Genomic DNA, 57,671 nt, shown 5'->3' with positions numbered 1-57,671 from the left:
GTAAGAGTTAAAGTCCTTAATGGCGACTCCAGCTTGCTGTAAATAGTCTCCGGCAGGGCTATCTGGTGCAATAGATCCCGCAGGTGAAATATGGTCGGTAGTGACCGAATCACCTAACTTAAGTAAACAACGGGCATTGTCGATAGCCATAATTTTCGGTACTTCAGCACTGATCCCGTCAAAAAATGGCGGCTGTTTAACATAGGTGGAATCGGGCCAGTTATATTTTTGGCTTTGTACTACCTCGAGCCCTTGCCAGTCTGCATCGCCGCTGTATACATCGGCATAACGGGAAACAAACATCTCACTTTGTACCGCGCTGGCCATGACCTGTTGAATTTCCTGATTGTCTGGCCAGATATCTTTTAAATACACCGCATTACCATCAGCATCTTCACCCAATGGCTCAGTGACCATATCGGCTTTCATATTACCGGCCAATGCATATGCCACCACTAATGGCGGCGATGCTAAGTAATTGGCTTGCACTTCTGGATGGATACGTCCATCAAAGTTACGGTTGCCCGACAACACCGAACACACCTTTAACCTGCCCTGTTGTATCGCTTCGCTGACGGGTTGAGGCAATGGGCCGGAATTACCAATACAAGTGGTACAGCCGTAGCCAACCAACTGAAAGCCTAGTGCATCTAAATCGACATTAAGACCTGATTTTATTAAATAATCCGTCACTACCTGTGAGCCAGGTGCAAAGCTGGTTTTCACCCAAGGTTTAACCTGTAAGCCTTTTTCACGAGCGTTTCTGGCCAATAGTCCGGCGGCGATTAACACCGATGGATTAGAGGTATTAGTACAGCTGGTTATCGCCGCTATCACTACCGCGCCAGCTTCCAGCACAAAGTCTTTATCTCGATAACGGCAAGCAACACCGGTACTACCATCGACGACGGAAACTTGCACCGATGGGCCACCCTCGCTTGCCAGCTCGTCTTTACCTTCGGCGTCGATGTGGCTAACAGGGATCTGACTATCCAACCACTGACGGAAACTGACTCCAGCTTGCTCAAGTGCAATTCTGTCCTGTGGCCTTTTGGGGCCAGCGATAGAAGGCACAATACTGCCTAAATCCAGTTGTAAGCTGGCGTGATAACAGGCTTTGTTGTCGGATGCACTGGCCCACATACCCATCTGTTTAAGATATGCCTTGATCAGCGCGATATGCTCTGGATCACGACCAGTAAGCTTTAGGTAATCTAGTGTTTGTTGGTCAATCGGGAAAATGCCACAAGTAGCACCGTATTCTGGCGCCATATTGGCAATGGTCGCCCTATCGGCCAAGGTTAATTGATCGACACCGGCACCAAAAAATTCAACAAACTTACCTACCACGCCAAATGAGCGCAGTTGTTCGGTCACGGTTAACACCAGATCGGTAGCGGTAACCCCTGGAGGCAATTTACCGATAAATTCAAATCCGACAATTTCGGGTAACAACATCGTCACGGGTTGGCCTAACATCGCGGCCTCAGCCTCAATGCCGCCGACGCCCCAACCCAATACCCCCAAACCGTTGATCATGGTGGTGTGAGAATCGGTTCCGACTAAGGTGTCTGGATACAATAGGTTATCTTCATCTTCTTTGACAAAGACCACTCTCGCCAGATATTCCAGATTGATTTGGTGCACGATACCGCGCCCGGGCGGTACCACTTTAAAGTTGTCGAAGGCTTGCTGACCCCAACGCAAAAACTGATATCGTTCGCGGTTTCGTTGAATTTCAATGGCAGTATTTTTTTGCAACGCCCCTGTTTCGGCAAATACATCGACCATCACTGAGTGGTCAATAACCAGCTCCACCGGGTTCAGTGGATTAATAGCGTCGGCATTGCCGCCCAATGTCACGATTGCATCACGCATAGCGGCCAAATCGACGACTGAAGGTACACCGGTAAAATCTTGTAGAATGACTCGAGAAGGGACAAAGGCAATTTCGGTTTCAGACCAGTTATCCAGATCCCAGCGGGCCAAGATTTCAATATCCTTCGGCTGGACAAATTCCGAATTTTCATAACGCAGTAGATTTTCTAATAATATTTTTGCCGCAAAGGGTAAGCGGGATAAATCGTAGTGTTCTGCTAGTCGATCAAAGCTGTAATACCGGAAAGTTTTGTCATTACTTTCAATCTGTTTCAATAATTGCATAGAATCGTTCATTACTGATCTCCCTATAAACGTTTACTGGCACTTCCTGCTAAGCTTAGTGAACACACTAACATATCCCAATCAAAAATCGAGTCGAAAACCTTATGAGTAAGATACGTATAGAATATGACAGCATGGGGAAAGTTCAGGTGCCAGATGATGTTTATTACCAGGCGCAAACTCAACGTGCACGAGATAACTTTCAGTTTTCTGAGCGACGCTTTCCGTCGCTAGCAATACTCGCCCTACTCGACATAAAATCAGCTGCAGCACAGGCTAATAGCCAACTCGGCTTGTTAGATAACGCTATGGCCAAAGCAATTCAACAAGCGATTATCGCCAGTAAGAAGCTTGATTTTTCGCAGCACTTTCCAATTGATTTGTTCCAAACAGGCTCTGGCACCAGTTCTAATATGAATGTTAATGAGGTGATTGCCAGCCTCGCTAGCGACATTTTACAGGCAAAAGTTCACCCTAATGATCATATTAATATGGGTCAAAGCAGTAACGATGTGGTGCCCGCCTGTATTCATATTAGTACGGTTAGGCAATTAAAGGGCTTATTATATCCGGCCATTCAGGGCTTAAGTGACAGATTAACGTTTTTGGCCGATGAGTATTCAAATACAGTCAAAACTGGTCGCACCCATTTAATGGACGCCATGCCGATTACACTTGGCCAAGAACTGCAATGCTGGCAACAACAGCTAAACGGTGCTCAAGCTAGGGTACAGCAAGTAGCGCTGAGCCTGCATCATTTGCCATTGGGCGGCACTGCGGTGGGCACTGGCGTTAATTGTGACCCCAATTTTGCCAAACTTGCATGTGATGATTTACAACAGCAAGATCAGATCCCTTGGCAGGCGGCGCCAATCCCTGCGTTGTATATGAGTAGCCAAGATCACACCTTAGCCATGGCTTCGGCGCTCAAAGGGTTAGCGGTTACGTTATTGAAAATCGCCAATGATTTACGCTGGATGAACTCTGGCCCTGTTGCAGGACTACAAGAAATTAGCTTAACGGCGCTGCAACCGGGCTCATCGATAATGCCCGGTAAGGTTAACCCCGTTATCCCAGAAGCCGTAGCCATGATTGCCGCTGAAGTCATCGGCAATGAAGCAACCATCACCATCGCGGCACAATCGGGTAATTTTCAGTTGAATGTGATGCTGCCACTGATTGCCGACAAACTACTGTCCAGTATTGATTTATTAACCCATGCCTGCCAAGCAATGACCGATAAAGTGTTTGCCGAATTTAAGCCCAATGCAGAACATTTGACCCAGGCATTAGAGAAAAACCCCATTCTAGCTACCGCACTTAATTCAGTAGTGGGGTACGATATGGCCGCAAAAATTGCTAAACGAGCAGATAAAGAACATAAATCAGTATTAGCCATTGCGCTTGAAGAAACCGATTTAGACGAAGATAAACTCCAAGCGATACTCGACCCGTTGCATCTGGCAAAACCTAATGAATAGCAGCCACCAAACTGACAATAGTTGGGTGAATAACATAAATTTGAGATGTTAGATGTTAGATGTTAGCTGTTAGCCATCACTCAAGTCGGTAAAAGTGCAATGGTGAATGAAAAATCGTGAGCAGTGAGCCGTAAGAAGTCTGCCGATATCCGTTGTCTCAGTGATATCGGCGGTAAACGTTATTACTCGTCATCTAGCGTCATTGCCTCTTTTATTTCATCACTGCCAAATCCTTTACGGGATAAATAGGCATACGCTTTCGACTTTTCTTTATAGTCCGCTAAGTTATAGCGTTTCTTAGCCAGTTCATTTTTGCAGCTTTGATAAAAATCGACGTCTTCTGTTAGCGTTAGTTGGTACAAGGTTTCTTCAAAGTCGCTTACATCAATCAGTCGCTGCTTTAATTCCTGCAAGATAAGGGTTTTACCTTTGCCTTTATTAAACAGTTTGATTATTTCAGTGGTTAAATCGGCTTTGTCGGCTTTGAGGGCTAATTTACTGCGCAGGGTTTCACGTTGTGGATGTTGTGCTAATGCGTGATCAATTTCAGCCCGAGAGAAACCTTTTGTGGTCATCTGGGAATAGACTTTTTCTATGTTGGTACCATAGAAGTTTTCAAACCGACTCAGCAATCGCGATGTGGCTAACTCAAAAAGGTCCACTGTTTGCTCGTGCATCACTTGTTCTATCGCGGTATCAATCTCTGTAGCACTTACGCCGCGCAGCTGTAACTTACGTCTTATGGCACCAATACCGATTTCATTACTAAAGGCTAACTCGCAGTAACGTACCGCAAAGTCAAAGTCACTTTTTAAATAACCGCCCTCGATGAGTCTGGCGAGTACGGTATCAATCCATTGTTGATTGTCGGTTTTACGCTCAAGCTTGGTGCGAATTTCGTTAATGGTAAAGTCTTGCTGGCCAAGATGCCAATAAGCACTATTAAAAACGTTATCGATGGTTTTGGCTTGACGTAGTGGTGGACGCTGCATAAAAATTAATCTTACCTTAACATAATCAAAATGAGTGTAGCAGTTCAGTCAGTTATTGAGAAAGATCTAGATATTTCATTGTTTAAATGATTTAAAAACCCGCCGTTTATAGTGAATGAAATGCAGCTTTTTAAATGGATTATAGAGTTATTTATCGATGGAGACTTGTTGTACTAAAGCTGCATCATTAGTCACTTAGCAGCATTATCCGCAACGGAACATCAATGGATAGAAGATCTTTATACTCGAGTCATAAGACGATTATTGCTTGTCTATTTGACGTTGCTGAACTAGCAGTGACAGCCGCTAATAACCTTAATAGATAATCTGCTGTCCCCCAAGTATTTATTGCGATATCGATTGGTAACAATACAGAAGCCAGAAAATATTTTAGATCGAAAAAAATATGATCCTCACACCCCCTCAAGGGCGTATCTATGGATGTTAGGATTGTTGAATTAAGGCGCTTGTATCTGATGACATCCACCCATCTATATTAGGTGTATGGATCACAGATTTGTGATTTTTGAGCTATCGACAAGTAACAAAACAGTTAAACATGTAAATAAACAGTATAGATATTGTTCGAATTCAAGTTTATTTAATAATTCCGCTGTTTTACTACTCTGATTTACTTTCAATCAATAGCGCCTTCTTGTTATTCTCCTGCCAATGAAAATCGTCAGCTGGATCTATTGATTCAACTACCCACTCCTTTGAGCTCGTTTGGAATCGTTTCTTGAATCTAACTCTTTGCCAATACCTAGCTAAGCCGCTTAATCGCATCGCAAGGCTGTCTAAATTGAGTAAAGCACATTTAACGTTGTGTTTCGGGTTACTGTTGCTGCAACCCTTAGCTGATTCATTATCTATGTCGATGGGGCATGTCGTCGATATCAGTGAATTTATTGCCGTTGTTGACACTTTACTAGCTGAAGTTATGGGCGCTAGCTTTCTGGGCCTACTAATATTAAACCCATTGGTGATCGAGCAATTTTGGCGTTTATTCAATCTCAATTCTACATTTTGTAATCTTCTTGCTCTTAGCTACGCGCTAAGTGCCTTATCTGTTGTTGCCCCTAAATCCCTTGAATACACGGCACACGGTTGCCGCGCTCCTCCTCTACAAGCTTAAATATTTTAATTTAAATACATCATTCGCAAAATCTATATTGCCTTAAGACGTACGCCAAAATCACTGTTAATTGATTTGAGCGAGTCCTTTGGTGCAGTTATTTGCATTCGATGATTATTCTGCAACTGCCGATCCCCCAATTGGTAGCGTAGTAAGCTTTTAAGGTGAGAGGAATCTTCCTTTGTTAATTCGAAATTTAAGTAAACCAGCGCTAGCTGCATTAGCATTTATGCTCGCAGGCTGTGAAGGCGGCGTGCTGGATCCCAAGGGTCAAATCGGTATAGATGAGAAGCATCTCATTATTGTGGCGACATTACTGATGCTGATTGTGGTTATTCCGGTGATTTTCATGACCTTGTATTTTGCCTGGAAATACCGTGATGGCCGCGATGAAGAAATTTATGCACCTAAATGGGCGCACTCAACCGCCATTGAAATTGTGGTGTGGGTTGTACCAATTGTTATCGTGATCATTCTTGGTGTTATCACTTGGAATTCGACCCATGACTTAGACCCCTATAAACCGCTTGTTCATGATGCTAAACCGGTAAAAGTTGAAGTGGTGTCACTGGATTGGAAATGGTTATTTATTTATCCAGAATATGGTATTGCTTCGGTTAACGAATTGGCCTTCCCTGCGAACGTGCCGGTTAACTTCAAAATCACTTCAGACACGGCAATGAATTCATTTTTCATTCCGCAGTTAGGCAGTCAAATCTACTCAATGGCTGGCATGGCGACCAAGTTACACCTTATCGCAAACGAGCCTGGTACTTTTAAAGGTATTTCAGCTAACTACAGTGGCGCTGGTTTTGCGGGCATGAAGTTTAATGCCATTGCGACTGCAACAGCCGGCGATTTTGATGCGTGGGTTGCCAAGATAAAACAACAAGGGAATACCTTGGATGTTGAGCAATATGAGCAACTAGCTCAAAAGAGCGAAAATAATCCTGTTCAATATTATGGGTCAGTGCAAAAAGGCATGTTTAACCACATTGTTATGCAATACATGCACCCTGACTCGAATATGAAACCAATGGACAGTATGGAAGGCATGGAAGGTATGCATGACATGGGCAACATGAAATCAATGTCTGGTATGGAACATACCGAACATATGAAAGATATGCAGCATATGAAAGACATGGACGCTGAACAACATTCTGGACTTTCATCCTCTACACACTCAACCACAGAGCATTCTTCGACTGCTTCTGGGGAGGCGGAGTAATCATGTCATTTCTTGGAAAATTAACACTCGAGTCTATTCCGTATCATGAACCGATTATTATGGTGACCCTAGCGGCTGTCGCCATTATTGGGTTCATCATTGCGGCCTTAATTACTAAACATCAAAAATGGGGCGTGCTTTGGCACGACTGGTTAACCTCGGTTGACCACAAAAAACTCGGTATTATGTATATCGTATTAGCGATGGTAATGCTGGTCCGTGGTTTTTCTGACGCGATTATGATGCGAACTCAGCAAGCACTTGCCACTAACGGCGCTGCGGGCTATTTACCACCAGAACATTACGACCAAATCTTCACAGCCCACGGCGTGATAATGATTATCTTTATGGCAATGCCATTTATGATTGGTCTTATGAACTTGGTCGTACCATTGCAAATTGGTGCTCGCGATGTCGCATTCCCATTCTTAAACAACTTAAGTTTTTGGCTAACCACATCTGGGGCAATATTAATCAATATTTCGCTTGGATTAGGTGAGTTTGCTAAAACAGGTTGGGTAGCTTATCCGCCATTGTCTGAGCTGGCATACAGTCCGGGGGTGGGGGTTGATTATTATATCTGGGCCTTGCAGATATCCGGTATCGGGACAACCTTAACTGGGGTGAACTTTATCGCCACCGTGTTAAAAATGCGTGCACCTGGCATGAAGCTAATGCAAATGCCTATTTTCACTTGGGCCTGTACTTGGGCTAACGTGTTAATCGTTGCATCGTTCCCCATTTTAACCGCTGTTTTAGGCATGTTGACCTTAGACCGTTATTTAGATTTCCACTTCTTTACCAATGATGGTGGCGGTAACGCCATGATGTACATCAACCTGTTTTGGGCTTGGGGTCATCCTGAAGTATACATTTTGGTATTACCGGCTTTCGGTATTTTCTCTGAAGTGTTTTCAACCTTTACCTCTAAGCGCTTATTTGGTTATACCTCAATGGTGTGGGCAACCGGTGCAATTTCGGTGCTTGGTTTTATTGTGTGGTTACACCATTTCTTTACCATGGGTTCAAGCGCCAACGTTAACGCCTTCTTCGGCGTAATGACCATGGTGATTGCGGTGCCGACGGGGGTAAAACTGTTTAACTGGTTATTTACCATTTATCGCGGCCGTTTACGTTTTACCGTGCCAGTTTTGTGGTCTTTAGGCTTTATGGTGACCTTCACCATCGGCGGCATGACCGGGGTATTGTTAGCATTACCTGGCGCAGACTATGTACTGCATAACAGCTTGTTTTTAATCGCCCATTTCCATAACACCATTATTGGTGGTGCGGTATTTGGCTACATGGCGGGGTTTGCTTACTGGTTCCCTAAAGCGATGGGTTTCACACTCAATGAACGCTTAGGTAAGGCATCATTTTGGTGCTGGCAAATTGGCTTCTATGTGGCCTTTATGCCGTTGTACGTGCTTGGTTTTATGGGCATGACACGTCGTATTAACCACACAGATAACCCAGCGTGGAACTTCTGGCTTTACTTTGCTGTAGTCGGCGCATTTATCATCCTTGTGGGCATTATTTTACAGTTTGTACAATTGTATGTCAGCTTCCGTGACCGTGAGCAAAACTTAGATACCACAGGCGATCCATGGAACGGCCACACGCTTGAGTGGTCAACATCTTCACCACCACAGTTCTATAACTTTGCCCAGTTAGATCCAGTAACAGACATTGATGCGTTCACCGACATGAAAGAAAAAGGCACTGCCTACAGACGTCGTGAAACATACCAGCCTATTCATATGCCTAAAAATACTGCCAGCGGTATTGCTATGGCGGCGTGTATTACGGCGATGGGATTTGCTGCAATTTGGCATATTTGGTGGTTAGCTATTGTTGGGTTTGCGGGTACGTTTGTACTGTTCTTGATGCGTGCTTATAACAATGATGTTGACTACTACGTGCAACCTGATGAAGTCGCGCGTATTGAAAATGCACATATAGATAACGTAGCTAGGGGCCGATAATGAGTATTGCTATTAAAGCAGATTTACACGACGCTCATTCTGCTGAGCACGGTGATCAACACCACGAAGAACACCACGATACCAGTGGTAACACCTTGTTCGGTTTTTGGATTTATCTAATGACCGACTGTATTTTGTTCGCATCCGTTTTTGCCACTTATGCCGTGTTATTCATGAACACCGATGGTGGAGTGTCGGGTAAAGATATTTTCGAATTAGACTTCGTCCTTATCGAAACCGCCGCATTACTTGTCAGTAGTATTACTTATGGCTTTGCCATGATTTGTGCGAGACACCAAAAGAAAGCGGCGACTTTAGGGTGGTTATTAATCACCTTCGCTTTGGGTTGTGTGTTTATCGCCATGGAAGTTTACGAGTTCCATCACCTTATTGAACATGGCAATGGTCCAGATCGCAGCGCCTTTTTATCAGCATTTTTCGCCTTAGTCGGCATGCATGGCTTGCATGTTACCGCGGGCTTAATTTGGATGCTGATCATGATGGTCGAAGTCGTCAAGTGCGGTTTAAATAATCGCAGCATCACCCGCTTGAGTTGCTTAAGTTTGTTTTGGCATTTCTTAGACATCGTGTGGGTGTGTGTGTTTACCGTTGTTTATTTGTTAGGAGTCTTGTGATGAGCAATGCACATTCAAGTCATGCCGAGGGCGACTTTGGCGCTAGCGTTAAGTCATATTTAGTCGGCTTTGTATTATCAGTGATCTTAACCGGTATTCCATTTTGGTCGGTAATGACTCACAGCTTTGATCATGACACCACCTTATGGATTGTCGTCGCTGCGGCTATCGTGCAAATCGTGGTGCACTTGAAATACTTCCTCCATTTAGATTTTTCTAAAGAAGGCAGAATCAATACATTCTCGTTCTTATTCACGGCCTTGATTATTGTCATGGTTGTGGGTTTGTCTGTGTGGATTATCTACGCAGCCAATGAATTGATGATGTAACCGACAGCTATCATGAATAATCAAGGTCAATCTATGTCAGCACAATTAACCTCACGCTTACGAGGATATGTTCAGGTAACCAAACCAGGCATCATCATGGGCAATTTAATTTCTGTCGCAGGCGGCTTTTTACTCGCGGCTCAAGGCAATGTTGATATGACCTTGATGTTTGCCACCATGATAGGTTTATCTTTGGTGGTAGCGTCGGGTTGCGCAATCAATAACTGCATTGATCGCGACATCGACGCCAAGATGAAGCGTACTCGAAACCGAGTTACCGTTACCGGTGAAATATCAGTACAAGCGGTATTGAGCTTTGGTATTGGTTTGGGTGTTGTAGGCTTTACCATGCTGGCGATATTCACTAATAGCTTAGCGGTGTTATTTGCCGCCATTGGCTATGTGGTTTATGTCGGGGTGTACAGCCTGTACATGAAACGCAACTCGGTTTACGGCACCCTAGTAGGCAGTTTTTCGGGTGCCGTGCCACCGGTCGTTGGCTATTGTGCGGTCACCGGGCAAATGGACATGGGCGCAATTATTTTGCTGCTGATGTTTAGCCTATGGCAAATGCCCCACTCTTATGCGATTGCGATTTTTCGCTTTGACGACTACGCCGCTGCTAATATTCCGGTATTACCGGTTGCCCAAGGCATGGCTAAAGCTAAGTTGCATATCGTGTTGTACATTGCTGTTTTTGCATTGGTTAGCGCACTATTACCGCTGGCGGGTTACACAGGTATTGCCTTTATGGCCGTGACCTTTGCCACCAGTTTATGGTGGCTAGCGATGGCGTTAAAAGGTTATCGTCGCGGCATCAATTTGCAGTCTTGGGCTAGACAAGTATTTGGATTTTCCATTATTACCATTACCGCATTAAGCGTGACCATGGCATTGGACTTTCAAGTAGTAACCTAAGCGCCTTTACTTACATTGGTGCCATAAGTGACTAAGCTCAGTAAAAGGCTAAGTTCAATAAAAGGCTAAACTCAATCAAGGCTTCAAGCCCGTGGCATTATGCTGCGGGCTTTTTTATTTGATAAATCCGCATTAAAGACTAAGGTTTAAGACTGATTAAAATTACCGCATGCAATTCTATTTTTCGTTTTTAACCGCATCATCAAACATAAAGGGATCTTATGTTTACCGTGTTAACAGGCAACAAACCCGACATCCCGTCGCTTAGCTCAATAAGCCTCATTCCCTTCCTGCTGACCGGCTGTTTACTGTTGGCAAACCCACTGCAAGCTAGCGAGAAACCGACGATCCAAGAAGCAAAAAACAACGTATTTGGTGATTGGGTAATCAACACACCTGAACGTATTACCTTGTTGCAGTTAAATCATAATCGCAGCTACTTACACCTAGAACTTAACTTAAGCGCGCCACAAAATAGCGTTGCAGAATGGGGACGCTTGGATCTGCAATCAACAACTGCTAACTTTATCCCTAGCTACAGCAATAATGCCCAACAAGGATTAGCCGCATATCAATTCGAGTATCCGCAATTAAACATGACGCTGACATCACAGTCGTTACAACTCGCCTTAACCATAGATACCAATGCCGATAGCATTGCGGATGAGCAACATCAGTATGACTTCACCCCAAACCAATCGGTCTATGGTGTATGGCATCAATTGTCTACCCCAGCGCTGAGTAGCTTGGTACTGCTCGACAATGGCTATTACGCCATGGTGAACATTAACCTACACCAAGACCCACAAGCCAATGAGCACGTCACTCACTTACAATGGGGACGGTTTGAATTACACCAAAATCAGCTAACCTTTGAGCCCGTTTTTAATAGCCATCTCCAACACACATCTAACTTACCCAGTACTAGTCCCAGCATGGTTTATCAGCCTAGCAAACAGCAATTGGCATTATCGTTTAGCGTAGATACTGGTAATTTAACTGACCATTTGTTGCTATTTAAGCGATAAACAAACATTTACAGCTATTTAGTTACAATTTCTGCCACAATCAGCTATTCAAATTCAAGCGATTACACTTCATACTGAGTCATTGCTGGTATCAATTTAGCGTTAAAAGGATATGTCATGGGCCAAGAAACCTCTAAGATTCTCGTTGTCGATGACGACATGAGATTACGTTCGTTATTAGAACGTTACTTAATTGAGCAAGGCTTCCAAGTTCGCAGCGCTGCCAATGCTGAACAAATGGATAGATTACTAGAGCGCGAAAACTTTCATCTACTGGTGCTCGATCTGATGCTACCCGGTGAAGATGGTTTGTCGATTTGTCGCCGTTTACGTCAGCAAGAGAACCCTATCCCGATTGTGATGCTAACCGCTAAAGGCGATGAAGTTGATCGTATTATTGGCCTAGAACTTGGCGCTGATGACTATTTACCTAAACCGTTTAATCCACGTGAGTTATTAGCACGTATTAAAGCGGTTATGCGTCGTCAAATTGTTGAAGTACCAGGCGCACCAGCTCAGCAAGAAGAAATGATTGAGTTTGGCGAGTTTTCGCTAAATTTAGCCACTCGTGAAATGTTTCATGGCGATGAAAGTATTGCCCTGACCAGTGGTGAATTTGCCGTACTTAAAGTGCTGGTAAACCATCCTCGAGAGCCACTATCACGTGACAAATTAATGAACCTGGCCCGTGGCCGTGACTACTCTGCCCTTGAGCGTTCAATCGATGTTCAGGTGTCACGTCTACGCCGTTTAATTGAAAAAGATGCCGCTAACCCACGTTATATTCAAACGGTTTGGGGTTTAGGTTATGTATTTGTACCCGACGGCACCACGCGTAAGTAATCCATGAAACTCAAGTTAAAATGGTGGCAACGCTTCTTGCCCAGAAGCGCTTTTAGTCAAACCGTATTGTTGATTGGCAGCTTACTGTTGATCAATCAATTAGTGTCATATTGGTCTGTCGCCGTTTACTTTATCAAGCCCAGTTATGAGCAAATTAACCAACTGATTGCCCGCCAAATCAATATACTATTTGTTGATGGGGTTGATGTTGGTCGTGAACATCTCACCATGGTGGATGCCTTAAACGCCAAAGTGCGTGACGATGGCATGACCGTTTATAACCAAAAACAAGCGCAAGAAGCCGGACTCGGCCAAGCCACTTATTACAGTTTCTTGTCAGAACAAATGTCGGTTTATCTTGGCGGCGAAGCTGAAGTGCGTTTTTCGCAAGGTGAAAAGCTCGATGTGTGGATTAAACCGCCACAAGCCCCTTCTTTATGGATTAAAGTGCCGCTCACAGGTATTAATGAATCAGACCTGTCTCCACTAACATTATATTTACTGGTGATTGGCGGGCTCAGTGTCGCCGGTGGCTGGCTGTTTGCCCGCAGACAAAATCGTCCGCTTAAACGCTTACAAAAAGCGGCAGTAACCGTGTCTAAAGGCGATTTCCCTCCGACGTTACCATTGATTGGTTCAACCGAAATTGTTGAAGTTACTCATGCCTTTAACCAAATGGCCAATAGCATGAAGCAGCTTGAGCAAGACCGCGCCTTGCTAATGGCAGGGATTTCACATGATCTACGCACGCCATTGACTCGCATACGCTTAGCGTCAGAAATGATGGTAGAAGACGACCAATATTTGAAAGAAGGCATTGTCACTGATATTGAAGACATGGATGCGATTATTAATCAATTTATTGCTTATATTCGTAACGACCAAGAAGGCATACGTGAACCCGACCAAATTAATCGTTTGATCCAAGAAATCAGCCAACAAGAGTCACACCGCGAAGGCACCATTGAGTTATCTCTGGCTGACTGTCCCGAAATAGCCATCAATAGTGTGGCGATAAAACGCGTATTAAGTAACTTAGTCGAAAACGCATTCCGCTATGGTAACGGGTGGATAAAAATCAGCTCATATAATCAAGGTCAATACTTGTGCTTTAGTGTAGAAGACAATGGCCCTGGTATTAATGAAGACCAAGTTGAACAGCTCTTTCAACCCTTTACTCAAGGCGATACCGCACGTGGCAGTGTTGGTTCAGGCCTAGGACTGGCGATTATTAAACGCATTATCGACCGTCATCACGGCAAAGTTAAACTGTCTAATCGCCCTCAAGGTGGCTTAAAAGCGCAAGTGTGGCTGCCGTTAATCGACAAAAACCTCTACAACTAACAACGGCCATATTTCACCACCCACATGACTCAACTCATAGATAAAGTGAAGTCACGAAAGACTGTAACATTAGTGCCATAAAATACACATATTGGCATTTATGTGAACTCATTTACCTATGAAGATATCAACCCTATCCCTTAGTGCATCCGCCTTATTATTAGTGCTTGCGGCATTACTCGCTGCCACTGTGTTATGGAGTAACCAACAACGACAAACGAGTGAAAAATTAAACCTCGATTTACAACATATTCAACATACCTTTCAATATGATGTTCGCCGGAATATTGATAGCTACTTACAAACAGGGCAAAGCAATTATCTCGAACAAGCCCGTAGTGATATAACCCGCATAACCGTCAATATTACCCAGTTACATTCTGCTCACCCACAGCTTGATAGTGCTTCACTGACCACCTTAATGACTCAATTAATTGGCGACTTAGACACTAAATACCGTGCAGCAGGAAAACTGGCCGGTAACCCACGCCAACTACTGGCTTTTGCTGAATCAGAAATGCTCGATTACAGCGGTAGTTTACATCGCTATGCCAAATCAGCTCCAAATGACTCAAATACCGCGCAGCAATATCTTGCGCTTAGCCTTAAGTTACCCAGCTTAGTTTATCAATTATCACAGCAGACTCAGGCCTTATTGATTGATCAAGATACCGGAGTCAGTAATAGTCTTAATTTTTCAATTAATGCCCTCAACACATGGCATGACGATTTGGAGAAGCTATCTTTGCTGGGTATTTATCGCACCGAAGAAGTGGATGAATTCGCCTTAGGTGATGACGAACCGGAACGTATTGAAACCGGTGAAACCCCACGGGCAGAATTACTCAGTTTGACCCAACGCTATAGCAAAGAAGTGAGTAATACCAAGCAAATGCTCAGCGATAATCAACAGGTACAAGCAGCGCTAATAAACGCCACCAGCCAAGTGGAACAACAACTGGTGACACTAGCCGATACGCAAGCCGTAACCGATGAACAACTTAAAATCCGTTTACAGTGGCTGCTATACACCATGGTGACATTGATAGCATTGTTTTCTATTGGTTATTTAGTATTACAACAACGTCGAGTCGTTAGCCCACTTAAACGTTTAAATCATGCTTTTTCAATGTTAAGCGAATCGAATCAACGTGAACCATTACCCGTGACCAGCCAATGTGAAACAGGCCAAATTGCGGCACACTTTAATCGCCTTTTACAGCGATTTGAACAAGATGACGAACAACAAAAAAGTAATATGGCACAGGTGTCTAACTCATTGAGTGAGCTAGTCGCCAAAATTGGTTTCTTATCAACTAGCACGCAACAAACGCAACATGTGGTACAACAAACGCAATCACAAACCGCTGATTTAATTACTCTTGCAAATGAAGTAAACCGGTCGTCTAGTTTAGTAACTGCCAGTGCAGAACAAACCATGCATGATATGCAAGCAAGCCAAAAAGAAGCCCAAGCGGTGTTAGATGCGACCGATCATACGTTAACCAAGGTCAATCAATGTAACCACTCACTAACCCAACTCAGTACATCAGTTAACGACGCGGCTAAAATTGTGGATGTTATTAGTAATATCGCCGACCAAACCAACTTATTGGCCTTAAATGCCGCCATTGAAGCCGCTCGTGCAGGTGAGCAAGGTCGTGGTTTTGCGGTGGTAGCCGATGAAGTGCGCAGTTTATCGCAACGGACTCAACAATCATTAAAAGACATAATGGCTATTTTCGAGCAACTAACCCGCTCTAACACAGCACTTAGCCACAGCGTAAACGACATCAGCGAAGCATCTGCACAGCAGAAAGGTCGAGCCCAGAGTTTGTTAGATGTTGCGTTGCAAGTACAACAGCAAGCTCAAGAGATGGCGAGCAGTGCGAGCCAAGGGAGTGAACATGCTAAGCAACAGGTGGGGCATCTTGATGAATTTGTCATCGCGATGGATAGCCTAATGCTGCATGCTAAAGATGCGTTTGAACAAAGTGAAACGATTGCGCTTGAGGTCAGTAACAGTGTCGATAATATTGAACAACACTTAGGCATCCGCGGATAATCAATACTGACAAATTTGCGGTATCGCTGTTTTAATCATAAAAATGGGCGCCATATTGGCGCCCATTTTACTGTACTGTTAAGTCTCTATTACTGAGACATAATATAGATTACAGTGCAGCCATTACTGCTTCAGCAGTGCTGACTTCAAATGACTTACCTTCCTCAACATTCAGTAAAGTCACCACGCCATTGTCGATCACCATCGCATAACGCTGTGAACGAACGCCACCAAAACCGGCGGTATCCATTTCTAAGCCTAACGCTTTTGCGAAGCTTGCATCACCGTCGGCTAGCATCATTAATTCAGAAGCATTTTGGGCTTCGCCCCATGCTTTCATTACGAATGCATCATTAACTGCAACACAAGCAATAAGGTCAACACCTTTAGCTTTAAACTCGTCTGCAAGTACAACAAAACCTGGCAAATGAGCTTCTGAACAGGTTGGTGTAAATGCACCTGGTACAGCAAACAATACCACTTTTTTACCGGCGAAAAGCTCAGTAACATCGTGATTAACCATGCCGTCTTTTGTCAGTTGGCTTAAGGTAGCTTTTGGTAAAGATTGTCCTGTAGCGATCATAATATTTCCTTGATTATTAGAGGCTATTAACCCTTGTTAAACAGAAAGGTTACCTTGGGGAAAATACCCTACGACAACCCAAATACAAAATAGATAATACTGATTCACACAATATCGAGATCAATAACCCTAGCAGCAACCCAATGGCAATCGCCTCTGGTTTCAATAAAATCACATGGCTATAAGCCTGCCAGACCTCAGCTTGAATGTCTTTTTGTGGGGCTAATGCTATTTGCTGATAAGGACTATAACTGTGTTGATGAAAACGACTCAACGCTTCGGTGAGTGATGTATAACGTTGGTATATTGACTCAATACTTTCACCACCGGCACTAAACACCGGATCGTTATTTTGTTGATAGTGAAGGATAAGTTTACTGATGTCTCCAGCAAAAAAACGGTCTGCATCACGTTGAAATTCTGCCAAACTGAGTTTAGCTTCAAGCTGATGAGCTTCGAGTCGTTGGCCGTATTGTTCGACAAAAGCAGGGACTTGAATACCAATCAAGACACCACAAATAAACAACACTAAGCGAAAGTAATCCATTAAACGTCGTATCATGATGTCATCGAAAAATCAGTTGTAAATGAATCCTCAGAATATCACCAATTACGCAAGTAAGCATCTTGAATAAACAGATGTTAACTTACGTAATTGTGTGGCTTTTTTGAAAGTTTATGTGCCCAGCGACAAGCATCAAGGTGAGAGTGATACCTGCTTAGCATGGCTACTATCTAGGTTTACTCAACCAGTAATACCCCTTTATACATCTGCATTTGGCAATGAAACGGATACTCACCTTTGGCTAATGCTGGCAGCGAAATTACCACAGAGTTATCCAGTGGTAGCTCTTCGCTAATGTCTAAGTCTGGAAATAACAAACTGGCCGAACACCCTGCTTTGTCTTGGCGTAAAAAGGTTAATTGCGTCGCGGTATTGGCCGGCACAGTTATCCTTGCTGGGGAGTAAACCCCGTCTTTAACCACAATAGCGTTACTTGCTTGATGAGTGGTCGCTTTGGGTTTATACAACCAAAACCACCAAACGATAATGGCAATTAATGCCACACAAAATAAATTAATTAATAGCATCATTCACTCCTAGTGTTGTTGAGGGCTAAAAAAGCGCAAACGATTGGCGTTGCTCACCACTGTTAATGATGAAAATGCCATCGCAGCACCAGCAACCACAGGGTTAAGTAATACGCCAAACACCGGAAATAACACCCCAGCAGCAAGCGGTATACCCGCCATATTGTAAATAAACGCGCCGACTAGGTTTTGTCTAATATTGCCTAAAGTCGCCTTACTCACCGCGATGGCATCTGCCAAACCGTGTAGAGATCCTCGCATTAGCGTTATGTCGGCACTTTCAATCGCGACGTCGGTTCCGGTGCCAATAGCAAAGCCGACATTGGCTAGCGCCAACGCAGGTGCATCATTAATGCCATCACCAGTCATGCCAACCACCTCACCTAATGCTTGTAATTCGGCCACTTTATTGGCTTTATCTTGCGGTAATACGTCGGCAAAAAAGTCATCGACACCCACTTTGGCAGCCACAGCTGCGGCTGTCGCGTGGTTATCTCCGGTAAGCATAATGACCTTAATGCCACTGCTTTTAAGCCTTGCGATGGCGGCAACAGAGTCTGCTTTAATCGGGTCAGCCACGGCAATCACTGCTGCGAGTTCACCGTCGATAGCAAAATACATTGGCGTTTTGGCGTCTGCTGCCAACGCTTGTGCTTGCTGTTGATAATCGCTTAAGACTATGCCTTTTTCGCGCATTAATTTTTCATTACCAAATAATAACTGAGTCGATTGATACTGAGCTTGGACACCAAATCCTGCAATAGCAGTAAAATTTTCAACATTGAATAACGCTAATCCCTTATCCGCTGCGGCTTGAACAACGGCCTGTGCAAGTGGATGCTCGGAATGTTGCTCAATACTTGCCGCCAGTTGCAATACTTGTTCTTGTTCGCGACCATTGACCACGATGATATCGGTGATTTTTGGCGCGCCTTCGGTAATCGTGCCGGTTTTATCTAAAATCATGGTGGTAATAGTCGATGCCGTTTGCAGAGCTTCACCATTACGAATAAGCACGCCAGATTCAGCGGCTTTACCTACACCCACCATCACCGACATGGGTGTTGCTAACCCTAACGCACACGGACAAGCGATGATTAAAATTGTCATCGCCGACACTATGGCGTATCCCACAGAGGGTTCAGGCCCAAAATTAAGCCATACCATGGCGCTGATAATGGCAATAATCATCATTGCAGGAACAAAATAGCTCGAAATAACATCTGCCATTCGACCAATTGGCGGTTTGGAGTTCTGCGCCCGTTTAACCATAGTAATAATGTGCGCCAAAGCGGTATCTTTACCGACTCGTGTGGCGGTAAAAGTAAGTGATCCCAGTTTGTTTAATGTACCTGCGACCACATCATCATTAACACTTTTTTCAACCGGAATAGGTTCACCCGTCAACATCGATTCATCAATAAAACTACTCCCCTCAACGACCACACCATCTACGGGAATTTTTTCACCTGGTCGAACACTGACTTTATCGTTTAATTGCACCAAGGCAATATCGATATCGACCGCTTTACCATTGCGGATCACTCTAGCCGTTTTAGCTTGTAAACCAATTAAGCGCTTAATCGCTGCCGAGGTTTTACCGCGCGCCTTGACCTCTAACGCGAGTCCAAGATTGATTAAACCAATGATCATCGCGGTTGCTTCAAAATAGACATGGCGCGCCATTTCTGGCAATAAATCTGGTGCAAATACCACCACCATAGAGTAAACCCACGCAGTGCCTGTTCCGAGCGCAATTAAGGTGTCCATATTGGCACTATGATGAGTAAATGATTTCCATGCGCCAGTATAAAAATGCTTGCCGGAGAAGAACATTATCCCTAAGGTCAGTACACCAATTGCTCCCCAAACCAGCTGTTGTATTGGGTTAGTAACGGTCATGTCACCAATAAACAAACCATAAATCATCAGTGGGATACCCACTGCCAATGCGACAATAGTGTGTTTTATTAGGCTTTTATAATATATTGCATCTGCCTGTTCTTTCTCATCAATAGCATCTGCACCACCTTGATCGTTAATCAAAATAGCGTGATAACCGGCTTTTTCAACGGCCTCAAGCAAACTAGCGACTTCAACCTCTCCGGTGACCATCACACTGCGATCGGCAAAGTTCATTTCAGCCTGCTCTACTTGCGCGACTGTTTTAAGTGCTTTCTCAATTTTGCCAACACAGCTGGCACAACCTGCACCCTCTATCAATAATTGTGTTGTTGTTTGGGTATTCATTACAAAGACTCCTTATCGCTAGCCTGGCAAGAGGTTTCATGATTTGGACCAAACCCCTCAATCAGGTGGCAAACCATGTTACCTGTGGGCGCCAACGCTGGCAGATTTTCCCACTCGTTGACTGCTTGTGTCAGCTTATTACGCAACTTTAACGTTTCATTGAACAGTAATTCCGTTTCGGCCAATTTTTGGCTAATAAGCTGCTTCACCATGGTACAAGCACTTTCACCGTGATCGGTTTTGGAAAAAATCACTTTAATTTCATCTACCGAAAAACCTAAGTTTCTGGCACTCATAATAAATCGCATCCGCGACACTTCTTTGTCACGATAGTATTTATAACCATTGCTAGGCGATTTTGTTGGTGCGAGCAGGCCGATTCGGGTGTAAAAACGAATTGTGTCTGTGGTAACACCCAATAACGTTGCGAGTTCACTTACTTGCATAATCACTCCTTGGGGTAACGACTGTATTAAATAATAAGATCTACATAAATAAATCTATTGAGTATATGCAACGACTGTAAACCTATGTCTTACACCTATGTCAAGTGACCAATAACCCTGAAAATAAAAAACGCCAATATGAACACTCATGTCGGCGTGGATACTTGATATATAAATAATCTAATGGTGAGTGCAAACTGCGTGGGCACTTAAGCTATTGGCACATTCGCTGATAAATTATTGATCCCAATCGGGGCTAAAGTCAGGCGCCGCCACACGATGATTTCGGTCTAACTTATCAATTGCGGCCATGTCTACAGACGGGAGCGATAACGCTAATGAGGCAATATTAGCTTGAACATTTACCAACTTAGTTGACGATGGAATAGTGACATAACCTTTTTGGCGCATCCACACTAATACCGCTTGGGCGGGTGTCATTTGGTGTTTCTTCGCAATCGAGACAATAGTGTCGTCGGTTAATACCGCACCATAGGCAAATGGCATATAACCCGTCACCATAATATTGTGCTGCTGACAAAATTCGACCAGTCGGTTATTTTGCAAATATGGATGTACTTCAACCTGATTAGTGAATATTGCGTCGGCACCTAAAATCTCAATCGCTTGTGTAACCTGGGCCATAGTGAAATTAGACACGCCAATGTGTTTCGCTAAACCAGCATCTTGCACCTCTTTTAATGCCAGTAAATACTCTCGCATAGGTACTGAATCATCGCGTAACGGCCAATGTATCAGTAACAAATCCACATAGTCGGTTTGCAATAAAGCCAAGCTGTCATGCACGCTTTGAATAAGTTTGTCGTGGGCAAAACGATCCGTCCACACCTTAGTGGTGAGAAAAATATCTGCTCTTGCGATACCCGATGCCTTAATTGCATCGCCAACTTGTTTTTCATTGGCGTAAATCTGAGCGGTATCGATGTGACGAGAGCCTTGCTGTAACGCCATTAACACTGAATCAAATGCCTGTTGGTCTTTCAGTCTGAAGGTACCTGTACCCAACAACGGAATAGTGGTCATATTGTCTTCCTAAAAACGGTATCTGAACTAACACTGTGCGCCAACTAGAAACAGAAATAAACAGCCAACGAGACAAATCTGTTTTGTTCAAATTACAAATGTCGGTCAAAAGATCAAATCGCGCCCTTAATTACAAGGTTAATCTCGGTTGAATAAACTCAATAAATGCAGAAATACGTCGCGCAACAATAGACGATTTGTAATACACCGCATTCACTTGTTCACGTTCTATGTGAGTAAACTTCTCCGACTGAAGTATGGGCACTAACCGACCCGCCACGAGATCATCATTAATCATAAAACCTGAAAGACACGCAATGCCATTACCTGCCAGTGCGAGTTGACGCAAAGTTTCTCCATTGCTGGTGCTGATGGTAGGGGTAATAACATCGCAACCTTTTAGCGGCCAGTGATTCAATATTTTAGGTTCGGTAAACCCAAGTAACTCGTGGCAAGTCAAATCAGACACTTTTTGTGGCACACCTCTACGCGCTAAATACTCAGCGGAGGCAACAATATGTAAGGCACTTTTTCCTAATGGTCGAGCATGCAAGGTTGAGTCTGCCAACTTACCAATTCTAATGGCCACATCGGTACGCTTTTCAAGTAAATCGACATAGCCCTCGTTCGAGGTCAATGCTAATTCAATGTCTGGATAAGCGGCGCGAAAATCTTTCATCAAAGGCACTAATTGATGAAACACAAACGGACTTGCCGCGTCCACACGCAAACGTCCTTGTGGTAGTTCACCACGACGTACGAGTTCATCTTCTGCGCGTTGTAATTGTTGTAATCCACCCCGAACAGATTCGACAAATTGGCGGCCTTCATCGGTTAACTCAACACGCCGAGTGGTGCGATTGAGAATGGTGACCCCGAGCTGTTGCTCTATTTTACTTACCGCGCGTGACACTCGTGCAACCTGAATATTGAGTGCATCGGCCGCTGCAGAAAACCCGCCGCAGTCGACCACCATCAGCAATATATCTAAATCATCTGAACGCGTAAGCATGCATACCTCATCTTGTGCTGTGTCGATCTAAAGAGTCGCTCTAACATCATTGTTTATTGCATTTATAGCAAAAGTCATTTGCTAAACATACTGTTTTTAACAACATATATCTAATCAATAATGACGCCCATCAACTGACTGACACATTTATCGCGACGGTAAATCCTAGCGACAACCTAAGAGGAACACATTATGCCGTTAGCTTTACTCGCATTGACGCTTAGCGCCTTTGCTATTGGAACCACCGAATTTGTCATTGTGGGGTTAATCCCCACAATGGCACAAGACCTTAACGTATCATTACCATCGGCTGGCTTATTGGTCAGTCTTTACGCATTAGGTGTCGCCATTGGCGCACCAGTACTCACCGCATTAACCGGTAAATGGAATCGCAAACACGTATTGCTGGCGGTAATGAGTTTATTTGTTGCGGGTAATCTATTGGCTTGGCAAGCGCCCGGTTACGAAACCTTAATCGCTGCACGCATTATCACTGGGTTAGCCCACGGAGTGTTTTTCTCTATTGGCTCAACCATTGCCACTGGGTTAGTACCCAAAGAAAAAGCCGCCAGTGCGATTGCCATTATGTTTACGGGGTTAACCGTCGCCTTAGTGACAGGCGTCCCTTTGGGCACCTATATTGGCCAGACCTTTGGCTGGCAAGCCACTTTTTTAACTGTCGCAATTCTTGGGTTTGTAGCCTTGATTGGCAGTAGCTTGTTGGTTCCCAATAATTTACCTCAGCCACCCGCGGCAAAATTATCATCGCAATTAAAAGTACTCACTCAACCACGGTTATTACTGGTCTATGCCATTACCGCATTAGGTTACGGCGGCACATTCACAGCCTTTACTTTTTTAGCCCCCATTTTAGAGCAAGTGTCTGGTTTTGAATCTCAATCTATTGGCTTAATCATGTTGGTGTACGGGGTATCGGTCGCTATTGGTAATATTTGGGGCGGAAAAATGGCCGATAAAATGGGCCCAATTAAAGCGTTAAGTATTATTTTCAGCGGTCTTGCGACCATATTAGTGATATTTAACTTTACTGCGGTTAACCCTATTGCCGCTGTGATCACCATTTTGGTCTGGGGCGCATTTGCATTTGGTAATGTACCTGGGCTACAAGTTTACGTAGTTTCCCTTGCACAGAAGTACACACCCGACGCCGTTGATGTGGCTTCAGGATTAAATATTGCCGCTTTTAATATCGGTATTGCACTTGGGTCTTGGGGTGGCGGGCTGATTGTGGCTAACGCTGGCCTAATTCATACACCTTGGGTTGGTGCGGTGATTGTGGTTATTGCCCTAGCATTAACACGTTTCAGTGGCTCACTAGACAAGAAAACTAACGCTAGCAAGAATGCTCAAGTGAGTATTCAAGCGAGTAGTTAAAAGAATAGTTAAAAAAATAGTTAAGCAACGACATCAACGCTGATATTCAACATCACGATGGGATCGATAAGCACCAATGTGAGCTCGTATCTGCGATCTCACATTGGTCGCTATCATTGTGCTCACATTCAGATGTTATAAACCCCAATCGGCTTTAGGTAAATGCTCCACAAACCAGTCAAATGCACGGCCTTGATGGTCTTTATGCCAAGCAATGTACAAACTTTGATTCGGTCTTGGAATTGAACACATTTTTTCAATCAACTCACCACTATCAAAGTAGCATTGCACCATGTGTCTGGGTACAAAACCAATACCTAGTCCTTGTAACTGTGCTGCTATCTTGGTTTCCATGGTGTTAACTTTAATCACTTGTTTGCTTTTAAAAAGGCCACTACTGCGAGTAGGTAAAAGTTGTGATGTATCGGCGACCACCACCGAAGCATAGTCAGTTAGTTTGTCGGCTTCTAATACGCCATCAACAAACGCCAATGGATGATATGGCGCTACGGCAAATACAAATTCAATTTCGCCTATTTTATGGGTTTGAAATACACCTCTTGGTAACTCACCAGACGCACCAATCACAATATCGGCGCGTCGGCTGTGCAATGCATCCCAACCACCACCGACGGCTTCAACATCGACACTAATGTCGACCGAGTGTTCTAGCTGATTAAATTGTTCAATTAATTGAAACAACGTCCCCTGGGGGATGACTGTGTCGCGTGATAGCCGAATTTCAGTTTCCCAACCAGACTCTAATTGCTGCACAGAATCAACCAACCGATTGGTGGCTAACAAAATCTGCCGCCCTTGCTCTAACACAATTTTACCTGCTGGCGTCAGTTGTGCTTTTTGCTTTGTGCGGTCAAATAACGCCGTGCCCATATCATCTTCAAGTTTTTTGATGGTGTAAGTCAGCGCTGACGGTACTCGATATAACGATGCCGCTGCAGCAGCAAAGCTGCCCTTACGTTCAATCGCATCTAGGGCACGTAATGCGTCAATAGTAATCGGATTTTGCATCAACTCTCCATATTCAAATAATTTGAACCTTTACGTCAGTTTATTCCGATTTTTTATTCAATCAAGTCTCAATATACTTCTTATCAACCAGTGAGACAGGCTCACTAGAAACAATTAATGTTTAAATTTATTGAGGATATATACCATGAAAGCACTCGTTAAACGCATCACAAACTCTACTGCAGGTTTTAGCACTTTGGCATTACGCTTACCTGTTGGGATTATTTTTATGGCTCATGGCGGGCAAAAACTGTTTGGTTGGTTTGGCGGTTATGGCCTTGAAGGTACAGGACAATGGATGGCATCGATTGGGATTGAGCCCGGCGTGTTAATGGCATTCTTAGCTGGCAGCGCTGAATTGGTTGGCGGACTGTTCATCTTACTGGGTTTATTGACTCGTCCAGCAGCGGTTGTATTAGCATTCACCATGATTATCGCCATTGCTAGTGTACATATCAGCAACGGTTTATTTATGGCAAACAACGGTTATGAATTTGCGTTAGCACTATTGGCTGCCAGTGTGTCACTTGCACTATCAGGTTCAGGCAAAGTCGCGCTAGATAAAGCCATTGTAAGCAAACTGTCTTAATTTTCCGTACTGATCACTTATTCATTAAACGATAGGAACAACATTATGATTACCTTACGTCATGCAAGCGAGCGCGGAATAGCCAACTTTGGTTGGTTAGACAGCAAACACAGTTTTTCATTTGGCAGCTACTATGATCCACAACACATGGGCTTTTCAGCACTGCGAGTGATCAATGACGACAGTGTCACTCCTGGTGCCGGATTTGCCACTCACGGCCACCGTGACATGGAAATTATCAGCTACGTACTTGAAGGCTCTATCGCCCATAAAGACAGTGAAGGCAATGTTGAAGTGTTGCCTGCAGGTGAGTTCCAATTAATGTCTGCTGGCAGTGGTATTACTCACAGTGAGTACAACGCATCCGCCACAGAGCCACTGAAGTTTTTACAAATTTGGATCCAGCCAAATGCTTTAGGTAATACACCAGGATATCAACAAAAAAACTTTGGTCAAGCAGTAGGACTAACCACGATTGCTACGCCAACGGGTGAAAACGGAACCTTGCAAATCAAGCAAAATGCGACATTGTCACAACTGATTTTGGCGCCTAAATCTGAAATAACCTATCAGATTGCGACTGACCGTAAAGTGTATGTTCATCAAGTCGCTGGCGAGCTCAATATTGAAGATCAACAGCTAAAAATAGGTGATGGCGCTAAACTCACCGACATGACCACGGTGACCTTAGTTAATCCATCGGACACTCAAGCAACTGCACTGATTTTTGATTTACCCTAGATGCGCTTAGTTGATGATTAAGCCTGTGATAGTGTTCCTTCACAGGCTTAATAGCTTCAACTTTATACCCATTCCATTATCCATTAGCAGGAGTAACGTTTTTTGCCATGGCTGGCTGCGACCGAGGTGATACACCTAACTTATTGGCGGTCCATAAACACACTGCCGTTACCAGCATCATGCCAACTTGGATCCCGATGACCCCATGATAACCGCTTTGCCATAACGCTATTATTTGCTCAGAAAATAACAGCCAATCTGCAACAATCGTGATGATTAATATGCCACTGGTGATTAACAACAACTGGCTGATATGACGCTTAATATCAGTCACTTTTATACTGCACAACATAACGACCAATAGTGACGTTACAAAACACCCCACTAACCATTCACCTCGTCCAGATAAGGTTACAGGTAATAGTCGTTCACACAAAAATCCAACTGCTGTCGCCACAATAATGCCACCACAGCCACCAATCGTCATCGCGGTTACGATAGCAATACTGCGCGGTGAAGACTGGCGCTGAGCGCTGCGCTTATTTATCCATAACATATTGCCGGTAACAATCATCGCACTAATAGCCATCGCCAAAATAAAGTACAAAATACGGATGTCTAAGCCGGCAAAGTTACTAAAATGCAATGTCACTAGTACATCTCTACCCTGGCGGAACACATTGTAGTTATCGGCATTAACCTTATCCATCACAGTGCCATCCTGCACCCGATAGGTCACTTCATCTCGTTGAGCAAAATTAACCGTATCGGTACCACGCACTTGTACTAAGGCATTTTCAGCACCGTAATGGTGGAAAATAATATTACGTAACTCAAAATTCGATTGCTGTGTAGTGTGTTCAATTAAAGTAAACGCATTGCTCATATCAAGTGACGTTTCACTTCGCGGTTCGCTGCTACGGTTAAAACCGGCATCGTTAAACAATGCTTGTCGATCGCCCTGATAAATAAACACCACAAAAGCCAGCTGAAACACTATGGCCAAGTTAAGGATCAAGCCGCTTAGGGTATACATCAAGGTAAAAGGCAGTGTCATCACCCCTACTACGGTATGGAGATCGAGTAATTTATCTCGGCGTTGTTTATCGACGCGGTACAAAAAGAAATGTTTCAGTAATTTACGCGCATGGATAAAAATGCCAGACACGAGTGCAAATAGAAAAATCAGCGTCACGACACCAATAAGATAACTGCCACCGGGTAAATCAAGGTTGTAATGTAAGCGGTACATAAATTGCGATAAGTAAAAGTCATCTTTGCCCGCAACGGTTTCGCCGCTTTTAGGATCAACCAATATCGCCATAGACTGGCGGTCCGATTGCGGAGCATCTCCAAACACATCGAAGTAAAAAATATAATAAGGTACTAGCTCAGTCGGCATATTTATTCGAAAACGGCCAGCTTGATCTACTGGGTATTCAGCAAACTTTTGCTGTACCAGTTTCGCTAAAGGAATATCTGCTTGGGTATTATCGACTGGATGATGAGGCGTAATGGCCCACTGGGCGATTTCATCGTGAAACAAGGTCACCGCGCCAGCCCAAAATACCAAAAACAGTAAAGGTGAAATAATTAACCCAAGCCAACTGTGGGCTTCGATGAGATTTTTAATGACTTTGTGCTGTACCGGAGAATCAGATTTCATTGAGTTATTCATGACTTAGGTTTGAAAAAAATAGTTAGTTTTGCGAATAAAATAACAACGTATTGATAAGACTACTGGCCACAAGCCATTTGGCGCACACGACACTCGCCGCTTTTGCGCTATTGCGGCTATAACAAAATGTCATCACCCCAACCCACACACAAAAACCCAGCATTAGCCCAACGAATAGTTTTACATCTACAGCAGCCGGTAATATTCGAAAAACAATGAGCATTAAACTGATTGCCAGTAATAACCCCCATAAAAATGCAGCAATAGATTTAGGCCACATGGTTATTTAACCCCAACAAGGAGGATACTGACAAACAACGCAAAGCCTAGCGAACTGACCCAGATGCTACGACCTTTATAGTGCGAGGCCAACAGCACCAGTAGTATCCACATGGTCATCATGCAAATCAGCACCACTAAACTGGCGACGAATACACTGTAAGTATGGCTAAACCCCCACACTGCAAATAACACCGCTAAACCGCATAAGCACCAAGCCAGTAATTTGGGAAAAGGTAAACTAACAAGCTGCTGTTTGTCAGATGCCAAATAGGCAAACAAGCAACCAAGCCATAAAGAAGCTACACTGACAAGTTCCATCTATTTCGATCTCCGGCCATTTAACGCAAATGATAATGATTTGCATTAATTATCCAGAATATCTTTGCCAAATACAAGTTGATTGTGCTCAAGCCTTAAGGAATGACCGTCAGAATGAGATCTAAAAGTGCTGTAACGATATATTGTGGCTTAATCATGATTATGGAAATTATCATGGTGAACAATCATATCGAGGGAAAACAATCGCCGAGGTAAACAACCACAATATTAAATAGCTGTTTGGCGATGAAATAAGCTGATCACAGATGAGGAAATAGTCGATAAACATCGACATATGCCTTAATGGCTAATAACCACTTTTTCATTAATGTATCCAACACTTTATGAATCTGGCATTGGCGTTCATTTTAATCATAGATCACTAAGATTAACGCAACATAGTAGCAACCTTGAAAACTCTGGATTAACAGTGGATTAACTAAAGCTATTTATTTAACAATCCTCATGTTACTCGTCTACACAGTGCTGTATTATTTTATTCTAATACAGTAAAAGATCCGTCAATATCAATGCTGGACAAAGGGCCATCCCTTGCTTAGGATTAATATTTGACCAATCACAATAATAATACAAAGTCGAACAGGGAATGTCAGATGAAATATTCCCTTCTCTATCTCATTTTTTATTTAAAATAAGGCAATGTAATATGCTAAAGCGCATCGTTTACAGCGTATGTGGCGCAGCTATTGTTGGACTAGCTATATTCAGTATATATGCTTGGCACCCTGCAATTGATCCCGTCGAATCAACTCAAACAGATTATTCTCCACACGTTATCGAACAAGGTAAAATACTTGCCTCTGCAGGCTATTGCAGTACTTGTCATACACCGCCAGGTGGCACTCCTTATGCTGGTAACTATGAAATGCATACTGACTTTGGCACCATTTATTCAAGTAACATCACTCCAGATGTCGAAACCGGTATTGGTAGCTGGTCTCAAGCTGCTTTTGCTCGCGCCATGCGCACGGGTGTGAGCCGCGATGGACATCATTTATTGCCTGCGTTCCCTTATGAACACTTTAATAAAATGACCGACGATGACATTAACGCGATTTATGCTTACATCATGACGTCAGTTCCGGCGGTTAACCAAGCAAAAAAAGACAACGGCATTCCGTTCCCGCTCAACATCCGCTGGTTTCAAGCGGGTTGGAAACTGCTGTTTGCTGATACCCAATCTTTTGAGGTCAACAGCCAACAATCTGCCGAATGGAATCGCGGTGCTTACTTAGCTGAAGGTATTGCTCACTGTGGTGCATGTCATACTCCACGTAATGCATTGGGCGGCGAAAAGTACGCACAAATGTACCAAGGTGCCGCCATTGATGGTTGGATAGCACCATCGTTAACCTCTACTAGCACTTCGCCTATCCCATGGCGTGCACAAGACTTTTACGAATACCTTACAACCGGTAACTCGCCTTACCATGGTAGCGCGGTAGGTCCAATGGCGCCGGTTATGCACAAGGGCTTATCAGCTCTTCCAGACAGCGACATAGAAGCCATTAGTGGCTACTTTGCTGAAATTGCCCGTACCAATAACACCGACGATCCAGACTCAAGTAGCACGTTACAAGCAGCAATAACGGCACAACATCAACAACCGGATCTGCGGATTGATGAAGGTGCACGTTTATATGCGGCAGCTTGCCAAGCATGCCACTACAACAGCGACCAATTAGTTAAAGGCCGCCCATTAATTACTATCGGCTCGGCAACACATCTTAATGATCCAACTAACCTGATTAACGTAATACTGGATGGTGTGCGCAGCGATCAAGGGATTAGCGGCGTTGTAATGCCAGGCTTTCGTGATGCACTTAGCGATGAAGACATTAGCGCAATTGCAGCTTATTTGCGCCAAACAGCTGGGGAAAACACCTGGCCTAAATTACAACAACAAGTGGGCGAGATCCGTAATCAACCCCGATTTGAGCACTAACTTCACTGGAGAAGTGACAATGGCAAAATTTATTTTAAACGGCAAACCGATGACTGCCGATGTAGAGAGTGATACTCCTCTACTGTGGGTTATTCGTGATGAACTGGACATGACTGGCACCAAATTTGGTTGTGGTATTGGTACCTGTGGTGCCTGTACCGTCCATGTTGGCGGCCGAGCTACACGTTCATGTATAACCCCTATATCGTCAGTTGAAGGAGCCGAAATCACTACGATTGAGGGGCTTTCTGAAAAGGGTGATCATCCATTGCAAATTTCTTGGCAAAAACTGCAGGTACCACAGTGTGGTTACTGCCAGTCGGGCCAAATTATGCAAGCTGCAGCACTACTAAAAGACATTCCTGAGCCTTCAGACAAAGACATTGACGCTGTGATGGGCGGAAATTTATGTCGTTGTATGACCTACGTTCGTATTCGCAGCGCCATTCATGAAGCAGCAAACGCAATCAAGGAGAGCAACGATGAGCAGACTGCCTAAACGTGGATCGGTGGGTATAACCCGCCGCGGTTTTTTAATTGCCATGACAGCGGTAGGTGTCAGCTTTGGTTTTCCTCGCCATTTGATGGCGGCAATGGATCCTGCTAGCCCTGACGGTAAAGTACTCCCAAGCGAAGGTGACATTTACGAACCGTCGTTATGGTACTCAATCGATACTGCCGGCAAAATTAAAGTCAACATTATGCGCTCAGAAATGGGCCAACATGTCGGTACCGCTATTGCTCGTATTCTTGCTGATGAACTGGAAGCCTCATGGGATGATATTGAAATTATCCATGTCGACAGTGATCCACGCTGGGGTTACATGGTTACCGGCGGCAGTTGGTCTATATCACAAAGTTGGCCGGTTTACCGTCAAGCCGGTGCTGCGGGTCGTACAGCGTTAATTGAAGCTGCAGCTAAAAAATGGGGTATTGCAGCAAAAGACTGTAAAGCCAGTAACGGTAAGGTTATCTCAAGTAAAGGCGAGCTGTCTTACGGTGAGTTAGTCACCATGGGCCTAACGCGTCAGTTTACTGAAGAAGAACTGAAAACCCTGCCGCTGAAGCCTAATGCCGATCTTAAACTGGTTGGCCAACAGGTGACCTCTCTTGATATCGCCAACAAGACCAACGGTAAAACCATATTTGGTATCGATGCGAAAGTTGATGGCATGGTGTACGCCAACCCTATTTTACCCCCTACTCGTTATGGCTCTAAAGTAGTTAAGTTTGATGACTCTGCAGCAAAAGCAGTAAAGGGTTATCAGCAAACTATCGTACTAGAAGATGCCAGTGGCAGTGTACCAGGTTGGTTAATGGTTATCGCCAGCAGCTTTAATGCGGCCCAAAAAGCCTCGAAGCTGGTAAAGGTGACATGGGATGCAGGTAAAACGGCCAACGTGTCTGAAGCAGACATTATTGCTCATGGTAAGCAATTACTTGGCGACCAAACCAAAGGCAGTATTTTAGACACAGGCAATTCTGACACTGGGCCTGTATTTGCGAGCGCGAAAAGTACCATTGCAGAAGAATATATCACCAGCACAGTACTCCATGCGCAAATGGAACCGCTTAATGCCTTGGTATTTAAAAACCAAGACGGTATATGGGAAGTGCATTCAGGTTGTCAGTGGCAATCACTTACTCTACCCGTATTAGCCACGGCATTAGGCGAAGAAGAAGCTAACATTGTTATTCGTAGCTACATGTTAGGCGGTGGCTTTGGCCGCAGACTTAACGGCGATTACACCATTCCTGCGGCGTTGACCTCTAAAGCATTAGGCGGTAAACCGGTTAAAATGGTGATGATACGTCCACAAGACATGTTATTTGATAGCGCGCGTTCTGCATCAGTTCAACAACTCAAAATGGCATTTGATGATAAAAAAGCGGTTACCGCAATGGAACATCACGCCACAGCAGGTTGGCCAACTCAAGTATTAGCGCCAGGCTTTATGCCTAAAGGCACCAATGGCGAACCGTATGATCCGTTCTCGATTGCCGGAGCAGACCATTGGTACACTGTTGGTGCTCAAAAAGTACGCGCGGTATCGAATGATCTGGCCATTGCGACCTTCAGACCAGGTTGGTTACGTTCTGTTGGACCGGGTTGGACAAGCTGGGCAGTTGAAAGCTTTATGGATGAAGCTGCCCATCACGCGGGTAAAGATCCATTGCAGTTCCGCCTAGACATGCTCATTGCCGAAGGCCGAAATGCTGGTAGCACACCTGTTGCTGAAGGTGGCGCGGCTCGCCAAGCCGCAGTATTGAAAAAAGCTGCTGAGATGATTGGCTGGGGCACTCCGCAAGCCAAAGACACAGCGCTTGGCATTGCATCAACCTTTGGTCAAGAACGTGACATGCCAACATGGGTATCGTGTGCAGTACAAGTGCATGTCGACAAAAGCAACGGTATTGTCAATGTGCAAAAGCTTTATATTGCCATCGATGCCGGTATTATTGTTGACCCTAATGGTGCTGAAGCTCAGTGTCAGGGCGCGGCATTGTGGGGATTATCGATGGCCTTGTATGAAGGTACTGAACTGCTTAATGGTCAGTATAAAGACTCAAACTTCGATACCTATACCCCGCTGCGCTTAGGCCAAACTCCAGAAGTTAAAATCGAGTTTATCCCGAGCAAAATGCCACCATCTGGATTAGGTGAACCGGCAGTAACCCCTGTTGCTCCAGCGATTGCCAATGCAATCTACAATGCAGTCGGTGTACGTTTACGTAAAATTCCGATGAAGCCTAGCGACGTGAAAAACGCGTTAACTAACGCGTAATTTATCTGCTTTAACAGCCCAGTCTTAGCGATAATGACTGGGCTTTTTTATGCTTGCTGCACCTCATCGTTATCATTCTTTAGACTGAGGGATAAATAATTTTATTTCCCCCGACTCGATTTAAAAAACGTCAATAAAAACAGTGGACAAGCTTTGTCCATCCAGCAGCAGAGTCATAGCACCGGTTAGCTTGTTACCAAAAAGTCACGTTTTTCCTTTATAATTACGCCCAAGTATCGTCACATTGTTGAGTATCCTATGCCGCAAAGTCCACCTGTCAATTTAGAGCCCATCCTCTTGGATGCATTAAAACTCACTCCAAATTGTTTCGGTGTACTCAACCAAGATAAAGAAGTTATCTACTGTAATCAGCACTTCGCCAGCATCTTTGGCACTACCACAGAAGATGCTATTGGCAAAAAATCAGGCGATTTATTACGCCACGCTTGGGAAACTAAGCAAGGCGTTATTATCAATACTGATGATTTTGAACAATGGCTGGAAAATCTGCATAAACTGCATTCAGAAAAGGCTCTAAACCAGTATGAAACAGATCTGTCTGATGGGCGTTGGTTTAAAATGACCAGGATTAACTTAGACAGTGGTTACACCATTATTATGGGCGCAGATATCACCAACCTAAAACAGGCACAAACATCACTAGAACAAGCACATCAACAAATCGAAAGTTTAGTGAATACAGATCAACTAACTGGGGTGCATAATCGTCGCTCATATAACCAATTAGCAAAACAAGAATGTGCCAGAGCGATCAGATTTAACCAACAGTTATCCTTGTTGGTTATCGATATCGATTACTTTAAAGTGATTAATGACAATTTTGGTCATGAGGGCGGAGATAGCATACTTAAACAGTTTGCCCAAATATGCAGTGATTTACTGCGCCAATCAGATTCATTGTCCAGAATCGGTGGTGAGGAGTTTACCATCATCTTACCGATGACCGACGGTGAAGGTGCTATGATCATTGCTGAGCGTATTCGAGAACATATTGCCAAACACTCATTTCATACCACTCAGGCAAATAGCAACATTAAGGTTACCGTATCTATTGGCGTAAGTTCATTAACCGCCGGAGACAAGGTAATACAAGACCTTTTTAGCCGAGCAGACATGGCTATGTATTGCGCCAAACGCGGCGGCAGAAACCAAGTACAGCAAGCACAGACTGTATAACTTGGTTTCATCTTGCCGCCATTATTGAGAAAAACGTTTAAACCCTGGCGCTCATAAAATCGAGGTTAATGTCCTTCTGTAAACAAGTAATTTAACCAGCCCTGCATTCTTAATAATACCTTTCTCATTACCGCAACATGGCTAAAATGATCGGTATAAATAGCCACTTGCCCTGCGACACCTGCTGGCAATGATTGTCTTATTGCGTCATCTTCTAGCTCAATCAACACCAATACTCGACCGCGTTGAAACAACTTATTCGATGACTGTAAATTTCCGCTAAATTGAATTTCACCTTCTGCCATCGCAGGGAGTATTTTGGCAACTTTGCCTTTAAACACTTGTCCAGGCATGGCATCAATTATCACTTCGGCTTCATCACCTTCTTTAAGACGTAATAATGAGTTTTGCCAAAAAGCGCCAGCAAAATATCTCGTCTCATCTGGAATAAACGTCAGTGCTGGGCGCAAAGGTAAAGGCACCGCCATAGCGCCTTTTCGTAGCGCTAATTGAGTCACTACACCATCCGCAGGCGCTCTGACGACTGTTTGCTGTAAGTCATATTCAGCCTTAGCGAGTTCAGCTTGTAGGCCTGCTACTTTGGTATTGACGCCATCAATATTCGACTCATATGCCAAACGAGTCCGCAGCCCCTCAGCTAAAGCGGCATCTAGTTGCGCTGATGAAGCTATGTATAATTGGCGACGATTGTCGAGCTCAAGCTCAGTAAACGGTGAATTACGCCCCGCTTTTTTGCGACCGTCTTCATAGCGTCGATAGACTGATTCTGTACGATCTTTATCTGCTGTTGCTTGTTCAACTTTAGCTGCCGCTATTTGAAAAGCGGCTTCAAGTTGTGGTACTTGCTGTTCTGCTTCTTTTAGCGCCGCTTGTTTTTGCTTAACCATTGAAAGGTAAGGTGTAGGGTCAATTTTAAATAACACCTCACCTTCTTTTACTGGTGTATTTGGCTTAACATTGACTTCGATAACCAATCCTTTAACTGCGGGCACAATCGGAATAGTGACAAAATACTCGCGAGCAAACCTCGAATAGGGATGGTTATAATTCATTAAAATTAATAAAGTACCAATTAATACAATTCCACCAAGAATAGCTGTCGGCACAGTCCATTTGGTTAACGGAATTTTAAATACTTTAAAAACTGCGATACAAAATGCGGTATAAGTCAGTATCAGTAGTAAGTCCATGCTTAGGCCTCTTGTGAGTGTTCATCAGAAACGGGAGGAGTCGTGACAGCAGAACGTTGCTCTAATAGCGACAAACGATCCGTTAACGCTGTGACATGATTCATTAGCTCTTTAACTTCACCCTCGAGTATCAATTCTCGCTTTCTCGAATCACTAAATCCCCAGCCTCTATCTTCTCGATATAACGTGGCCCAAATCCATAAAAATGGCCAAATGGCATGCAATGTAAATAAGCTTACCCAACCCGCAATATGCAATGCATCTTGCTGTGGATGATTACGTTTTTTCGCAATCTCGTAAGGAATATCATGAATCGCAATAATGCCGTAAAAAATAAATATCACGACAAAAAATATAATCCCTAACGCAAAATAATCTAAAAACATATCTGCTCCCAATTTCAATTTATTATCATCAAAGTGTCTTTACTTAAATAAACAATGAACCTATTTTTAGTATAGAACTGATTACAAAAAATACATTGAAACTGTTGCAACAACGAAGAAACTAAGCAGATTATCTATTTTATAGTCATTGCCTCCATTACTTATTTGCACGAATTAATGCAGTAATCATGGCAACTTTGAGGTTATTTATGCATAAAAAAGCCCACGTTATTGGCTAACGCGGGCTTTAGATAATGTAAGCAACAATGATTACCCTAGTCTGTTGCCATTTTTTGCAAAAACTCAAGTCGCTGCATTTCTTGCTCATCGGGTTGCCATGGCTCATCAGATAACGACTCAACCGCAAAATCACCTAACTGGTAGGCAGGTTCCTCACTGTGGCCGTACTGAGTTAACTCACCGGGTACTGCAGGGCGGCGCTCCAATACAAATGTACTCAGAACATAAGGGCCTTTATATTGCGCTAACACCCCTTTATAGGCTTTAAGATCCAGCACCACAGAGCCTTCAGTCAGCTTGTCTGAACCCGTTAGCAAGGCAATCGGCTGCTTATCTGCTGTATATAGATTGGCCCGTAAACGATAATAACCCGCTTGATCAACATCCAATTTAACTGGTATCAACATATCACTGCCTTCAGCGCGGATATCCTCCACTCCGGTTATGGTTGCCGTAGGATGACTATATTCTATGCCTGTTTTTAACGTTTGTTTTTTGCCCTTAGCGCTAAAGGTAACACTGACCTCCATTGGACCATTCCAATCGTCTTCAGCATTCAGTTGTATCGCCCATTTTCCATCGGCACCTAGCATGGTTCCGCTAATGAATGGCTCCGATCCACTTGTAAGCTCACTACGTAATGCTGCACTTGCCCCAGCAACAAGCAAGCCATTAACGTCGAGATTAATAACCACTGGTTCAGGAAAACTAAAACGATACTTAGGCAACACTATGCTGGCACTGGCTCCATCTTGGAGCTGCACCGGCTGAGGAATGTAAGCATTGGGGTTAAGTAAGTGCGTATCATCAACCGATAAAGGCATTGAGTAAGATGGCAACTCAAGTTCGCTAGCATAAGCCTCTGCCATAAGCTGAAAACTATCACTGATCGGCTGTGGAAGCTTTTCAACCACGGTCATCGTTTTAGTTTGCATGTGTTTTACTACTTTCAGTTTGGTTGGCGCTGTATCATCTTGCTCGATAACGGCAGCACTCTGAGGTGGCTCAAGTGCCGACTCAGAAGTGTAAACCCAAAACCCTACTGCCGTAGCGAGTAGGGATATTGTTATAATGATTTTTTTATATTTCATATACGCTTAGTTAGCAGCCTGATACACAAGTGCTGACATGCTGGTTTTGTTCGAATGATTAACCACTCTATAACGTGAACTAAATATCCACCAGCCACGTTTTTCATCATAGGTGCTGAATTGTAAGTTATCGCCATTGAGATAATTGGCACGACTATTAGCAGAAGTTACTTCATCTTTAGCGCTATTTAAAATAGTGTCACCATGGCTATAACCTTCACTCATCAACATTGGATAGTGATAAGGCATAAATCCGCTCGGGCCATTAGTCGAGGTGAGCTTGCCATCAAATGCTACACTGCGCGAACAACTGTTGTAACTGCCAACGGCCGCGGCACCACAACTAGAATGGCTGGCAACAACGCCATCATCTTCGCCGGGTAAAAATGCCCCTGTCACACCGAGAAAGTCAGAGCCTGCCCCAGCAAAACGTAAACGTGGCACTCGGCTTTCGGGAAACGCTGCCAATTGGCGTGCAGTATTTACGCGTAAATCATTCAATACCCCAATATTGGATGACGATGGCAGTTCTCCTAACCATAACGACACTGCCAGTTTTAATGTTGCATCTATCAAACCTGAACCACTGGCGACATTAACCGCCAAATCAGCCAATTCAACCCCACCACCCGCGCCAGAAAAGTCAAATGTGGCGACAATATTAAGCGGCTTTAAACCTGCGTTTTGCAACCATAGCGCTTGGTTATCAATAATATAGCGCATCACTAAATCGCCAGTAGAATGGGTCACAAATACACAACCGCTGGCACATGTCCCCTCACGAGATAGCTGCTGCAATTTAGGCCACACATATTGGCTGGTTATTTTATTAGCAATGCGCTCTTGCGATGGCCAATCAATGCGTGCATCAGCACGATCTCGCCAATATTGCGCCCAGTACTCTGAACCATTGTCAGTTACCTGTGTACCTGTCGGCTTACTTTGTAAATTATCCGGTTGAAAGCCATGCACTAACACTACTGGGTAGCTACCAACGGCTGCTTGAGCTGCGCCAGTTAATAAGCCTGCCAACAGTAAAAGTATCGATTTTGTCATTGGGTTGTCCTCTTATTTTATCTGCTGCAGCGCCAACAGCACTGTTAACAGAACTTTATTATTTTGTTACTCATATTGGATTTATTATTACAACTCCAACATCAACATAGAGCAGAATCAAAACAATGCAACCACAAAAATTCGGCCTATTTATTGTCAAAATAGACCGAGTGTTTGAATTAACAGATAACAATTTAAACCGACTAGCATTCCGATATTTAGCGGTAGGCAATAACAACTCAAATGGGACGTTATGGTATTTGACACAGATGTTTTAAGTAATTACTCAAACTTGTAAAAAAATTTAACCGAATGTTGGCGTGGCTATCTTATGAATAATATCAATGAGTGATATCGATGAGTAAAATCTATAGCTAGAGTGGTGATAGCGTGATGTGCATTGATCCTAAATTGAATACATAAGAAGCGATACAAACGACCACAACCTCTGCATACGCAGCGTGGTTAAATAAATGACTGCTCTATAGTGTGTTCTAGCTATGGATTATGGATTATGGATTATGGTTTATGGTTTATGGTTTATGGTAGCGAAAACAAACAAGCCCCGCCGATGAATATCAACAGGGCTTGGTGACTAATATCTACCTCGATGCTATCGAAATAAGTACTTATCGTTATACTTTTATAGCTATGCTTTTTTAGCTGCTATGGCTGCTTGCACTTGATTGATAGCGGTGCCACCTAATACATCACGTTTTTCTAAACACGCTTCAATCGTAAGGTTTGGATACACATCATCGCTAATCACGTTGGCAAATTTCTGTAGCTCAGCCACGCTTAAGTCTTCAATCGGCTTTTGCTCACCAATGGCAAATACCACCACCTCACCCACTACATGGTGTGCTTCACGGAACGGCATACCTTTAGCCACAAGATAATCCGCAAGTTCAGTGGCATTAGCATAACCTTGTTGCGCCGCGACCAAAGCTTGTGGACGATTCACTTTTAAGCCCGACAATACTAATGCTGCCATGTCTAGGCAAATAGCCCAACTGTCGACTACGTCGAATAAGCCTTCTTTATCTTCTTGCATGTCTTTGTTGTACGCCAATGGCAAGGCTTTCATGGTCGTTAAAATACCCATTAAGCTGCCATATACACGGCCGGTTTTACCACGAATAAGCTCTAAGGCATCGGGGTTTTTCTTTTGTGGCATCAGTGATGAGCCAGAAGTGACTTCATCGGCTAATGAGATAAAATTAGCTTCGCCAGAGTTGAAGAAAATTAGGTCTTCAGCCATGCGGCTTAAATGCATCATACTGATTGACGCGGCGCTGCATAATTCAACCACGTGATCGCGATCCGACACACTGTCTAAGCTGTTTAAGGTTGGGCGAGCAAAGTTTAACGCTGCCGCTAACGCGTGGCGATCAATCGGATAAGCGGTACCGGCTAGTGCGCCAGAACCTAATGGACATGAATCGGCACGGCTTAATGCATCTTGTAGGCGGCTAATATCACGCTCATACATTTCAACATAAGCCAGCGCCCAGTGACCAAAAGTAACTGGCTGTGCACGTTGTAAATGGGTGTAACCCGGCATAACCGCATCGACTTCACGCTCGGCTAATGCAATTAACTCTGCATGCAATGTACCTAAACGTGCGAGTAATGCTGCACCTTCTTTTTTGCACCACAGCTTTAAATCTGTGGCGACTTGGTCGTTACGCGAACGGCCCGTGTGGAGTTTTTTGCCTAAATCGCCTACTTTGGCAATCAGCTTTTGTTCAACAAAGCTGTGTATATCTTCGGCGCCGTTACTGATAATCGCTTGCGGATCGTTACCCACTTCCACCAGCAGCTCATTTAACGCTGCTTTTAAATCGATACATTCTTTTGCAGTAATAATACCGACGCTAGCAATGGCATCTGCCCATGCAATAGAGCCGACAACGTCTTGTTCAAATAAGCGGTAATCCACTGGCAGTGAGTCATTAAACAACTTGAAAAGTGCACTGGTTTCGCCCTGAAATCTTCCGCCCCATAACGCCATGTCGGTATCCTCTGTTTTGAAATTATCGTTCAATAATGTAGATAACCTGAACTCGGGATAAGAGATGAGAAGATAATATTAAAGCTCAAAATCTTAATCATTGCTCTCTATCAAACTTGTCATTTGCTTTACTAACAAGACGAATTGACGCGTCAATAGCTAGCTATTGCAAGTCGATTCAACGTAGTTAGCAAGGCAAAGGGCTGTTTGAGAGTCGTTTGTTATCCCGAGTTCAGGTTGTATAATATTCTGTTTCTTGTAATGACTCTCTGTTTGCCAAAAGTCATTATAAGAAAGGCGCTTTGCAGCGCCCTTATATCGTTGGCGTAAAATCTATTTAGTGTTTAGCGCGCGAATACGGCTCGCTAAAGAATATAAACGGATAAAGCCTTCAGCGTGTTTTTGATCGTATACGTCATCTTCGCCAAACGTTGCGAAAGCTTCTGAATACAAGCTGTTTGGCGAACGTTTTTTAACGGCTGTCGCTTGGCCTTTATACAGCTTAATCACTACATCACCATTAACCGATTCTGCTAATGATTCTGACGCTGCGATAAGTGATTTACATAAAGGGGTAAACCAACGACCGTCGTACACTAGGTGCGACATTTGCCCAGCAATTTGCTCGCGCCACGTACGGCTAGTTTTGTCTAAAACTAATTCTTCAATGGCACGCAGACCAGCAAACATTACGGTGCCGCCTGGTGTTTCATAACAACCACGAGACTTCATGCCCACTAAACGGTTTTCGGTAATATCGATACGACCTACACCGTGTTTGCCAGCAATGTCGTTTAGCTTCATGAGTGCAGCATATGGCGATAATGCTTCGTCATTTACATGAGTCACACGACCATGCTTAACCGCTAACGAGACATATTCAGGCTCATTTGGTGCATCTTCTGGTGCTACTGTTAATGTCCACACGCCTTTTGATGGCTCGTTCCATGGATCTTCTAACTCACCACCTTCGTGCGAAATGTGCCATGCGTTGGCATCACGGCTATAAATTTTGGTCGCTGAAGCACTGGTTTTGATATCACGCTCTGCAAGGTAAGCCAATAAGTCTTCACGGCTACGCATTTCCCACTCACGCCAAGGCGCAATCACTTTTAAGTCTGGTGCTAATGCAGCAAAACAACCTTCAAAACGAACTTGGTCGTTACCTTTACCAGTACAGCCATGACATACCGCGTCAGCACCGACTTTACGGGCGACTTCTACTTGCGCTTTAGCAATAATAGGACGCGCCATTGACGTGCCTAACAAGTATGTACCTTCGTAAATAGCACCCGTTGCAATAGTTGGGTAAATATAATCAGCAACAAACTCTTCTTTTAGATCGACGATATGGCACTCAGAAGCACCTGACGCTAAGGCTTTTTCTGTTAAGCCAACGAGCTCTTCTTCACCTTGGCCGACGTCGGCACAAAATGCGATGATTTCACAGTCGTCATAAGTTTCTTTTAACCACGGGATAATAGCCGAGGTGTCTAAACCACCTGAATATGCCAATACCACTTTTTTAACACCGTTTTTTTTCACTGCATTAGACATGTTTATTTCCTAAAATCGATTACGTATATTTTCAATTTAAATAACGCCAGAGGCACTATTGACTTAATCTTTTGAATAACTTAAATAAGGTGACTAACTTAATAAGGTCACTAATACTGCATTTTGCGCATGCATGCGGTTTTCTGCTTGATGTAAAATCAATGAACCTTCGCCATCCATCACTTCATCTGTCACTTCCACACCACGATGTGCTGGCAAGCAATGCATAAAGAATTTAGCACCAGCTTGAGCCATTAGCTCACTATTAACTTGGTATGGTGCAAAACGGGCTTTAATGTCAGCAAGCGGTGTTTCATCACCCATAGAAATCCATGTATCTGTATAAATAGCATCATGGCCTTCAATGGCATTAATGTCTGCACTTAGAGTTAACTTGCCACCATTTTGCTTTGCTAACGCCTGAGCTTCTGTCACGATGAGTGCATCAGGGAATGCCCCTTCAGGGCAAATCACTGTCATGGTCATGCCTAAAATCGCTGCACCATAAATCAGTGAGTGGGTGACGTTATTACCATCGCCAACATAAGCCAGTTTTGCTTGGCTTACGTCATCAAATTGCTCTGATAGTGTTAAAAAGTCAGCTAGCGCTTGGCATGGATGGTACAAGTCAGACAAAGCATTAATCACCGGCACGCTGCCATGTTGAGCTAATTGTTCTATGGTGGTGTGCGAGTATGTTCTTGCCACAATAGCATCGGCCCAGCATGAAATGTTTGTCGCAAAATCAGCTACCGTTTCGCGTTGTCCCAACGCACCATTTTGTTGGTCTAAGTATAAGCAGTGACCACCTAATTTATTAATGCCAATGTCAAAGCTGACTCGGGTGCGCAGTGATGGCTTTTCAAACAGCATCACAACGCTTTTACCATCTAAGGCGCGACGGTACTCAGCGGGGTTATTCTTAATTTTTTTAGCCAGATCAATGATGGCTAAAAGCTGAGATTGAGTTAACTCTTTTATCGACAATAGGTGCTGCATATACTACTACTCCATTAAGGTTGTATTTGAGTCCCGACGGACCCACCTTTGACTAAGGTTTTTAACTGTTCGGCATCGCGCCATGAAGCAACTTGCACGGGTTTACCCATCCATTGAGCAACTTCCAATGCGGCTTCTACTTTGACTTTCATGCCTTTTTCAATCACACCTTGGGCAACAAGATGTTCAATTTCACTTTTGTTTAAACTCTGTATTAACTGACCTTTACCATCTAACACACCCGATACGTCTGACAATAACACCAACGTACCGTTAACTAATTTTGCTAAGGCTGTTGCGGCTTGATCTGCGTTGACGTTTAACATGTCGCCTTGGCTAGAAATGGCAATCGAGCTACAAATTGGCATCCAGCCCTGGCTTAAAATAAAGTTTAAGTAGGTCGCGTCTTTTGGCTCAACTTCGCCCACAAGTCCTAAACGCTCATCTTTGATTTTTGCAGTAACAACATTGCCGTCGCCTAAGCTCATGCCTACGCTAACAATGCCAGCTTTAGCTGCAGCTGCTTGTAAAATTTTGTTTGAGGTACCTGCTAGCGCGCCAACAATAATAGGAATTTGATCTTCTGGCGTAACACGTAAACCGTCTAATTTAACCGTTTCTTTGCCATTAGCGGTTAATTGCTCATCAACCAAACAACCACCGCCATGGACTAATATGACTTGTTGACCCGCAGCAAGCATTTCGGCTGCTGCCGCCATTAAACGCGCCATGCCCATTTCGCATTGAAGCAACGCACCACCGACTTTTAAAACTAATACTGATTTTGTAGCCATTATTTTTATTCCTTCACTAATGCGAGTTAATTACACACCGAAATGGATTTTAATGCACTGTAGACCTTGGCTAGCAGCACCTTTCATTAAATTGTCTATCGCACTGGCGACCACTAAATAACCGCTGTTGGCATCATACTTCCAACCTAAATGACAATTGGGGGTGTTAACCACATCATCAACTTTAGGGAATTGATTGTGCTTTACTGTCACTATTGGCGCATTGTCGTACACGCTATACGCTTTAGCGACATCGGCTTCTGTAGTGCCTGGTTTTAGTTGCACGGTAATGGTTGCCAAAATACCCCGCTTAAAGTTACCTAAATGCGGCGTAAAAATAACTTCCTGACCTAAATGTGTCGCAATCTCAGGCTGATGTCTGTGACCCAATACACCGTATGGCGTAAGGCTAACTTCGCAGAAACTGGTATGTAACTGTGCTTTACGACCTGCACCTGTTACACCACTCACGGCATTAATGACTGGATACATTTCAGTTAAGAATGGTTTAAGCGGTTTTAGTGCAGTAAGTGAAGCCGTAGGATAACAACCTGGTACAGCAATCATTCTTGTTTGTTTAATTTGTTCGCTGTTCCACTCTGCTAAGCCATACACCGCCTGAGCTAATACATCAGGGTGAGTATGTTCAAAACCGTACCATTTTGGATATTGCGCCACATCGGCAAAACGATATGCACCGCTTAAGTCAAATACCGCTAAACCTTGCTGGTAAAACCATGCGGCAAGCTCTAGGCTAACTGAATGCTCAGTCGCTAAAACCACGGCATCGGCTTCGGCAACAATTTTCTTTTTAGCGTCATCTGATAACGGCGAAAGCGTATAAGCCATGTGACTATATGTAGGGTAAAGGTCGGCTAATTTACGGCCTTTATCTAAACTGTTTTCCGACACATACAACCCTTGAACGCTGAAGTTGCTGTCTGCGTTAATTAACGAGGTAATTTGTGCACCGGTATAACCACTGGCGCCAATAATTGCGATGCTTTTCATAAGTTTGTTTTCTTGTTAAATAATGAGAGAAAGTGTCAGCATAGCCTATTTAGACGGGGGCCGCCTAATTTTGAACTATCGTCGCAGGAAGTTCGCGTTGATTATTGATATAGTGGTTTTAGCAGTAAGAAAGCACATGTTTATTTTCATTTCTATCGTTCTATTTATGGTGTCGGTTAATGCTGTTTGCTAGACTATCACACAATATTAATTATGCAATATATGTGAATAAGTATTTTACATATTATTTTTTAGGATAACCCATGAGCACACTACCAGATCTAAAAAGTTGTTTTACACAGCTGATTGCAGCGCCATCAGTCAGTGCACTCGAAGCAGAACACGATATGAGTAATCATGCAGTTATCAACTTGTTGCAAAATTGGTTCAGTGAGCTGGGTTTTGAATGCGAAACCCCCACGGTAGAAGACTCACGTAATAAACAGAACTTGATTGCCAGAATCGGTAGCGGCAGCGGTGGGCTTTTACTTGCGGGCCATACAGATACCGTGCCCTTTGACGAAGGCCGTTGGAGCCAAAGTCCATTTGAGATGGTTGAAAAAGACAATCGTTGGTACGGCTTAGGCACTTGCGACATGAAAGGCTTTTTTGCATTAGTACTCGAAGCATTAAAAGACATGCCACTTGATCAATTCAAACGTCCGCTGACTATTTTTGCTAGTGCAGATGAAGAAACCACCATGAGCGGCGCTAAAGCATTTGCCGACTCAAAAGTTATCGCACCTGATTATGCGGTTATTGGTGAACCCACCAGCTTAAAACCTGTCTATATGCATAAGGGGCATTTAGCCCAAGGGATCCGCGTGATTGGTCGAAGTGGTCATTCATCTGATCCTGCTCGCGGCTTAAATGCTATTGAAGTTATGCATAAAGTCATTAGCCAATTAATGAAGCTAAAGCAGCACTTAAGCGAGAACTATCGCGAAGATGCGTTTACTGTACCCTACCCAACCATGAACTTTGGCCATATTCATGGCGGTGATGCCGCAAACCGTATTTGTGGTTGCTGCGATTTGCATTTAGATATTCGTCCTTTACCAGGAATGGAGTTAGCGGATCTGGAATTAATGGTGTTGAACTACTTATCTGACATCAGTAAAGAGTATCCTGGCAGCATAAGTGTCAGTACTTTGTACCCAGGCGCAGAATCGTTTGCAGGAAAAGCAGATAATCCATGGACCAAACTCGTTGCAGAATTGTCTGGCAACGAAGCAGAAGTGGTCAACTATTCAACTGAAGCACCTTATATCAATAAACTAGGTTGCCAAACTTTAGTACTTGGGCCGGGCAGTATTAACCAGGCCCACCAACCAGATGAATTTATTGGCTTAGAATACTTAACGCCAACGGTAGAATTGATCAAAAAAATGATTTTTCATGCCTGCATTAAGTAAACATCAATAATCGGTGAAAGTTAAATCAAAATGTAACTTTTTTACGAAATAAAATTACAAAATACAGTGCCTGCGTATTGACCGATTTTGATACGCTGGGTATTGTGATGTAAGAGTTATTGGCAAAATCGTTCTTTTTTTCGGGAGTAAGTATGACAGAGCAAACGGCAGATATGTATGCGTCACTTCGATCAAATGTGGGGCATTTAGGCCAGATATTAGGCGAAACAATGCAAAACCATTTAGGCGATGCATTTTTAGAAAAAGTAGAACAAATTCGAATTTTAGCAAAAAAATCTCGCCAGGGTGACGAAGCCTCTCGTGAGCAAATGTTGGCATTATTAACCGCTTTACCAGACGAAGAACTGGTCCCTTTCGCCAAAGCCTTCAACCAATTTTTAAACTTAGCCAATATCGCAGAACAATTTCACACCATTAGCCGTAATTGCGACGAACTCGTGTGTGTGCCCGATCCAGTAGAGCAACTACTTGGACGCATGCTTGATACTGATTTAGATAAAAAAGATGTCATTAAGAGCTTAAAAAACTTAGACATCGATTTAGTATTAACAGCGCATCCAACCGAGATTTCACGCCGCACGCTAATTCAAAAATATGCGGCTGTAGTTGATTGCTTAACGGAACAAGAAAACAGCCAACTGACTGATCGCGAACGCCAACAAAGCACTCTGCGTCTGCGTCAGCTTATTGCCCAAATTTGGCACACCAACGAAATTCGTAACGAACGCCCAACTCCTGTAGATGAAGCACGTTGGGGTTTAAGCACTATCGAAACGTCTTTGTGGCAAGCTATTCCTGACTTTCTGCGTCAACTCAATGATCAAGTTGAGCAAAAGACCGGCCAGCAATTACCTATTGATGTCTCTCCGGTGAGATTTTCAAGCTGGATGGGCGGAGACCGCGACGGAAATCCGTTTGTAACGTCTCTCGTCACCCAAGAAGTACTCGATCGCAATCGTCATGCCGCAGCAAGATTGTACTTAAAAGATATTGTGAGCTTGCTTGGCGAATTGTCGATGGAACAAGCGAATGCTGAATTGTCAGCGTTAACAGATAACAGTAAAGAACCGTACCGCGATGTGTTACGCAAATTACGCTGCCAATTACGTGACACCATCGATTACCTTAACGCTCGTCTTGAAGGTAAAAAACCTGACGTTGATACCAGCGAGCTAATTTGGCATAAATCAGATTTGCTTGAACCGCTTGAACTACTTTATAAGAGTTTGACCGATTGCGGTATGAAGCTGATTGCCAATGGCCTGTTACTCGACATATTACGTCGTTTAGCGTGTTTTGGTATTCACATGTTACGCCTAGATATTCGTCAAGATGCTACCCGCCATAGTGATGTGATTGCTGAACTGACTCGTTATTTGGGCATGGGTGATTATAATCATTGGGACGAAAATGAAAAACAAGCGTTTTTACTGCGCGAGTTAACCAGCAAACGTCCACTGATCCCAACAAATTGGAAACCGACGGATGATGTCGCTGAAGTTGTCAGAACCTGCAACTTAGTCGCCCAGCAGCCTGTTAATGCATTGGGCTCTTATGTGATATCAATGGCCAGCAAGCCATCTGACGTATTAACCGTATTATTACTGCTAAAAGAAGCCGGTTGCACTAATCCAATGCGCGTAGTGCCATTATTCGAAACCCTCGCTGACTTAGAGGGGGCCGCTGACTGTATGACTTCGCTACTAAATATTGATTGGTATCGTGGTTACACCAAAGGCATGCAAGAAGTGATGATTGGTTATTCTGACTCAGCCAAAGATGCTGGTGTGATGGCAGCAGCCTGGGCACAGTATCGCGCACAAGAGCAATTAGTTGCTGTGTGTAAAAAAGCTGACGTTAAATTGATGTTGTTCCATGGTCGTGGCGGTTCTATCGGCCGTGGGGGCGGACCAGCTCATAAAGCCATTTTATCGCAACCACCAGGTTCGGTAGATGGTCGCATCCGTGTGACAGAACAAGGCGAAATGATCCGCTTTAAGTTTGGCTTACCAAAATTAGCGGTACAAAGTTTAGCGCTATATACCTCAGCGGTATTAGAAGCGACATTGTTACCACCACCGGAGCCTAAAAAATCGTGGCGTGATTGCATGCAGCGTATTGCTGAAGAATCAGTACTGCATTATCGCGGCATCGTACGTGAAGAACCGGACTTTGTTGAGTATTTTAGATCTGCCACACCAGAAGTTGAGCTCGGTAAGTTGCCACTAGGCAGTCGCCCAGCTAAGCGTAAAGTTGATGGTGGTATTGAAAGCTTACGCGCGATTCCGTGGATTTTTGCTTGGTCACAAAACCGCTTAATGCTACCCGCTTGGCTTGGTGCTGGCGAAGCATTACAAGATGCGGCAGATCGTGGCGAGTTAGCATTATTGCGTGAAATGGAAGAGCAATGGCCTTTCTTCGAAACTCGTATTTCAATGCTCGAAATGGTTTACACCAAAGCAGAACCTAACTTAGCCAAGTACTACGAGTTATGTTTAGTGAAGCCAGAGTTACATCATTTAGGCGAGAAGTTACGTCAACGTCTGCAATTGGGTATTGAAGCAGTATTATCATTAACCCAAGCGACAGAGTTAATGTCACATACGCCTTGGAGCCGTGAGTCTGTTAAACTGCGCAACCCTTACATAGATCCACTTAACTTCTTACAAACCGAGCTATTAGCCCGTACACGTAGAGAAGTTGAACCGTCTGCAGATGTTCAGCTAGCACTTATGCTGACCATTGCCGGCGTTGCAGCAGGAATGAGAAACACTGGATGATAACCTTGGTTAAAACCCTTGGACTTGGATTGTTATTGTTACTGACTGGCTGTGCCAGTCAGTACAGTATCACTGAGTCTGAAATTGAGCAGTACCTTAATAAAGACATGCATTTTGAGGTAAAACAGGGCAACAAGTTAATTGGTGTATCACTTAAGCTAAATGATATGCAGGTCGTGTTAGGCGCTAAGCCAAATACCATGGCTGTCACAGCAGCGACTGTGATTACCGTGAATAACCCGTTACTACCTATTCACGCTAAGCTTAAAACTACGTTCGAAGCTGTGCCTTGGTATGACAGTAATACCAAGAGTGTCTATCTTCGACAGTTAAACTTAGTCAAGGTTGAGTCCGAACCCGCCGATATTGAGCGTTACATCAGCCAGGCAACACCACAATTGATGGTATTTTTACGTAATTATCTTGAAAACCAGCCAGTGTATACCTTAGACACTCGCGACAGTAATCAAGCGCTAATGGCTAAAATGACCAAAGAAATTGCCGTACAACAGGGCAAACTGGTGGTTAAGTTTTAACGTTATAATCGTAGTAGCAGAAAGCACCTTAGGGTGCTTTTTTATTGCTTCAAACTCATCTACATGCACATCGAAAATAAAGGCTGAACATCTCAAGTATCAGAAAACTGAGCATTTCCTAATCAATCAGAACCACGTACAATAACTTGGCAATATTGGAGTGCATAATAATCATGGGATAAATGATGCCGTTAATGGATGACGTAGCAAAACTAAAAGCACAACTGGCGGAGTTTACTTCACAGCAAGGCGCTCAGCAGGCCGATGTAAATCGACAATTGGCTCAGTTCAGTCAACAACTTGATGCTTTGGCCCAACAGGTACAAGCGCAAAATAATAATGAACAACCGATAGCCTTGCCTGCTGAAAACTTACATGCCCCAGTGCATGAGAGTCGAGAAAACGATTCGAGCGGCAGTATCGTAGCCGATAAACCTCAATACTCGTCTTCTGCTTGGGAGCGCCAAACGTTAGATATAAGTCATTCAGCGTTAACATCATCTCTATCAGAACAACAAACTTCGGTAGTCACAAAGTCACCCGCTAGACAAAGTGCCCTAAGTGCGATGGTTACTCAATTAGCTGACGCTATCGGTGAGTTCAGTGCGTCAGCATTTGCTCCCATTTCTGGGTTAACCGCACAAGCAAAAGAATTCTATCAGCATTATCAAAGTAAAGGGTTAGGGCCTGTATTTTTGATGACGGTTGCAGGCATTATTACCCTGACATTAGGTTTTGGTTATTTACTGCAGTTTTCAATTAACAACTGGTTTTCAGAACTGGGTAAAGCGTTATTAGGTTTAGGCGTAGCAAATAGTATTATTGTTGGTGGAGTATTTATTCGGCAAAAACGCCCAGGAATGCAAGACTTCGGCTCAGGCCTAGTTGGCCTTGGGCTTATTCTTAATTATTTGTGCCTATATTTTCTTGGACCGTACTTTAATCTTATTCCTGATATTGCCTGCTTTGGCTTGTTATTGCTTAATACGATATTGGGTTATAGCTTATCGTTTAAACTCGACACCAAAGTTGTCGCGATTGTCGCTTTACTTGGCGGATCACTCGCGCCATTGATGCTACTTGATGGTGGACAAACGCCGCTATTGTACCTGCCTTATTTAATGCTTATCGGTATTTGCTCGATGGTACAAAGCCACAAATTAGCTTGGCCAATACTCATCGAAATTACCGCCTTACTCCATATAGCTTGCATACAAATACTCAGCTTATTTATTCAATTGCCGCTGTCTGTCATTGATTGGCAAACCGGCCTAGCAGTATTAATGATCAATGGGCTGTTCTACCTCTACAGTATTGCCAGCTTATTATTTGTCATCAAGTCTGCATTAACACCAAGGCTGCTAGCGGTTCCAATCGCACTTATGGTTTTTACTCTCTACACCCTAACGGAGTGGAGCATTTTTGCTGGTGAGCTATTTGCACTTAATGCATTGCTGTGTGGGTTGTTATATTGGGTAATTAAACGCGATAAAGATATTAGTGCCCTAGCCTTGGCTTTTGCCGGAAGCTTTGCTGGTTTTGCCGCACTGTTTTTACTCAGCGTCGAACTGATGGGTTTAGTGCTGTTATTAGAGGGATTATTGTTACTGTGGATTGGCTGTAAACAGTTGTTTAGCCCTATTAGAGCAGAAGCATATGTCTTACTCGTACTAGGCATAATAAGCAGCTTTGCTTACGTCTTTGATGTGCTAGCCCTGTCACGCTATGACAATGATGGCCTATTAGGATATCAAGCATTATTGATTATATCGATGGCACTAACCTGTGCGATGACTTTTGTAGCGCAAAAGCTTCTGAGCCGCCATCAAGCTGATTTAATGCAATTTGAACACCTAGTGGTACAATTTATCCGCGAGTTACTTGGAGTGCTCTATACAGTAACCTTGTTACTCATTAGCTTCTTTATCACCGAGCAATATTGGCTTAATACATTACCATTAATCAGCTTTTTACTTCTGTACATGAGTGCTAAACACACCCTACGTTTTAGCGAAGTATTAGCCTGGTTATTGCAACTACCGTTATTAGGGTTAGTTATTTTTGGCATGATAGACGCTGATAGTCTTAGCTTTGCCGACCAAGCAATGAACGCTAAATTAGCCCGTTTTGAACTCTTTATCGGATTACTATTGGCGTATTATTGGTACAAAAAATATTATGCCAATGCCAAGTTAATCCACGTTGCTTACTATGTTCAGTTAGCATGTTATCTCGCGCTACCATTACTATTATTGCCCAAAGTCATACGCAGCTATCCTGACTACATTGCTATCTCATTATGGTTAAGCAGTATGATGAGTCTAGGTTTGGCTTACTTTATTAATCACAAGAGTCTTCGCTATGAGTCGCAAATACTCACGGTATTAGCAACCATGGTTACAGCAGCAATGTGCCTAGCAGAATTGTGGCAAGGACTTGCTGCATTGACAATAGGATTGCTATTACTCGGATTAATTAGTGTACGCTATGTACAATTACCAAAAAAGTGGCAGCAAATTACTACGCTACAATGGCACATTGCTCCATATTATATTGCCTTAGTCATAGCCGTACTAAGTCAAACTCTCACTAACCTAATCCATCCATCATGGGCAATAACAGCGTTAATCATCTGTGGATATTTTAGTGTTATTACCGAAAGAAACACACGCATAGGTCAACATTTTAAGCAGGCCTTAGCACCAAGTTATAGCTTGGCGTATTTTGCTATTTTTGCTTGTGCCATTTTACCCATCCTATTTCACAGCGAAACACAACTCACCCTTAATATTGATAATGTTCTGACCAATTTAGCAGAGCTTGGAGTGCTGATTTTATTAGGTCGTTATTTGTTAACAGCAAGATTAGGTATTAGAGCACACAGAAAAATTATCTCTTATGTCACGCTTAAGTGGGCTTGGCATGCTTTATTGGTGATAAGTTATTTACTGTGGAGCTATCAATTCGACCTAATTATTGCTGCACCAATGAGTGCAGTGCTGTTAGTTGTGCATGCTAGTGTGGTGATGTTTATAAGCTTACGGCCTCAACAAGCAAGCCTAGTCAGGCTAGCAGCATTACTATTTGCTTTGGCATGTATCAAAGTGATTGTTGTTGATATGGCGTCATTTGAATTAATTCAAAAAATCGTCGCCTTTATTTTGATTGGCGTTATTTTATTAACGGTTGCTTACTTTTATCAAAAAGCGAAAAACAGTCAATTGGCTGATGACCTTACAGCCTAGTCATTAAATCTAGCTTGCTTACACCAATGGTAAGCAAGCTAGAAATACACTTACTTGGCGAATCTAGGTATCGACGGGTAATCAACAATAACGGCTTCTTCAAGTAGTGCACGACGAAGCATATCGTAAGCAATTGCAGTACTCATACTTCTCACAAGCTGACGTGAGCGCTTTGGTAACTTGATCATTTGACTGTATACGCCATGTTTAGTTGCTAATGCTATAGCGACTGTTCCAACGGGCTTATCATCTGAGCCTCCGTCAGGGCCAGCAATACCACTAGTAGCTAAAGCATAATCACTATCAAGAATACCTCGTACGCCTTGCGCCATCGCCTCAACAGTAGCAATAGACACTGCACCATGATCATCTAAGATCTGTGGATTAACGCCCAGCACTTTCACTTTAGATTCATTACTGTACGTCACTAAACCATGATGCAAGTACGATGAACTCCCTGCAAAGTCGATCAATTGACTGGTGATCATGCCACCTGTGCAAGACTCTGCCACACTAAGACTAAAACCAGATTGGTATAATCGATGATGGATCTCTGCTGCTAATGTTGGCCGATTTTCAGCAACAACCGCACAACCTAATAAGGCTTTAACCTGCTTTGTTACATCAGGTAGCTGACGGATAGCTTTTTCACCACGAGCAAAAATCTTAATTTCAATGTGTGGCATAGATGAGCGATAACCTAACTCAATGCCTTGTGGCAAAGTGATGTCTGACAATGTATCTGCTAATGATGACTCACCGTGACCAATTGTAAGTAATTTTTCTAAAGCCGATTTTTGTTGTACACCGAACTCTTGAGTAATAAACGGAATAAACTGTTCAGTGATCATGTGCTTTAATTCAAACGGCACGCCTGGAGTAAAGAATAACCATGCGTTATTCAGCTTCACTCTAAAGCCACATGCTGTCCCAACAGGATTATCTACCATCACAGCAGAAGCTGGTAACCAAGCCTGCTTTAAATTACTCTTGGCCATTACACGATTATTACGCGTAAACCAATCTTCCAAATGTTCACGCCATTGCACATTTTCGACAAGGTCTTCACCTTTAGCTTTCGCCATGGCTAACGCAGACATATCATCACTGGTAGGCCCCAATCCACCATTAACAATAATGATATCTGCATGCTTACTGCGTTCTTGGAATGCAGCAACAAGGTCATCCATTCGATCGCCAACCGTCACTCGATGTTGCATCTCGATACCTAACTCCATCAAAGTATTCGCAACCCAAGCAGCATTGGTATCGACTATTTGGCCAGAGAGTACCTCTTCACCAGTACAAATCATTTCTAACTTCATCATTATTCCTAATCCCATGCTATTGGCACTTAAGTTAGGGGAGCAATATGTGAATGGCAAGACAATAGATCGCATTTATCCAAAATTAGCCAATAAAAGACTTAATGAATTACAACAACTCAACAGTAATATCTCAAAAATAGCTAAATTGATTATTTTGATATTGATTCAATGTATTAAAGTATTATCAAAAATGAAAGACAATACAAAATAATGTCGGACAAATTACAAAGCCTATTGCCGCTTAATGAAACAGAAATGTCGCGGTTGATTTTCACATACGAAAAAGGCCTTTGCATTGCAGCAAAGGCCTTCATCTTAAGGTGGCAGTGCGGACGCTGCTTATAATAAAGAATGAACTAGTCATCTGGCGTGACTGGTCACTTTCTATTGATTGAGAGTCAACCGTCCAAATAGATTGGATGAATGCAAAGCAATACCGGGAACGTTATTGGACCAATTAAATTAATGCAGCGCTTGTGGCTGTTGATATCTGTTCGGGAAAAATGGGTAAGCTTCAGATACAAAAAAGCCTCGTCGTTAGACGAGGCTTCTATGTAATTGGCGGAGCGGACGGGACTCGAACCCGCGACCCCCGGCGTGACAGGCCGGTATTCTAACCAACTGAACTACCGCTCCTTTAGCAAATTGCTTACGCACGATGCTAAATGCTTTTTAAGTCGCTAACGTGTCATGGTTAGGAGACTTGCTTCATAATGAAGCTACTCTTTCGAGTCAATTAGGCGCCTGGAAATGACCTACTCTCGCATGGGGAGACCCCAAACTACCATCGGCGATACTGTGTTTCACTTCTGAGTTCGGAATGGGATCAGGTGGTGCCACAGCTCTATGGTTTCCAGACAAATTTTGTTTATCTAACGCACTATTCTTGATGCATTAAATAATAATTCGGAAAGCTGATTGCTTTTACTCTTATCAAGAGTCTTGAGTTCGACAAGTACACGGATGTACTTGATGTCATAAACGCATGGAGCATTTTATGACCACTGTTTAAGCGCCTCATTCTAATACTAAGTCGTATCAGTAAAACCCATCTGGGTTGTATGGTTAAGCCTCACGGGTCATTAGTACAAGTTAGCTCAACGCCTCACAACGCTTACACACCTTGCCTATCAACGTAGTAGTCTCCTACGGCCCTTTAGAGAGCTTAAAGCTCTAGGGATGACTCATCTTAGGGCTCGCTTCCCGCTTAGATGCTTTCAGCGGTTATCGATTCCGAACGTAGCTACCGGGCAATGCCATTGGCATGACAACCCGAACACCAGCGGTTCGTCCACTCCGGTCCTCTCGTACTAGGAGCAGCTCCCTTCAATCATCCAACGCCCACGGCAGATAGGGACCGAACTGTCTCACGACGTTCTGAACCCAGCTCGCGTACCACTTTAAATGGCGAACAGCCATACCCTTGGGACCGACTTCAGCCCCAGGATGTGATGAGCCGACATCGAGGTGCCAAACACCGCCGTCGATATGAACTCTTGGGCGGTATCAGCCTGTTATCCCCGGAGTACCTTTTATCCGTTGAGCGATGGCCCTTCCATTCAGAACCACCGGATCACTATGACCTACTTTCGTACCTGCTCGACGTGTATGTCTCGCAGTTAAGCTGGCTTATGCCATTGCACTAACCGTACGATGTCCGACCGTACTTAGCCAACCTTCGTGCTCCTCCGTTACTCTTTGGGAGGAGACCGCCCCAGTCAAACTACCCACCAGGCACTGTCCTCAACCCCGATAAGGGGCCAGAGTTAGAACATCAAAACTACAAGGGTGGTATTTCAAGATTGACTCCACTCAGACTAGCGTCCAAGCTTCAAAGTCTCCCACCTATCCTACACATGTAGGTTCAATGTTCAGTGCCAAGCTATAGTAAAGGTTCACGGGGTCTTTCCGTCTAGCCGCGGGTATACGGCATCTTCACCGCAATTTCAACTTCACTGAGTCTCGGCTGGAGACAGCGTGGCCATCATTACGCCATTCGTGCAGGTCGGAACTTACCCGACAAGGAATTTCGCTACCTTAGGACCGTTATAGTTACGGCCGCCGTTTACCGGGGCTTCGATCATGAGCTTCTCCGAAGATAACCCAATCAATTAACCTTCCGGCACCGGGCAGGCGTCACACCGTATACGTCATCTTGCGATTTTGCACAGTGCTGTGTTTTTGATAAACAGTTGCAGCCACCTGGTATCTGCGACTCCCGTCAGCTTAGAGAGCAAGTCTCATCACCAACAAGAGCGTACCTTCTCCCGAAGTTACGGTACCATTTTGCCTAGTTCCTTCAGCCGAGTTCTCTCAAGCGCCTTGGTATTCTCTACCCGACCACCTGTGTCGGTTTGGGGTACGATTCCCACTAACCTGAAGCTTAGAAGATTTTCCTGGAAGCATGGCATCAACTACTTCATCACCTTAGTGACTCGTCATCAGCTCTCAGCCTGTACATTAAAGTACGATTTCCCGGATTTGCCTAAGAAATCAACCTACCACCTTAAACGCGGACTACCAACGCCGCGCTAGCCTAGCCTTCTCCGTCTCTCCATCGCAGTTAGCGGAAGTACAGAAATATTAATCTGTTTCCCATCGATTACGCCTTTCGGCCTCACCTTAGGGGTCGACTCACCCTGCCCCGATTAACGTTGGACAGGAACCCTTGGTCTTCCGGCGAGGGAGTTTTTCACTCCCTTTATCGTTACTCATGTCAGCATTCGCACTTCTGATACGTCCAGTGTGGGTTACCCCTTCACCTTCAACCGCTTACAGAACGCTCCTCTACCGCGCACTTCCTAAGAAATGCACCCGTAGCTTCGGTGGTATGTTTAGCCCCGTTAAATCTTCCGCGCAGGCCGACTCGACTAGTGAGCTATTACGCTTTCTTTAAATGATGGCTGCTTCTAAGCCAACATCCTAGCTGTCTAAGCCTTCCCACATCGTTTCCCACTTAACATACACTTTGGGACCTTAGCTGACGGTCTGGGTTGTTTCCCTTTTGACAACGGACGTTAGCACCCGCTGTCTGTCTCCCGAGTAGTACTCATTGGTATTCGGAGTTTGCAAAGGGTTGGTAAGTCGGGATGACCCCCTAGCCTTAACAGTGCTCTACCCCCAATGGTATTCGCTCGAGGCGCTACCTAAATAGCTTTCGAGGAGAACCAGATATCTCCGAGTTTGATTGGCCTTTCACCCCCAGCCACAAGTCATCCGCTCATTTTTCAACATAAGTCGGTTCGGTCCTCCAGTTGATGTTACTCAACCTTCAACCTGCCCATGGCTAGATCACTCGGTTTCGGGTCTACACCTTGCAACTAAACGCGCAGTTAACACTCGGTTTCCCTACGGCTCCGCTATTCGCTTAACCTCGCTACAAAATGTAAGTCGCTGACCCATTATACAAAAGGTACGCAGTCACGGTCTC

Annotated in this window: 45 protein-coding genes, 1 tRNA gene and 2 rRNA genes (1 of these 48 running past the window's edge); 22 read left to right on the top strand and 26 right to left on the bottom strand. The window is 43.8% G+C overall.

Going from position 1 to position 57,671, the window contains the following annotated elements:
* Positions 1-2,175, bottom strand: the 5' portion of a protein-coding gene (gene acnA, locus AAEY94_RS03625) for an aconitate hydratase AcnA (RefSeq protein ID WP_350977310.1). 552 nt of this gene lie to the left of the window's left edge; the window shows 2,175 of its 2,727 coding nt (coding positions 1-2,175); the start codon lies at positions 2,173-2,175; its stop codon lies beyond the left edge, outside the window.
* A 92-nt stretch (positions 2,176-2,267) separates the two neighbouring features.
* Here acnA and AAEY94_RS03620 point away from each other — a divergent pair, with 92 nt between their 5' ends.
* The gene (locus AAEY94_RS03620; RefSeq protein WP_101084854.1) at positions 2,268-3,644 is read left to right on the top strand and encodes a lyase family protein; all 1,377 of its coding nucleotides are present in this window, start codon (positions 2,268-2,270) and stop codon (positions 3,642-3,644) included.
* Between the two features lie 182 nt (positions 3,645-3,826).
* On the opposite strand, the gene AAEY94_RS03615 is transcribed toward AAEY94_RS03620, so the two are convergent.
* Positions 3,827-4,636, bottom strand: a complete 810-nt coding sequence (locus AAEY94_RS03615; RefSeq protein ID WP_101084853.1) for a RecX family transcriptional regulator — start codon at positions 4,634-4,636, stop codon at positions 3,827-3,829.
* Between the two features lie 739 nt (positions 4,637-5,375).
* On the opposite strand from AAEY94_RS03615, the gene AAEY94_RS03610 reads away from it, so the two are divergent.
* The 10 genes from AAEY94_RS03610 to AAEY94_RS03565 all read left to right on the top strand — a co-directional run bounded on the left by AAEY94_RS03610 (position 5,376) and on the right by AAEY94_RS03565 (position 16,149).
* Positions 5,376-5,771 (top strand): hypothetical protein, encoded by a 396-nt coding sequence (locus AAEY94_RS03610; protein ID WP_101084852.1) that lies wholly within the window; start codon positions 5,376-5,378, stop codon positions 5,769-5,771.
* Between the two features lie 181 nt (positions 5,772-5,952).
* Positions 5,953-7,002: a ubiquinol oxidase subunit II gene (cyoA, locus tag AAEY94_RS03605; protein WP_101084851.1), complete on the top strand. Its 1,050-nt coding sequence runs from the start codon at positions 5,953-5,955 to the stop codon at positions 7,000-7,002.
* Positions 7,003-7,004: 2 nt separating this feature from the next.
* On the top strand, positions 7,005-8,987 hold the full coding sequence (gene cyoB, locus AAEY94_RS03600; protein WP_101084850.1) for a cytochrome o ubiquinol oxidase subunit I: 1,983 nt from the start codon (positions 7,005-7,007) through the stop codon (positions 8,985-8,987).
* The gene (cyoC, locus tag AAEY94_RS03595) at positions 8,987-9,622 is read left to right on the top strand and encodes a cytochrome o ubiquinol oxidase subunit III (RefSeq protein ID WP_101084849.1); all 636 of its coding nucleotides are present in this window, start codon (positions 8,987-8,989) and stop codon (positions 9,620-9,622) included. Before cyoB ends, cyoC begins: the two co-directional genes overlap by 1 nt.
* Positions 9,622-9,951 carry a cytochrome o ubiquinol oxidase subunit IV gene (cyoD, locus tag AAEY94_RS03590; protein ID WP_101084848.1) on the top strand — a complete coding sequence of 110 codons (330 nt, stop codon included), beginning with the start codon at positions 9,622-9,624 and terminating at the stop codon, positions 9,949-9,951. Before cyoC ends, cyoD begins: the two co-directional genes overlap by 1 nt.
* A gap of 12 nt (positions 9,952-9,963) precedes the next feature.
* Entirely contained in the window at positions 9,964-10,869 is a 906-nt protein-coding gene (gene cyoE, locus AAEY94_RS03585) for a heme o synthase (RefSeq protein ID WP_101084847.1), read from the top strand.
* A 221-nt stretch (positions 10,870-11,090) separates the two neighbouring features.
* Positions 11,091-11,897, top strand: coding sequence for a hypothetical protein (locus AAEY94_RS03580; RefSeq protein ID WP_101084846.1), 807 nt, complete (start codon positions 11,091-11,093; stop codon positions 11,895-11,897).
* Positions 11,898-12,014: 117 nt separating this feature from the next.
* Complete coding sequence (gene ompR / locus AAEY94_RS03575) at positions 12,015-12,740, top strand: osmolarity response regulator transcription factor OmpR (RefSeq protein WP_101084845.1); 726 nt, start codon at positions 12,015-12,017, stop codon at positions 12,738-12,740.
* Between the two features lie 3 nt (positions 12,741-12,743).
* Positions 12,744-14,084 carry a two-component system sensor histidine kinase EnvZ gene (gene envZ / locus AAEY94_RS03570; protein WP_101084844.1) on the top strand — a complete coding sequence of 447 codons (1,341 nt, stop codon included), beginning with the start codon at positions 12,744-12,746 and terminating at the stop codon, positions 14,082-14,084.
* A gap of 118 nt (positions 14,085-14,202) precedes the next feature.
* Positions 14,203-16,149 carry a methyl-accepting chemotaxis protein gene (locus AAEY94_RS03565; protein ID WP_101084843.1) on the top strand — a complete coding sequence of 649 codons (1,947 nt, stop codon included), beginning with the start codon at positions 14,203-14,205 and terminating at the stop codon, positions 16,147-16,149.
* A 109-nt stretch (positions 16,150-16,258) separates the two neighbouring features.
* Here AAEY94_RS03565 and AAEY94_RS03560 read toward each other — a convergent pair whose 3' ends face one another.
* From AAEY94_RS03560 to AAEY94_RS03530, 7 genes are all read right to left on the bottom strand, one after another.
* Positions 16,259-16,732, bottom strand: a complete 474-nt coding sequence (locus AAEY94_RS03560; protein WP_101084842.1) for a peroxiredoxin — start codon at positions 16,730-16,732, stop codon at positions 16,259-16,261.
* Between the two features lie 49 nt (positions 16,733-16,781).
* Complete coding sequence (locus tag AAEY94_RS03555; RefSeq protein WP_242445071.1) at positions 16,782-17,279, bottom strand: DUF2937 family protein; 498 nt, start codon at positions 17,277-17,279, stop codon at positions 16,782-16,784.
* A 194-nt stretch (positions 17,280-17,473) separates the two neighbouring features.
* Positions 17,474-17,824, bottom strand: a complete 351-nt coding sequence (locus tag AAEY94_RS03550; protein ID WP_101084840.1) for a cupredoxin domain-containing protein — start codon at positions 17,822-17,824, stop codon at positions 17,474-17,476.
* 9 nt (positions 17,825-17,833) lie between these two features.
* Positions 17,834-20,074: a heavy metal translocating P-type ATPase gene (locus tag AAEY94_RS03545; protein WP_350977299.1), complete on the bottom strand. Its 2,241-nt coding sequence runs from the start codon at positions 20,072-20,074 to the stop codon at positions 17,834-17,836.
* Positions 20,074-20,520, bottom strand: coding sequence for a MerR family transcriptional regulator (locus AAEY94_RS03540; RefSeq protein ID WP_350977296.1), 447 nt, complete (start codon positions 20,518-20,520; stop codon positions 20,074-20,076). Before AAEY94_RS03540 ends, AAEY94_RS03545 begins: the two co-directional genes overlap by 1 nt.
* 237 nt (positions 20,521-20,757) lie before the next feature.
* Positions 20,758-21,564 carry a 2,5-didehydrogluconate reductase DkgB gene (dkgB, locus tag AAEY94_RS03535; protein ID WP_350977294.1) on the bottom strand — a complete coding sequence of 269 codons (807 nt, stop codon included), beginning with the start codon at positions 21,562-21,564 and terminating at the stop codon, positions 20,758-20,760.
* Between the two features lie 130 nt (positions 21,565-21,694).
* Complete coding sequence (locus AAEY94_RS03530; protein ID WP_162022043.1) at positions 21,695-22,576, bottom strand: LysR family transcriptional regulator; 882 nt, start codon at positions 22,574-22,576, stop codon at positions 21,695-21,697.
* Between the two features lie 192 nt (positions 22,577-22,768).
* Between AAEY94_RS03530 and AAEY94_RS03525 the strand changes: the two genes are divergently transcribed.
* Positions 22,769-23,971, top strand: coding sequence for an MFS transporter (locus tag AAEY94_RS03525; protein WP_350977291.1), 1,203 nt, complete (start codon positions 22,769-22,771; stop codon positions 23,969-23,971).
* Between the two features lie 135 nt (positions 23,972-24,106).
* Here the strand turns inward: AAEY94_RS03525 and AAEY94_RS03520 are convergent, their stop codons facing one another.
* Positions 24,107-25,000, bottom strand: coding sequence for a LysR family transcriptional regulator (locus tag AAEY94_RS03520; protein WP_162022042.1), 894 nt, complete (start codon positions 24,998-25,000; stop codon positions 24,107-24,109).
* A gap of 145 nt (positions 25,001-25,145) precedes the next feature.
* On the opposite strand from AAEY94_RS03520, the gene AAEY94_RS03515 reads away from it, so the two are divergent.
* Together AAEY94_RS03515 and AAEY94_RS03510 are read left to right on the top strand one after the other, a co-directional pair.
* The gene (locus AAEY94_RS03515) at positions 25,146-25,589 is read left to right on the top strand and encodes a DoxX family protein (RefSeq protein WP_101084834.1); all 444 of its coding nucleotides are present in this window, start codon (positions 25,146-25,148) and stop codon (positions 25,587-25,589) included.
* Positions 25,590-25,634: 45 nt separating this feature from the next.
* Positions 25,635-26,330, top strand: a complete 696-nt coding sequence (locus AAEY94_RS03510) for a pirin family protein (protein ID WP_162022041.1) — start codon at positions 25,635-25,637, stop codon at positions 26,328-26,330.
* Between the two features lie 76 nt (positions 26,331-26,406).
* On the opposite strand, the gene AAEY94_RS03505 is transcribed toward AAEY94_RS03510, so the two are convergent.
* Genes AAEY94_RS03505 through AAEY94_RS03495 form a run of 3 tightly spaced genes read right to left on the bottom strand, consistent with a single transcriptional unit; the run spans position 26,407 to position 28,608 of the window.
* Positions 26,407-27,996, bottom strand: coding sequence for a PepSY-associated TM helix domain-containing protein (locus AAEY94_RS03505; RefSeq protein ID WP_350977287.1), 1,590 nt, complete (start codon positions 27,994-27,996; stop codon positions 26,407-26,409).
* Positions 27,997-28,030: 34 nt separating this feature from the next.
* Positions 28,031-28,288 carry a hypothetical protein gene (locus AAEY94_RS03500; protein WP_101084831.1) on the bottom strand — a complete coding sequence of 86 codons (258 nt, stop codon included), beginning with the start codon at positions 28,286-28,288 and terminating at the stop codon, positions 28,031-28,033.
* Positions 28,289-28,290: 2 nt separating this feature from the next.
* On the bottom strand, positions 28,291-28,608 hold the full coding sequence (locus AAEY94_RS03495) for a hypothetical protein (protein WP_350977284.1): 318 nt from the start codon (positions 28,606-28,608) through the stop codon (positions 28,291-28,293).
* A 667-nt stretch (positions 28,609-29,275) separates the two neighbouring features.
* On the opposite strand from AAEY94_RS03495, the gene AAEY94_RS03490 reads away from it, so the two are divergent.
* From AAEY94_RS03490 to AAEY94_RS03475, 4 genes are all read left to right on the top strand, one after another.
* Positions 29,276-30,574: a cytochrome c gene (locus AAEY94_RS03490; RefSeq protein ID WP_162022039.1), complete on the top strand. Its 1,299-nt coding sequence runs from the start codon at positions 29,276-29,278 to the stop codon at positions 30,572-30,574.
* Positions 30,575-30,593: 19 nt separating this feature from the next.
* Complete coding sequence (locus AAEY94_RS03485) at positions 30,594-31,073, top strand: (2Fe-2S)-binding protein (protein WP_101084828.1); 480 nt, start codon at positions 30,594-30,596, stop codon at positions 31,071-31,073.
* Positions 31,057-33,360: a xanthine dehydrogenase family protein molybdopterin-binding subunit gene (locus AAEY94_RS03480; protein WP_101084827.1), complete on the top strand. Its 2,304-nt coding sequence runs from the start codon at positions 31,057-31,059 to the stop codon at positions 33,358-33,360. Before AAEY94_RS03485 ends, AAEY94_RS03480 begins: the two co-directional genes overlap by 17 nt.
* Positions 33,361-33,618: 258 nt before the next feature.
* A complete protein-coding gene (locus AAEY94_RS03475) occupies positions 33,619-34,557 on the top strand; it encodes a sensor domain-containing diguanylate cyclase (RefSeq protein WP_182743411.1) in 939 nt (312 codons plus the stop codon).
* A 65-nt stretch (positions 34,558-34,622) separates the two neighbouring features.
* On the opposite strand, the gene AAEY94_RS03470 is transcribed toward AAEY94_RS03475, so the two are convergent.
* The 9 genes from AAEY94_RS03470 to argC form a co-directional block, all read right to left on the bottom strand.
* On the bottom strand, positions 34,623-35,768 hold the full coding sequence (locus tag AAEY94_RS03470) for an HlyD family secretion protein (RefSeq protein ID WP_350977279.1): 1,146 nt from the start codon (positions 35,766-35,768) through the stop codon (positions 34,623-34,625).
* Positions 35,769-35,770: 2 nt separating this feature from the next.
* The gene (locus AAEY94_RS03465; protein WP_123778793.1) at positions 35,771-36,154 is read right to left on the bottom strand and encodes a DUF3302 domain-containing protein; all 384 of its coding nucleotides are present in this window, start codon (positions 36,152-36,154) and stop codon (positions 35,771-35,773) included.
* Positions 36,155-36,429: 275 nt separating this feature from the next.
* Positions 36,430-37,485 carry a hypothetical protein gene (locus AAEY94_RS03460; protein ID WP_101084823.1) on the bottom strand — a complete coding sequence of 352 codons (1,056 nt, stop codon included), beginning with the start codon at positions 37,483-37,485 and terminating at the stop codon, positions 36,430-36,432.
* A 6-nt stretch (positions 37,486-37,491) separates the two neighbouring features.
* Entirely contained in the window at positions 37,492-38,541 is a 1,050-nt protein-coding gene (locus AAEY94_RS03455) for a hypothetical protein (RefSeq protein WP_350977276.1), read from the bottom strand.
* Between the two features lie 649 nt (positions 38,542-39,190).
* Positions 39,191-40,555, bottom strand: a complete 1,365-nt coding sequence (gene argH, locus AAEY94_RS03450; protein WP_162022035.1) for an argininosuccinate lyase — start codon at positions 40,553-40,555, stop codon at positions 39,191-39,193.
* A 333-nt stretch (positions 40,556-40,888) separates the two neighbouring features.
* Positions 40,889-42,112 carry an argininosuccinate synthase gene (locus AAEY94_RS03445; protein ID WP_101084820.1) on the bottom strand — a complete coding sequence of 408 codons (1,224 nt, stop codon included), beginning with the start codon at positions 42,110-42,112 and terminating at the stop codon, positions 40,889-40,891.
* A 93-nt stretch (positions 42,113-42,205) separates the two neighbouring features.
* Positions 42,206-43,111 carry an ornithine carbamoyltransferase gene (locus tag AAEY94_RS03440; RefSeq protein WP_162022034.1) on the bottom strand — a complete coding sequence of 302 codons (906 nt, stop codon included), beginning with the start codon at positions 43,109-43,111 and terminating at the stop codon, positions 42,206-42,208.
* 14 nt (positions 43,112-43,125) lie between these two features.
* Positions 43,126-43,905 carry an acetylglutamate kinase gene (argB, locus tag AAEY94_RS03435; protein WP_101084818.1) on the bottom strand — a complete coding sequence of 260 codons (780 nt, stop codon included), beginning with the start codon at positions 43,903-43,905 and terminating at the stop codon, positions 43,126-43,128.
* Between the two features lie 30 nt (positions 43,906-43,935).
* Positions 43,936-44,916 (bottom strand): N-acetyl-gamma-glutamyl-phosphate reductase, encoded by a 981-nt coding sequence (argC, locus tag AAEY94_RS03430; protein ID WP_101084817.1) that lies wholly within the window; start codon positions 44,914-44,916, stop codon positions 43,936-43,938.
* Positions 44,917-45,179: 263 nt separating this feature from the next.
* Here argC and argE point away from each other — a divergent pair, with 263 nt between their 5' ends.
* The 4 genes from argE to AAEY94_RS03410 all read left to right on the top strand — a co-directional run bounded on the left by argE (position 45,180) and on the right by AAEY94_RS03410 (position 52,913).
* On the top strand, positions 45,180-46,331 hold the full coding sequence (gene argE / locus AAEY94_RS03425; protein WP_011635680.1) for an acetylornithine deacetylase: 1,152 nt from the start codon (positions 45,180-45,182) through the stop codon (positions 46,329-46,331).
* A 152-nt stretch (positions 46,332-46,483) separates the two neighbouring features.
* Positions 46,484-49,132: a phosphoenolpyruvate carboxylase gene (gene ppc / locus AAEY94_RS03420; RefSeq protein ID WP_101084816.1), complete on the top strand. Its 2,649-nt coding sequence runs from the start codon at positions 46,484-46,486 to the stop codon at positions 49,130-49,132.
* Positions 49,129-49,668, top strand: coding sequence for a YceB family lipoprotein (locus tag AAEY94_RS03415; RefSeq protein ID WP_350977271.1), 540 nt, complete (start codon positions 49,129-49,131; stop codon positions 49,666-49,668). Before ppc ends, AAEY94_RS03415 begins: the two co-directional genes overlap by 4 nt.
* Before the next feature lie 185 nt (positions 49,669-49,853).
* The gene (locus AAEY94_RS03410; protein WP_350977673.1) at positions 49,854-52,913 is read left to right on the top strand and encodes a DUF2339 domain-containing protein; all 3,060 of its coding nucleotides are present in this window, start codon (positions 49,854-49,856) and stop codon (positions 52,911-52,913) included.
* Positions 52,914-52,963: 50 nt separating this feature from the next.
* Here AAEY94_RS03410 and AAEY94_RS03405 read toward each other — a convergent pair whose 3' ends face one another.
* The 4 genes from AAEY94_RS03405 to AAEY94_RS03390 form a co-directional block, all read right to left on the bottom strand.
* Positions 52,964-54,238: a CinA family nicotinamide mononucleotide deamidase-related protein gene (locus tag AAEY94_RS03405; RefSeq protein WP_350977670.1), complete on the bottom strand. Its 1,275-nt coding sequence runs from the start codon at positions 54,236-54,238 to the stop codon at positions 52,964-52,966.
* 562 nt (positions 54,239-54,800) lie between these two features.
* A tRNA-Asp gene (locus AAEY94_RS03400) sits at positions 54,801-54,877 on the bottom strand.
* Between the two features lie 106 nt (positions 54,878-54,983).
* Positions 54,984-55,099, bottom strand: a 5S ribosomal RNA gene (rrf, locus tag AAEY94_RS03395).
* A 203-nt stretch (positions 55,100-55,302) separates the two neighbouring features.
* Positions 55,303-57,671: ribosomal RNA gene (locus AAEY94_RS03390) — 23S ribosomal RNA — on the bottom strand; the annotation flags it as partial.

The organism is Shewanella sp. AC34-MNA-CIBAN-0136 (genome assembly GCF_040309945.1).
Classification (GTDB): Bacteria; Pseudomonadota; Gammaproteobacteria; order Enterobacterales; family Shewanellaceae; genus Shewanella.
The sequence above is the reverse complement of the archived record's forward strand: the minus strand, read 5'-3'. Positions and strand labels throughout refer to the sequence as shown.

Bases quoted from the DNA above. Each gene is read 5' to 3' on its own strand.
- AAEY94_RS03415 (WP_350977271.1), top strand. From the start codon at position 49,129: ATGATAACCTTGGTTAAAACCCTTGGACTTGGATTGTTATTGTTACTG.
- AAEY94_RS03460 (WP_101084823.1), bottom strand. From the start codon at position 37,485: ATGAAATATAAAAAAATCATTATAACAATATCCCTACTCGCTACGGCA.
- AAEY94_RS03565 (WP_101084843.1), top strand. From the start codon at position 14,203: ATGAAGATATCAACCCTATCCCTTAGTGCATCCGCCTTATTATTAGTG.
- AAEY94_RS03545 (WP_350977299.1), bottom strand. From the start codon at position 20,074: ATGAATACCCAAACAACAACACAATTATTGATAGAGGGTGCAGGTTGT.
- ompR (WP_101084845.1), top strand. From the start codon at position 12,015: ATGGGCCAAGAAACCTCTAAGATTCTCGTTGTCGATGACGACATGAGA.
- AAEY94_RS03405 (WP_350977670.1), bottom strand. From the start codon at position 54,238: ATGAAGTTAGAAATGATTTGTACTGGTGAAGAGGTACTCTCTGGCCAA.
- ppc (WP_101084816.1), top strand. From the start codon at position 46,484: ATGACAGAGCAAACGGCAGATATGTATGCGTCACTTCGATCAAATGTG.
- AAEY94_RS03560 (WP_101084842.1), bottom strand. From the start codon at position 16,732: ATGATCGCTACAGGACAATCTTTACCAAAAGCTACCTTAAGCCAACTG.
- argB (WP_101084818.1), bottom strand. From the start codon at position 43,905: ATGGCTACAAAATCAGTATTAGTTTTAAAAGTCGGTGGTGCGTTGCTT.
- AAEY94_RS03475 (WP_182743411.1), top strand. From the start codon at position 33,619: ATGCCGCAAAGTCCACCTGTCAATTTAGAGCCCATCCTCTTGGATGCA.
- AAEY94_RS03615 (WP_101084853.1), bottom strand. From the start codon at position 4,636: ATGCAGCGTCCACCACTACGTCAAGCCAAAACCATCGATAACGTTTTT.
- AAEY94_RS03440 (WP_162022034.1), bottom strand. From the start codon at position 43,111: ATGCAGCACCTATTGTCGATAAAAGAGTTAACTCAATCTCAGCTTTTA.
- AAEY94_RS03540 (WP_350977296.1), bottom strand. From the start codon at position 20,520: ATGCAAGTAAGTGAACTCGCAACGTTATTGGGTGTTACCACAGACACA.
- AAEY94_RS03530 (WP_162022043.1), bottom strand. From the start codon at position 22,576: ATGCTTACGCGTTCAGATGATTTAGATATATTGCTGATGGTGGTCGAC.
- argH (WP_162022035.1), bottom strand. From the start codon at position 40,555: ATGGCGTTATGGGGCGGAAGATTTCAGGGCGAAACCAGTGCACTTTTC.
- AAEY94_RS03485 (WP_101084828.1), top strand. From the start codon at position 30,594: ATGGCAAAATTTATTTTAAACGGCAAACCGATGACTGCCGATGTAGAG.
- AAEY94_RS03525 (WP_350977291.1), top strand. From the start codon at position 22,769: ATGCCGTTAGCTTTACTCGCATTGACGCTTAGCGCCTTTGCTATTGGA.
- AAEY94_RS03620 (WP_101084854.1), top strand. From the start codon at position 2,268: ATGAGTAAGATACGTATAGAATATGACAGCATGGGGAAAGTTCAGGTG.
- AAEY94_RS03465 (WP_123778793.1), bottom strand. From the start codon at position 36,154: ATGTTTTTAGATTATTTTGCGTTAGGGATTATATTTTTTGTCGTGATA.
- AAEY94_RS03515 (WP_101084834.1), top strand. From the start codon at position 25,146: ATGAAAGCACTCGTTAAACGCATCACAAACTCTACTGCAGGTTTTAGC.
- cyoD (WP_101084848.1), top strand. From the start codon at position 9,622: ATGAGCAATGCACATTCAAGTCATGCCGAGGGCGACTTTGGCGCTAGC.
- cyoB (WP_101084850.1), top strand. From the start codon at position 7,005: ATGTCATTTCTTGGAAAATTAACACTCGAGTCTATTCCGTATCATGAA.
- AAEY94_RS03555 (WP_242445071.1), bottom strand. From the start codon at position 17,279: ATGGATTACTTTCGCTTAGTGTTGTTTATTTGTGGTGTCTTGATTGGT.
- AAEY94_RS03480 (WP_101084827.1), top strand. From the start codon at position 31,057: ATGAGCAGACTGCCTAAACGTGGATCGGTGGGTATAACCCGCCGCGGT.
- envZ (WP_101084844.1), top strand. From the start codon at position 12,744: ATGAAACTCAAGTTAAAATGGTGGCAACGCTTCTTGCCCAGAAGCGCT.
- cyoC (WP_101084849.1), top strand. From the start codon at position 8,987: ATGAGTATTGCTATTAAAGCAGATTTACACGACGCTCATTCTGCTGAG.
- AAEY94_RS03470 (WP_350977279.1), bottom strand. From the start codon at position 35,768: ATGGACTTACTACTGATACTGACTTATACCGCATTTTGTATCGCAGTT.
- dkgB (WP_350977294.1), bottom strand. From the start codon at position 21,564: ATGACCACTATTCCGTTGTTGGGTACAGGTACCTTCAGACTGAAAGAC.
- AAEY94_RS03490 (WP_162022039.1), top strand. From the start codon at position 29,276: ATGCTAAAGCGCATCGTTTACAGCGTATGTGGCGCAGCTATTGTTGGA.
- cyoE (WP_101084847.1), top strand. From the start codon at position 9,964: ATGAATAATCAAGGTCAATCTATGTCAGCACAATTAACCTCACGCTTA.
- AAEY94_RS03550 (WP_101084840.1), bottom strand. From the start codon at position 17,824: ATGCTATTAATTAATTTATTTTGTGTGGCATTAATTGCCATTATCGTT.
- AAEY94_RS03500 (WP_101084831.1), bottom strand. From the start codon at position 28,288: ATGTGGCCTAAATCTATTGCTGCATTTTTATGGGGGTTATTACTGGCA.
- AAEY94_RS03495 (WP_350977284.1), bottom strand. From the start codon at position 28,608: ATGGAACTTGTCAGTGTAGCTTCTTTATGGCTTGGTTGCTTGTTTGCC.
- AAEY94_RS03455 (WP_350977276.1), bottom strand. From the start codon at position 38,541: ATGACAAAATCGATACTTTTACTGTTGGCAGGCTTATTAACTGGCGCA.
- AAEY94_RS03580 (WP_101084846.1), top strand. From the start codon at position 11,091: ATGTTTACCGTGTTAACAGGCAACAAACCCGACATCCCGTCGCTTAGC.
- argC (WP_101084817.1), bottom strand. From the start codon at position 44,916: ATGAAAAGCATCGCAATTATTGGCGCCAGTGGTTATACCGGTGCACAA.
- AAEY94_RS03520 (WP_162022042.1), bottom strand. From the start codon at position 25,000: ATGCAAAATCCGATTACTATTGACGCATTACGTGCCCTAGATGCGATT.
- AAEY94_RS03410 (WP_350977673.1), top strand. From the start codon at position 49,854: ATGCCGTTAATGGATGACGTAGCAAAACTAAAAGCACAACTGGCGGAG.
- AAEY94_RS03510 (WP_162022041.1), top strand. From the start codon at position 25,635: ATGATTACCTTACGTCATGCAAGCGAGCGCGGAATAGCCAACTTTGGT.
- argE (WP_011635680.1), top strand. From the start codon at position 45,180: ATGAGCACACTACCAGATCTAAAAAGTTGTTTTACACAGCTGATTGCA.
- AAEY94_RS03445 (WP_101084820.1), bottom strand. From the start codon at position 42,112: ATGTCTAATGCAGTGAAAAAAAACGGTGTTAAAAAAGTGGTATTGGCA.
- AAEY94_RS03505 (WP_350977287.1), bottom strand. From the start codon at position 27,996: ATGAAATCTGATTCTCCGGTACAGCACAAAGTCATTAAAAATCTCATC.